At 75.6% G+C, this 57,671-nt stretch carries 47 protein-coding genes (2 of these 47 running past the window's edge); 22 read left to right on the top strand and 25 right to left on the bottom strand.

Annotation, left to right across the window (positions count from 1 at the left end):
- Positions 1 to 917, bottom strand: partial view of a DUF3626 domain-containing protein gene (locus ACGFZ2_RS16775; protein ID WP_393454388.1) — the 5' portion only. The gene continues 205 nt to the left of window position 1, outside the view; the window shows 917 of its 1,122 coding nt (coding positions 1-917); its start codon is at positions 915 to 917; its stop codon lies off the left edge, out of view.
- Positions 918 to 1,095: 178 nt separating this feature from the next.
- Entirely contained in the window at positions 1,096 to 1,572 is a 477-nt protein-coding gene (locus ACGFZ2_RS16770) for a VOC family protein (protein ID WP_393263872.1), read from the bottom strand.
- A gap of 108 nt (positions 1,573 to 1,680) precedes the next feature.
- On the opposite strand from ACGFZ2_RS16770, the gene ACGFZ2_RS16765 reads away from it, so the two are divergent.
- Positions 1,681 to 1,863, top strand: coding sequence for a hypothetical protein (locus ACGFZ2_RS16765; protein ID WP_393454385.1), 183 nt, complete (start codon positions 1,681 to 1,683; stop codon positions 1,861 to 1,863).
- Complete coding sequence (locus tag ACGFZ2_RS16760; protein ID WP_393263875.1) at positions 1,860 to 2,798, top strand: anti-sigma factor RsbA family regulatory protein; 939 nt, start codon at positions 1,860 to 1,862, stop codon at positions 2,796 to 2,798. Before ACGFZ2_RS16765 ends, ACGFZ2_RS16760 begins: the two co-directional genes overlap by 4 nt.
- 127 nt (positions 2,799 to 2,925) lie before the next feature.
- Here the strand turns inward: ACGFZ2_RS16760 and ACGFZ2_RS16755 are convergent, their stop codons facing one another.
- Both ACGFZ2_RS16755 and ACGFZ2_RS16750 read right to left on the bottom strand, forming a co-directional pair.
- Complete coding sequence (locus ACGFZ2_RS16755; RefSeq protein WP_393263877.1) at positions 2,926 to 3,555, bottom strand: MBL fold metallo-hydrolase; 630 nt, start codon at positions 3,553 to 3,555, stop codon at positions 2,926 to 2,928.
- The gene (locus ACGFZ2_RS16750; RefSeq protein WP_357703226.1) at positions 3,555 to 4,640 is read right to left on the bottom strand and encodes an S-(hydroxymethyl)mycothiol dehydrogenase; all 1,086 of its coding nucleotides are present in this window, start codon (positions 4,638 to 4,640) and stop codon (positions 3,555 to 3,557) included. The genes ACGFZ2_RS16755 and ACGFZ2_RS16750 overlap by 1 nt, the downstream gene beginning before the upstream one ends.
- Before the next feature lie 192 nt (positions 4,641 to 4,832).
- Here ACGFZ2_RS16750 and ACGFZ2_RS16745 point away from each other — a divergent pair, with 192 nt between their 5' ends.
- Positions 4,833 to 5,252 carry a hypothetical protein gene (locus ACGFZ2_RS16745; protein WP_393454382.1) on the top strand — a complete coding sequence of 140 codons (420 nt, stop codon included), beginning with the start codon at positions 4,833 to 4,835 and terminating at the stop codon, positions 5,250 to 5,252.
- Positions 5,253 to 5,285: 33 nt separating this feature from the next.
- Here the strand turns inward: ACGFZ2_RS16745 and ACGFZ2_RS16740 are convergent, their stop codons facing one another.
- From ACGFZ2_RS16740 to ACGFZ2_RS16715, 6 genes are all read right to left on the bottom strand, one after another.
- Complete coding sequence (locus ACGFZ2_RS16740) at positions 5,286 to 6,590, bottom strand: nitrate/nitrite transporter (protein ID WP_393263883.1); 1,305 nt, start codon at positions 6,588 to 6,590, stop codon at positions 5,286 to 5,288.
- On the bottom strand, positions 6,587 to 7,249 hold the full coding sequence (locus ACGFZ2_RS16735) for a GntR family transcriptional regulator (RefSeq protein ID WP_393263885.1): 663 nt from the start codon (positions 7,247 to 7,249) through the stop codon (positions 6,587 to 6,589). Before ACGFZ2_RS16735 ends, ACGFZ2_RS16740 begins: the two co-directional genes overlap by 4 nt.
- A 157-nt stretch (positions 7,250 to 7,406) precedes the next feature.
- Positions 7,407 to 8,513 (bottom strand): CapA family protein, encoded by a 1,107-nt coding sequence (locus ACGFZ2_RS16730; protein ID WP_393454379.1) that lies wholly within the window; start codon positions 8,511 to 8,513, stop codon positions 7,407 to 7,409.
- 153 nt (positions 8,514 to 8,666) lie between these two features.
- Complete coding sequence (locus tag ACGFZ2_RS16725) at positions 8,667 to 9,659, bottom strand: alpha/beta fold hydrolase (RefSeq protein ID WP_393454376.1); 993 nt, start codon at positions 9,657 to 9,659, stop codon at positions 8,667 to 8,669.
- Positions 9,656 to 10,582, bottom strand: a complete 927-nt coding sequence (locus tag ACGFZ2_RS16720; protein WP_393454373.1) for an SDR family NAD(P)-dependent oxidoreductase — start codon at positions 10,580 to 10,582, stop codon at positions 9,656 to 9,658. Before ACGFZ2_RS16720 ends, ACGFZ2_RS16725 begins: the two co-directional genes overlap by 4 nt.
- Positions 10,575 to 12,059 (bottom strand): flavin-containing monooxygenase, encoded by a 1,485-nt coding sequence (locus ACGFZ2_RS16715; RefSeq protein WP_393454370.1) that lies wholly within the window; start codon positions 12,057 to 12,059, stop codon positions 10,575 to 10,577. Before ACGFZ2_RS16715 ends, ACGFZ2_RS16720 begins: the two co-directional genes overlap by 8 nt.
- A 114-nt stretch (positions 12,060 to 12,173) precedes the next feature.
- On the opposite strand from ACGFZ2_RS16715, the gene ACGFZ2_RS16710 reads away from it, so the two are divergent.
- Together ACGFZ2_RS16710 and ACGFZ2_RS16705 are read left to right on the top strand one after the other, a co-directional pair.
- Positions 12,174 to 12,836, top strand: coding sequence for a TetR/AcrR family transcriptional regulator (locus ACGFZ2_RS16710; protein WP_393263895.1), 663 nt, complete (start codon positions 12,174 to 12,176; stop codon positions 12,834 to 12,836).
- A 129-nt stretch (positions 12,837 to 12,965) separates the two neighbouring features.
- Positions 12,966 to 13,604 carry a flavin reductase family protein gene (locus ACGFZ2_RS16705; protein ID WP_393263897.1) on the top strand — a complete coding sequence of 213 codons (639 nt, stop codon included), beginning with the start codon at positions 12,966 to 12,968 and terminating at the stop codon, positions 13,602 to 13,604.
- 12 nt (positions 13,605 to 13,616) lie between these two features.
- Here the strand turns inward: ACGFZ2_RS16705 and ACGFZ2_RS16700 are convergent, their stop codons facing one another.
- Positions 13,617 to 14,078, bottom strand: coding sequence for a hypothetical protein (locus ACGFZ2_RS16700; protein ID WP_393454367.1), 462 nt, complete (start codon positions 14,076 to 14,078; stop codon positions 13,617 to 13,619).
- Positions 14,078 to 14,557, bottom strand: a complete 480-nt coding sequence (locus tag ACGFZ2_RS16695) for a hypothetical protein (RefSeq protein ID WP_363706791.1) — start codon at positions 14,555 to 14,557, stop codon at positions 14,078 to 14,080. The genes ACGFZ2_RS16700 and ACGFZ2_RS16695 overlap by 1 nt, the downstream gene beginning before the upstream one ends.
- Positions 14,558 to 14,601: 44 nt before the next feature.
- On the opposite strand from ACGFZ2_RS16695, the gene ACGFZ2_RS16690 reads away from it, so the two are divergent.
- The 11 genes from ACGFZ2_RS16690 (at position 14,602) to ACGFZ2_RS16640 (ending at position 35,285) form a co-directional block, all read left to right on the top strand.
- The gene (locus ACGFZ2_RS16690; RefSeq protein WP_393263901.1) at positions 14,602 to 15,609 is read left to right on the top strand and encodes a helix-turn-helix transcriptional regulator; all 1,008 of its coding nucleotides are present in this window, start codon (positions 14,602 to 14,604) and stop codon (positions 15,607 to 15,609) included.
- Between the two features lie 173 nt (positions 15,610 to 15,782).
- Positions 15,783 to 16,067 (top strand): hypothetical protein, encoded by a 285-nt coding sequence (locus ACGFZ2_RS16685; RefSeq protein ID WP_350708314.1) that lies wholly within the window; start codon positions 15,783 to 15,785, stop codon positions 16,065 to 16,067.
- Between the two features lies 1 nt (position 16,068).
- Positions 16,069 to 17,808: a M14 family zinc carboxypeptidase gene (locus tag ACGFZ2_RS16680; protein ID WP_393454364.1), complete on the top strand. Its 1,740-nt coding sequence runs from the start codon at positions 16,069 to 16,071 to the stop codon at positions 17,806 to 17,808.
- The gene (locus ACGFZ2_RS16675; RefSeq protein ID WP_393454361.1) at positions 17,808 to 21,125 is read left to right on the top strand and encodes a DUF6603 domain-containing protein; all 3,318 of its coding nucleotides are present in this window, start codon (positions 17,808 to 17,810) and stop codon (positions 21,123 to 21,125) included. Before ACGFZ2_RS16680 ends, ACGFZ2_RS16675 begins: the two co-directional genes overlap by 1 nt.
- A 13-nt stretch (positions 21,126 to 21,138) precedes the next feature.
- Positions 21,139 to 23,775: a hypothetical protein gene (locus ACGFZ2_RS16670; protein ID WP_393454358.1), complete on the top strand. Its 2,637-nt coding sequence runs from the start codon at positions 21,139 to 21,141 to the stop codon at positions 23,773 to 23,775.
- Positions 23,775 to 27,629: a hypothetical protein gene (locus ACGFZ2_RS16665; protein ID WP_393454355.1), complete on the top strand. Its 3,855-nt coding sequence runs from the start codon at positions 23,775 to 23,777 to the stop codon at positions 27,627 to 27,629. Before ACGFZ2_RS16670 ends, ACGFZ2_RS16665 begins: the two co-directional genes overlap by 1 nt.
- Before the next feature lie 7 nt (positions 27,630 to 27,636).
- Entirely contained in the window at positions 27,637 to 29,163 is a 1,527-nt protein-coding gene (locus ACGFZ2_RS16660) for a hypothetical protein (RefSeq protein WP_393454352.1), read from the top strand.
- Between the two features lie 92 nt (positions 29,164 to 29,255).
- Positions 29,256 to 29,864 (top strand): ATP-binding cassette domain-containing protein, encoded by a 609-nt coding sequence (locus tag ACGFZ2_RS16655; protein ID WP_393454349.1) that lies wholly within the window; start codon positions 29,256 to 29,258, stop codon positions 29,862 to 29,864.
- A complete protein-coding gene (locus tag ACGFZ2_RS16650) occupies positions 29,861 to 31,141 on the top strand; it encodes an extracellular solute-binding protein (protein WP_393454346.1) in 1,281 nt (426 codons plus the stop codon). The genes ACGFZ2_RS16655 and ACGFZ2_RS16650 overlap by 4 nt, the downstream gene beginning before the upstream one ends.
- A complete protein-coding gene (locus ACGFZ2_RS16645) occupies positions 31,138 to 32,901 on the top strand; it encodes an ABC transporter permease subunit (RefSeq protein WP_393263918.1) in 1,764 nt (587 codons plus the stop codon). Before ACGFZ2_RS16650 ends, ACGFZ2_RS16645 begins: the two co-directional genes overlap by 4 nt.
- Positions 32,898 to 35,285 (top strand): tetratricopeptide repeat protein, encoded by a 2,388-nt coding sequence (locus ACGFZ2_RS16640; RefSeq protein WP_393454343.1) that lies wholly within the window; start codon positions 32,898 to 32,900, stop codon positions 35,283 to 35,285. Before ACGFZ2_RS16645 ends, ACGFZ2_RS16640 begins: the two co-directional genes overlap by 4 nt.
- 46 nt (positions 35,286 to 35,331) lie before the next feature.
- Here ACGFZ2_RS16640 and ACGFZ2_RS16635 read toward each other — a convergent pair whose 3' ends face one another.
- Positions 35,332 to 36,366, bottom strand: a complete 1,035-nt coding sequence (locus tag ACGFZ2_RS16635) for a poly(3-hydroxybutyrate) depolymerase (RefSeq protein WP_393454340.1) — start codon at positions 36,364 to 36,366, stop codon at positions 35,332 to 35,334.
- Positions 36,367 to 36,622: 256 nt separating this feature from the next.
- Positions 36,623 to 36,946: a hypothetical protein gene (locus tag ACGFZ2_RS16630; RefSeq protein WP_393263924.1), complete on the bottom strand. Its 324-nt coding sequence runs from the start codon at positions 36,944 to 36,946 to the stop codon at positions 36,623 to 36,625.
- A 211-nt stretch (positions 36,947 to 37,157) separates the two neighbouring features.
- Here ACGFZ2_RS16630 and ACGFZ2_RS16625 point away from each other — a divergent pair, with 211 nt between their 5' ends.
- Both ACGFZ2_RS16625 and ACGFZ2_RS16620 read left to right on the top strand, forming a co-directional pair.
- Positions 37,158 to 37,973 carry a G5 domain-containing protein gene (locus ACGFZ2_RS16625; RefSeq protein ID WP_393454337.1) on the top strand — a complete coding sequence of 272 codons (816 nt, stop codon included), beginning with the start codon at positions 37,158 to 37,160 and terminating at the stop codon, positions 37,971 to 37,973.
- Positions 37,974 to 38,097: 124 nt separating this feature from the next.
- A complete protein-coding gene (locus ACGFZ2_RS16620; RefSeq protein WP_393454334.1) occupies positions 38,098 to 38,247 on the top strand; it encodes a hypothetical protein in 150 nt (49 codons plus the stop codon).
- Positions 38,248 to 38,348: 101 nt separating this feature from the next.
- On the opposite strand, the gene ACGFZ2_RS16615 is transcribed toward ACGFZ2_RS16620, so the two are convergent.
- Both ACGFZ2_RS16615 and ACGFZ2_RS16610 read right to left on the bottom strand, forming a co-directional pair.
- Entirely contained in the window at positions 38,349 to 39,578 is a 1,230-nt protein-coding gene (locus ACGFZ2_RS16615) for a low temperature requirement protein A (protein ID WP_393454331.1), read from the bottom strand.
- A 275-nt stretch (positions 39,579 to 39,853) separates the two neighbouring features.
- On the bottom strand, positions 39,854 to 41,338 hold the full coding sequence (locus tag ACGFZ2_RS16610; RefSeq protein ID WP_393454328.1) for a PLP-dependent aminotransferase family protein: 1,485 nt from the start codon (positions 41,336 to 41,338) through the stop codon (positions 39,854 to 39,856).
- A 64-nt stretch (positions 41,339 to 41,402) separates the two neighbouring features.
- On the opposite strand from ACGFZ2_RS16610, the gene ACGFZ2_RS16605 reads away from it, so the two are divergent.
- Positions 41,403 to 42,014 (top strand): LysE family translocator, encoded by a 612-nt coding sequence (locus ACGFZ2_RS16605; RefSeq protein ID WP_393454325.1) that lies wholly within the window; start codon positions 41,403 to 41,405, stop codon positions 42,012 to 42,014.
- Between the two features lie 30 nt (positions 42,015 to 42,044).
- On the opposite strand, the gene ygiD is transcribed toward ACGFZ2_RS16605, so the two are convergent.
- The 6 genes from ygiD to ACGFZ2_RS16575 form a co-directional block, all read right to left on the bottom strand.
- Positions 42,045 to 42,914, bottom strand: a complete 870-nt coding sequence (ygiD, locus tag ACGFZ2_RS16600; protein ID WP_393454322.1) for a 4,5-DOPA dioxygenase extradiol — start codon at positions 42,912 to 42,914, stop codon at positions 42,045 to 42,047.
- A gap of 144 nt (positions 42,915 to 43,058) precedes the next feature.
- Complete coding sequence (locus ACGFZ2_RS16595; protein WP_350708282.1) at positions 43,059 to 43,277, bottom strand: hypothetical protein; 219 nt, start codon at positions 43,275 to 43,277, stop codon at positions 43,059 to 43,061.
- 122 nt (positions 43,278 to 43,399) lie between these two features.
- On the bottom strand, positions 43,400 to 44,002 hold the full coding sequence (locus tag ACGFZ2_RS16590; protein ID WP_357461432.1) for an MBL fold metallo-hydrolase: 603 nt from the start codon (positions 44,000 to 44,002) through the stop codon (positions 43,400 to 43,402).
- 31 nt (positions 44,003 to 44,033) lie between these two features.
- Complete coding sequence (locus ACGFZ2_RS16585) at positions 44,034 to 44,411, bottom strand: hypothetical protein (protein WP_393454318.1); 378 nt, start codon at positions 44,409 to 44,411, stop codon at positions 44,034 to 44,036.
- Between the two features lie 31 nt (positions 44,412 to 44,442).
- On the bottom strand, positions 44,443 to 45,978 hold the full coding sequence (locus ACGFZ2_RS16580; protein WP_393454315.1) for a multicopper oxidase family protein: 1,536 nt from the start codon (positions 45,976 to 45,978) through the stop codon (positions 44,443 to 44,445).
- 205 nt (positions 45,979 to 46,183) lie between these two features.
- Positions 46,184 to 48,424 carry a hypothetical protein gene (locus ACGFZ2_RS16575; protein ID WP_393454312.1) on the bottom strand — a complete coding sequence of 747 codons (2,241 nt, stop codon included), beginning with the start codon at positions 48,422 to 48,424 and terminating at the stop codon, positions 46,184 to 46,186.
- 207 nt (positions 48,425 to 48,631) lie between these two features.
- Here ACGFZ2_RS16575 and ACGFZ2_RS16570 point away from each other — a divergent pair, with 207 nt between their 5' ends.
- On the top strand, positions 48,632 to 50,554 hold the full coding sequence (locus ACGFZ2_RS16570) for a hypothetical protein (protein ID WP_393263944.1): 1,923 nt from the start codon (positions 48,632 to 48,634) through the stop codon (positions 50,552 to 50,554).
- A gap of 67 nt (positions 50,555 to 50,621) precedes the next feature.
- Here ACGFZ2_RS16570 and ACGFZ2_RS16565 read toward each other — a convergent pair whose 3' ends face one another.
- Positions 50,622 to 52,658 (bottom strand): hypothetical protein, encoded by a 2,037-nt coding sequence (locus ACGFZ2_RS16565; protein WP_393454309.1) that lies wholly within the window; start codon positions 52,656 to 52,658, stop codon positions 50,622 to 50,624.
- A 371-nt stretch (positions 52,659 to 53,029) separates the two neighbouring features.
- Here ACGFZ2_RS16565 and ACGFZ2_RS16560 point away from each other — a divergent pair, with 371 nt between their 5' ends.
- The gene (locus tag ACGFZ2_RS16560) at positions 53,030 to 54,601 is read left to right on the top strand and encodes an LLM class flavin-dependent oxidoreductase (RefSeq protein ID WP_393454306.1); all 1,572 of its coding nucleotides are present in this window, start codon (positions 53,030 to 53,032) and stop codon (positions 54,599 to 54,601) included.
- Positions 54,602 to 54,683: 82 nt separating this feature from the next.
- Positions 54,684 to 55,112, top strand: a complete 429-nt coding sequence (locus tag ACGFZ2_RS16555; protein WP_393454303.1) for an archease — start codon at positions 54,684 to 54,686, stop codon at positions 55,110 to 55,112.
- A 13-nt stretch (positions 55,113 to 55,125) separates the two neighbouring features.
- On the opposite strand, the gene ACGFZ2_RS16550 is transcribed toward ACGFZ2_RS16555, so the two are convergent.
- Both ACGFZ2_RS16550 and ACGFZ2_RS16545 read right to left on the bottom strand, forming a co-directional pair.
- A complete protein-coding gene (locus ACGFZ2_RS16550) occupies positions 55,126 to 56,334 on the bottom strand; it encodes an RNA-guided endonuclease InsQ/TnpB family protein (protein ID WP_393454300.1) in 1,209 nt (402 codons plus the stop codon).
- 98 nt (positions 56,335 to 56,432) lie between these two features.
- On the bottom strand, positions 56,433 to 57,671 hold the 3' portion of the coding sequence (locus ACGFZ2_RS16545) for an RtcB family protein (protein ID WP_393263954.1). The gene runs 180 nt beyond the window's last position; only the last 1,239 of its 1,419 coding nucleotides appear in the window; the start codon falls outside the window, past its right edge; its stop codon occupies positions 56,433 to 56,435.

Here is a 57,671-nt window from a genome sequence, read left to right as displayed (position 1 = left end):
GCCGGCCCCCGGAAGTCGGGGTCGATCCGGTCGACGGGAAGCGCGAAGCCGGCGTGCCAGTGCAGGGCGACGCCGTGCCGACGGGCCAGCGCGTCGAGGGTCTCCCCGGCCTCGGTGCCCCGGAAGGACGGGTCCATGACCACCGCCTCCACGTCCCGGGCCAGACTCAACTCCCCGTGGATCTGGGCCTCGATGTAGTCGTCGAGGGCGCGACCCGCGGCGCCGGGGGCCCACGCGGCCTCCTCGCGACGGCGCAGCAGCGCCCGGACCAGGGCCACCACGTCCCCCGGCACGCCCAGGCTCACCCCGGTGCTGTCCGTCGCCGCGAGGAGGGCCGCCAGCACCGGCTCGAAGACGTCGACGGTGCCCAGGTCGCGGGGGCCCAGGTGACTGTCGCCGAAGCAGAACGTCGCCCGGGCGAGCACCTCGGGGCGCAGCCGCAGGTGGCAGGAGCCGAACCGGGGGCTGGCACCGTCCGGGTGGTCGAGCAGGTTCAGGCCGCCGTACTTCGGCCGGTCCGTCGGGGGCACGCCGGGGACCTGGTAGGCGCCGCCGAAGAGCGTCTCCTCCCAGCGGTCCCGGTCGCCCCCGGGGAAGGCGGTCAGCCCGCCGTTGGAGATGCCGGTCTCGAACTGGCTGCGGTAGACGCCCTCGGCGGCGAGGGCCGACGCGACCGTACGCCCGTCGGCGCACAGCCGGTCCGGGTGGAAGTTGAGGGTGAGGCGGCCGTGCCGGCCGACCGCGGCGATCAGGCACTCCGGCCGGTGGGTCACGCCCGAGCCCGCGAGCGCGCGGGCGATGACGGCCAGGGCGGCGGGGCGGTCGCGCAGCGCCGCCGCGCGGACGTGCCCGATCGCCGCGCGCTGGGCGGGGGTCAGTGCCGCGTCGACGGCGGCCGGACCGGCCGTGGGCTGCATGGCTGCGAATACTTCCCGCGCGCGGGCCGGGACGCACCCGATTTTCGGTGCCGGCCGGAGCAGCGTCGTGCGGCGGCGGCAGACGGTCACCGACCTGCCCGGCCTTGGCCGATCCCGGTTCCGCCCGCGACGTCGTTGCCGGCCACGGTCCGAACGGATCGGCGGATGCCTTCTCCGGTTACTCCTCGCGCGCCCGGTCGGTGCCGAAGCCGTCGAGGGTCGCCCGCTCGTCCGCGCCGAGCAGTTCCTGGAAGAGCGTGATCTGCAGGCCGGCCGGGGCGTCGAGGCGCGCATTGAGCGACTGCCACGGGGTCACGGTCGGCGGGGCGATCTCGGTGGCGCCGGCGGAGACCAGGCGGCGGGTGGCGGACCGGCTGTCGTCCACCTCGAACGCCACCCTGATCTTGGGGGCGACCTGCCGCCCGACCTCGACCTCGTCGATCATCCGCTTCTGCGCCGGGTTGGCGATCTCCAGCGTCGCCCGGCCGGCGTCGAGGATCACCACCCGCGCGTCGCCCTCCCCCGTGAAGGCGGCCTGCTCGGGCAGGCCCAGCGCGTCCCGGAAGAACACGACCGCCGCCTCGTAGTCCTCGGCCTCCACGACCAGACGAAGCTGGCGTACGGCGGGTGGGCGGCCGGCGGCGTCCGTCGTCATGCCGGCAGAGCCTAGTCGGTCACGGCACGCCGGGCGCCTACGGTTCACCCGCTGGGCCGGTACCGAAACCGGGGATTACAGTGGGAGCGCCGACCGGGAGGCAGGGAATTGACTGTTGGTGCGGTGGTCGACCAGGCCGCCCTGGGGGACCACGCCTGCTGGGCCGACGACGACGAGACCGACGCGCTCGCCGCCGTCGGCCGTTTCGTCGCCCCCGGTCCCCGCCACGGTCGGGCCGCCGCCGACTCCCTGGACACGTCGGGGCCGTCCCCCGTGGGACGGGCGGCATGACCGGGCCGGGTGGCACAGCGGGCACCTTCGTGCACGAGGGCCTCTTCTACCGCGACCCGGACGAACTGTTGGCGGGCACGGTGCCGTTCATCACCAGCGGGTTGGCCGCCGCAGAACCGGTGCTGGTCGCGATGCCCGGCGCCAACCTGTGGCTGGTCCGCGCCGAGGTCGGCGCGATGGACGGGGTGCGCTGGGCGGACATGACCGAGGCCGGCCGGAACCCGGGGCGGATCATCCCGTGGGTTCTGCAGGCGTTCATCGACGAACACGCCGGCCGGCGCGTACGGATCATCGGCGAGCCGATCTGGGCCGGGCGCAGCGACACCGAGTATCCGGCCTGCGCCCAGCACGAGGCGCTGATCAACATGGCGTTCGCCGGCCGCGACGCCACCATCCTCTGCCCGTACGACGTGGCGGGCCTCGACGACGACGTGCTGACCGACGCGTGCGCCACGCACCCGGTGCTCGTCGACGACGCGGGGCGGCGGTCGAGCGGGGCGTACGCCCCGTCGGAGGTGGTCGCCCGCTACAACCTCCCGCTGCCGGCACCAGCGGAACCGGTCGCGGCACTGGCCTACCAGGTCGACAGCCTGCCCGCCGTGCGCGCGTTCGTCGCCGGCCACGGCCGGGTCGCCGGGCTGGACGAGGACCGGGTGGCCGACCTGCAGATCGCGGTGACCGAGCTGGCCACGAACAGCATCGCGCACGCCGGGGGCGCGGGCGTGCTGCGGGTCTGGCGGACCGCCGAGCACCTGGTCTGCGAGATCCACGACGACGGCTGGCTGGCCGACCCGCTGGCCGGCCGGTTGACTCCGGCGAAGGACGGCGTCGGCGGGCGGGGCCTGGTGATCGTGCAGGCGCTCTGCGACCTGGTCCGGGTGTACAGCACCGCCGCCGGCACGACGGTCCGCCTGCACATCCGCCGCCCGCTCTGACCGACGCCGACGCTCCTCCCCCGCCCGCCGGGTGGGCGGCGTCGCCCGGACCGGGCCGGCGGGTCCGGTCCGGCCGGCGGGCTGACCGTGGCCGGCCCGCGCGGTCAGTGCCCGCCGGCCCGCGCGGTCAGTGCCCGCGGGCCAGCCACTCGTCCAAGTGCGGGGCCTCCGCGCCGACGGTGGTGCTGTCGCCGTGCCCGGTGTGCACCACCGTCTCTGGCGGCAGGGTGAGCAGCCGGTCCCGGATCGAGGCGACGATCGTGCCGAAGTCGCTGTACGAGCGCCCCGTGGCGCCGGGCCCGCCGGCGAAGAGCGTGTCGCCGGTGAACACCACGCCGAGCGTCGGGGCGTGGAAGCTGCACGCGCCGGGGCTGTGGCCGGGAGTGTGCAGGACGGTCAGCGCGACCCCGGCCACCTCGACGGTCTGCCCGTCGCGCAGTTCCCCGCCCGGCGCCTCGTCCGGGTGCACCATGTCCCACAGCACCCGGTCGGCGGGGTGCAGCAGCACCGGCGCGCCGGTGGCCCGGGCCAGCGCCGGGGCCACCCGGACGTGGTCGTCGTGGGCGTGGGTGGCGAGGACGGCGCGTACCCGCCGGTCGCCGACGGCGGACAGGATCGCCTCGACGTCGTGCGGGGCGTCGACGACGACGCACTCGGTGTCGTCGCCGACGATCCAGACGTTGTTGTCCACGTCGAAGGTCTGGCCGTCGAGGGAGAAGGTGCCGGAGGTGACGGCGTGGTCGACGCGGGCCGCCATCAGAGGACCACCACCGAGCGGAGCACGTCGCCGCGGTGCATCCGGGCGAACGCCTCCTCGACCCCGTCCAGCGCGATCTCCTCGGTGACGAACGCGTCCAGGTCGAGGCGGCCCTGCAGGTAGAGCTCGGTGAGCATCGGGAAGTCCCGGCTGGGCAGGCAGTCGCCGTACCAGCTCGACTTCAGCGAGCCGCCGCGGCCGAACACGTCCAGCAGCGGCACGTCGACGGTCATCTCCGGCGTCGGCACGCCCACCAGCACCACCGTGCCGGCCAGGTCGCGGGCGTAGAAGGCCTGCTTCCAGGTCTCCGGGCGGCCCACCGCGTCGATCACCACGTCGGCGCCGAAGCCACCGGTCGCGGCGCGGATCGCCTCGACCGCGTCGTCCTCGCGGGCGTTCACGGTGTGCGTGGCGCCGAACTTGCGGGCCCAGTCGAGCTTGCGGGGGTCGGTGTCCACCGCGATGATCGTCGTCGCGCCGGCCAACGCCGCGCCGGCGACCGCCGCGTCCCCGACGCCACCGCAGCCGATCACGGCCACCGAGTCGCCCCGGGTGACCCCGCCGGTGTTCATGGCGGCGCCGAGACCGGCCATCACGCCGCAACCGAGCAGCCCGACGGCGGCGGGCCGGGCGGCCGGGTCCACCTTCGTGCACTGGCCGGCGTGGACCAGCGTCTTCTCGGCGAAGGCACCGATGCCGAGCGCCGGGGCGAGTTCGGTGCCGTCGGTCAGGGTCATCTTCTGGGACGCGTTGTGGGTGGCGAAGCAGTACCACGGGCGGCCCCGGCGGCAGGCGCGGCACACCCCGCAGACGGCCCGCCAGTTGAGCACCACGAAGTCGCCGGGCGCGACGCTGTCGACGCCGGCCCCGACCTCCTCGACGATGCCGGCGGCCTCGTGCCCGAGCAGGAACGGGTAGTCGTCGTTGATGCCGCCCTCGCGGTAGTGCAGGTCGGTGTGGCAGACCCCGCAGGACAGGATCCGCACGACGGCCTCGCCGGGCCCCGGGTCCGGCACCACGATCGTCGTCACCTCGACCGGTGCGCCCTTGCTGCGGGAGATGACTCCCCTGACCTGCTGGCTCACGATTTCCTCCTGCTCCACGCCGGCGCACCACGCCGCCGTCATCCAGGGTGCGCTGCGCGCGGCACCGTGGGGTGACGTCCCCTCGGCGACGCTACCGCTGATCATCCGTCGTCCCAACGCCAGATCGGGCGGTTATCACCTCGCGGGCGGGGTAGGCGGGGGCACGGTTCGACGGTGGGACGGGAGTGCGCCATGAAGGTCAGTCATCTGCCGCTGCGGGTCAGCACCGGCGCGTTCATCCTCAACTCCGGCCTCGGCAAGCGGAACCTGGAGGGGGAGGCGGCGCAGGGCATGCACGGGATGGCCGTCGGCGCGATCCCGCAGCTCGGGCAGCTCGATCCGAACCGGTTCGCCCGGCTGCTCTCCCGGGCCGAGGTCGCCCTGGGCGCGGCGCTGCTCGCGCCGTTCGTCCCGTCGGTGCTCGCGGGGCTGGGGCTGGCCGCGTTCGGCGCGGGTCTGGTGCAGCTCTACCTCAGGACGCCGGGGATGCGCGAGCCCGGCAGCCTGAAGCCCACCCAGCAGGGCATCGGCCTGGCCAAGGACGTCTGGCTGCTCGGGGCCGGCCTGACCCTGGTGCTCGACGACCTGACCCTCCGCCGCCGGCTCCGCTGACCGTGAGGCGGGCCGGGCCCGCCCGCGCCGGGCTCAGGGCGCGGCCGGGGTACGCGCCCGCGCGGCGGCCTCCCGACGGGCGGCGTTGCGGTAGCGCAGGACCTGCACCGCGCCGAGCGCCCAGAGGGCGTACTGCACGGCGAAGGCCCAGCGGAAGGCGGCCAGGTCCGGGGCGGCCCGACCGGCCGGCGTGGCCAGGTCGAGCACCACGCCGACGGCCAGCACCAGCACGATGGAGGCGAGGAAGCCCCCGACGTTGACCACGCCGCTGGCGCTGCCGATCCGGTTGACCGGGTTGGCGGTGCGCGCGTAGTCGAAGCCGATCATGGAGCCGGGGCCGTTGACCGCCAGCACCAGCACCAGCGTGACCAGCAGCCAGCCCGGCGCGCGTCCCGGCCAGGCCAGCACGACGGCCCAGACCGCGGCGGTGGCGCCGGTGATCACGAAGACCAGCACCGACCGGTGGAACGGGTGGCGGGCGCACAGGTGCGCGATCACCGGCCCGGTCAGGAACATGGCGACGGTCATCAGGGTGAGCAGCGACGCGGCGGCCGTCGGGCTGAGCCCCTGCCCCTGCACCAGGAACGGGTATCCCCAGAGCAGGGCGAACACGGAGCCGGAGAACTGGGTGACGAAGTGCGTCCAGAGGCCCAGCCGGGTGCCCGGCTCGGCCCAGGCGGCCCGCAGCTTCCGGCGCACGGCGGCGAGGTCGGGTGCCGGGCCGGGGGCGGTCTCCCCGTGCGGGGTGTCCCGGACGGCAACCACGATCATCAGGAGCACCGTCGCCCCCACCGCCGCGACGGCGAGGAAGGCGGGAGTCCAGCCGGCCCGGTGCAGCAGCGCCACCAGCGGTACGGCGCCGAGGATCGCCCCGAGCTGCCCGAGCGTCCCGGTGAGCTGGGTCATCATCGGGTTGCGTCGCCCCGGGAACCAGAACGCCACGATCCGCAGCACGCTGATGAAGGTCATCGCGTCGCCGAGCCCGACCAGGACGCGGGCGGCCACGGCGAGGCGCACGTCCGTGGCGAGGGCGAAGCAGACCTGCCCGGCGACCATCAGCGCGCCGCCGGCGATGAGCAGCCGCCGGGAGCCGAACCGGTCGAGCAGCACGCCGACCGGCACCTGCATCAGCGCGTACACGGCGAGCTGGGCGACGGAGAAGGTGGCCAGCACCGAGGAGTTGATCTCGAAGCGGTGCGCCGCGTCGACCCCGGTGACACCCAGCGAGCTGCGGTGGAACACCGCGGCCACGTACGCGCTCACCGCCACGCCCCAGACCAGCGCGGCGGCACGGCGCGGCGCGACCGGCGCGGGCGCCGGGGTGGTCAGGACGGTCACGGCAGCGCCCGCAGCACGTCCGCGGCCTTGTCGATGTGCGCGGCGACGGCGGCGAGCCAGGGCCCGGGGTCGTCGGAGTCGAGCGCGGCGAGCTGGGCGGCGTGCTCGGCCAGTGCCGTCTCGGCCCAGCCGGGCGAGAGCCGGAAGCTGGCCTCCCCCATCCGCAGCTGCCGGTCGCGCAGCCGCTGGTACAGCTCGGCGAGGATCTCGTTGCCGGCCGCGTCGACCACGATGGCGTGGAAGGCGCGGTCGGCCTCCATCAGCGCGGTCACGTCGCCGGCGGCGTGCGCGGCGCGCATCTCGGCCAGCCGGGCGGCGAGCCCCTCCCGCAGCGCCGCCCGGCGGGGCCAGATCCGCTCGGCGGCGTGCAGCTCGACCAGTCGCCGCGCCTCGATCACGTCGGTGATCTCCCGGGCCGAGACCGGGCGGATCAGCGCGCCCCGCTTGGGGTAGAGCTTGACCAGCCCCTCGGCCTCCAGGCGCAGCAGCGCCTCCCGGACCGGCGTGCGGGACACGCCGGCGGCCTCGGCGATCTCCCCCTCGCTGACCAGCGAACCGCCCGGGTGGATCTGCTCCAGGATCGCCCGCTTGAGGTGGCGGTAGGCGCGTTCGGCGGCCGACGGCGCGGCGACCCGACGGGACGGGGAGGGATGCGTCATGTATCTATGATGCGCCCCTGGCGTCGACGCGACCGATCGCCCCGTCCTCGGGGTGGCGCACGCCACGGCCGGCGCGGGCCACGGCCAGGACGGCGACCGTCGACGCGGGGAGACCGCCAGGCCGGGCCGTCGGCGCGGGCCCCCGTCGGGCGGGCCGTCAGCGCGGCTGGAGGGCCAGCAGCCCGTCGGGGTCCACGTCGAACCCGGAGGCGAACGGCGGGCCGAAGCCGCCCAGCAGGTCCGCGAGCCAACGGGCGTCCCCGGGCGCGGCCCGCTCCAACCGCATCCGGCGCATCCGCACCGGGGCCGCCCGCAGCCGACGCAGCGCCCCGGTCGCCGCGTCGAGGGTGGGCAGCCAGAGCAGCCGCAGCTCCGGCCGGTACGCCTCCTGCCCGCCGATCCCCTCGTAGTCGTCGACCAGGTCGCCGCAGCCGTAGAGGACCAGCCGGTCGTGGTACACCTCGACCGGGCGCGGGTGGTGCGACGAGTGGCCGTGCACCACGTCCACCCCCGCGTCGACCAGCCGGTGGGCGAAGTCGGCGTGCTCGGGCGGCACGTCGTACCCCCAGTTGGAGCCCCAGTGCACGGAGACCAGCACCCGGTCCCCCGGCCCCGCCACGGCGGCGATCCGGCCGGCCAGCGCGTCGGCCGACGCGGCGGAGACCTCGGGCAGGTACGCCACCCCGGGCGCGTCGGCGGTGGCCGCCCAGGGCGGGGGCACGCCGCTGGACGGGGCGGCCACCGACCAGACCAGCAGGCGGCGGCCCGCGGCGAGCGGCACCCGGGCGGGCGCCCAGGCCGACGCCTCGTCCCGGCCGGCGCCGGCGGTGGCGATGCCCGTGCCGGCCAGCGCGTCGAGGGTGTCGGTGAGGCCGACCGCGCCGAAGTCGAGGATGTGGTTGTTGGCCAGCGCGCAGACGTCGAGCCGGGCCGCGGTCAGGCAGGGCAGGTTCGCCGGGTGCATCCGGTAGTGGATCGCCTTGGCCGGGGCGTGTGCGCCCCGGCCCGTCACCGCCGTCTCCAGGTTGACCACCCGCACGTCCGGCCGCAGCGCGTCGAGCAGGTCAAGCGCCTCGCCCCACGGCCAGGCCGGCGGCGCCGGGCGCGGGACCGGGCCGGCGGCGGCCTCGGCCAGGCCGACGTAGTCGCGGGCGTCCCGGACGGCGGGTTCGCGCAGCTCGGGCGGGCCCGGTGCGGGCAGGATCGCGTCCACGCCTCGGCCGGTCATCACGTCGCCGCCGAGGAGGAGGGTCACGTCGGACATCCCACCCGCTTTCCCCGCCGGGCCCTCCGCTCACCCCGCCGGCCCGGCGCGCTCGACGAACCCACCTCGCGGCCGAGCGCGGGGACGCCCGGTCGGGGGTCGGCCTCGGCCCGGGAGCGCACCGATGCCGGACGGGACGGGACCGGTTGGACGTCAGCCTGCCTCCGCGACCACCGGTCGATCCACGGCGGGCGGGGCGACGCCCCCGGGCGGCGCGCCGCCGCCGGACGGAGCAGCGTCGGGCGGAGCAGCGTCGTCGGGCGGGACGGCGCCGGCGGGCGCCGGGGCGGCGTCCGTTCCCGCCGTGGACCAGAAGTCGACGAGCAGGCGGTGGAACTCCTCGGCGCACTCGATCTGCGGCATGTGCCCGCAGTTCCGGAACAGGTGGGTGCGGGCTCCGGGCAGCCGCGCCCGGGCGGCGTCGAGGTGCGACGCCGGGAGGATCAGGTCCCGGTCGCCCCAGACGACGAAGGTGGGGATGTCCAGCCGCTCCACCTCCGACAGCAGTTCCTCCCGCCACTGCGCGCTCACGCCCCGGAACGTGCCGAGGTGGTGGGCGGTCTCCAGCATCACCCGGGCCGCGTACGGCAGGCGGGCGACCTCCAGGGCGTACGCGACGCGTTCGGCGGTGGCGAAGGCCGGGTCGTGGAACAGGGACAGCTCGGCGCGGCGGGCGGCCCACCGACTGGGCCGCAGCAGCAGCCGGCCCAGCGGGCGCAGCGCGAGCAGGCGCAGCGCGATGGTCACCTCCCGACCGAAGCCGGCGCTGTTCACCAGCGTCAGGCTGGCCACCCTGGCCGGCTCGGACGCCGCGAGGCGCATGGCGATCGCACCGCCCAGGGAGTTGCCGACCACGTGCGCGGGCCGGTCGACGCCGACGGCGTCGAGGTAGCGGCCGACGAACCCGGCGAGCGCCGGCAGGGTGCAGGGCTGGGCCATCGGCAGCGAGCCGCCGCAGCCGGGCAGGTCGACGCTGTGCACCCGGAACCGGTCGGCGAGCAGCTCGTGCAGCTCGGTGAAGTCGCGCAGGGTGCGGCCGATGCCGTGCAGCAGCACCACCGGGGGCCCGTCGCCGTCGACGCGGTGGCACACCCGCCGGCCGTCGACGATGACGTGCCGGGGCCGGCGCGCGGCCGGGGCGGTCACGCCGGCTCCCCGGCCGGGTCGGCCGCGGGGGCCGACTCGGGTCGCCGTGGCGCCGGGACGGACGGCGTGGTCGTGGCGCGGCGTGCGGGACCGGCCGCCACCCGGTCGAGCCCGAACGCCAGGACCCGGTGGTACGACGCCGGCGCCACCCGGGCCAGCAGGTCGGGCAGCTTCGCCGACCAGCCGATCAGCACCCGGCCCCGGCGGCGTTCCACCCCGCGCAGGACCACCTCGGCGGCCTTGGCGGGGTCGATGGTGAGCAACCGCTCGAACTGCCGGCGGCCCGTCTCGAACTCCTCGGCGGAGACGCCGCTGCCCACCCGGGCGTTCTGCGCGATCCGGGTGCGGATGCCGCCCGGGTGCACGGAGGTCACCCCGATCCCGTCGTCGGCCAGCTCGTGGCGCAGCGCCTCGGTGAAGCCGCGGACGGCGAACTTGCTGGCCGAGTAGGCGGCCTGCCCGGCCGGGGCGATGACCCCGAAGATGCTGGAGACGTTGACCAGGTGCGCGCCGGGCTCCGCCCGCAGCGTGGGCAGCAGGGCGTGGGTCAGCTGCACCACGGCCCGGAAGTTGACGTTGACGACCCAGCCGAACTCGTCGAGGGTCACCTGGTCGAACCGGCCGCCCAGCGCCACCCCGGCGTTGTTGACCAGCAGCCGGATCGCCGGATGCCGCTGCCGGACCTCCTCGGCCACCCGCGCCGTCGCGGCGGCGTCCGCCAGGTCGACCAGGTAGGTGGTGACCTGCCGGTCGGGGTGCGCGGCGCGGACGGCCGCGGCCACGGCGTCGAGCCGCCCGGCGTCGCGGTCGAGCAGCACCAGGTCGCTGCCCCGGCGGGCCAGCCCGTGGGCGAGGGCCTCGCCGATCCCGCTGGCGGCGCCCGTGACGACTGCCGTGCCGCCCGTGAAGACGAACCTACGCACGGACGGTCCTCCTTTCCGGTGTGCCGGCGGGGGAGAACCGCACGCCGGAGTCGGTGAGTCGGCCGTGCCGCATCAGCAGCACGTCCCGGGGGTAGTTCTGGTACAGCCGCCACGGCGCCCGGTCGCCCTGCTTCGGCAGGGCGTCGACGCCGCGCAGCACGTACCCGGCCGTCAGGTCGATTATGGGCCGCAACTCGCCGTCGGGGGGCGGCAGCGGGGTGACGACCTGCTGGCCGGTGCGGTCCAGGTGCCGCAGCAGCCGGCAGACGTAGGCGGCCACCAGGTCGGCCTTGAGCGTCCACGAGGCGTTGGTGTAGCCGATGGTCATCGCGAAGTTCGGCACCCCGGAGAGCATCATGCCCTTGTAGGCGACGGTGCCGGCCAGGTCGACCTCGGCGCCGCCCACGGTCAGGGTCATGCCGCCGAGGGCGAGCAGGTTGAGCCCGGTGGCGGTGACCACGACGTCGGCCGCCAACTCCTCGCCGGAGGAGAGCCGGACGCCCCGCTCGGTGAAGGTGTCGACGGTGTCGGTGACCACCGACGCCCGGCCCCTCTTCACCGCGGTGAACAGGTCGCCGTCGGGCACCACGCACAGCCGCTGGTCCCACGGGTCGTAGCGGGGCGAGAAGTGCCGGTCGACGTCGAAGCCGGCCGGCAGCCGGCCCCGCGCGGCCCGCAGCAGCAGCTTCCTCACCAGGGCGGGGGCGCGCCGGCTGAGCTGGAAGTTGGCGGTGGCGAGCAGGACGTTCTTCCAGCGCACCACCGGATACGCGGCCTTCGCCGGCAGCCAGCGCCGCAGGGCGTCGGCGACGACGTCGCGCGAGGGCAGCGCCATGACGTACGTGGGTGAGCGCTGGAGCATGGTCACGTGGGCGGCGCGCTCGGCCAGCGCGGGCACCAGGGTCACCGCCGTGGCGCCACTGCCGATCACCACCACCCGCTTGCCGGCGTGGTCGAGGTCCTCGGGCCAGTGCTGCGGGTGCACGATCCGCCCCGCGTACCGCTCGGTGCCGGGGAACCGCGGGGTGTAGCCGGCGTCGTAGCGGTAGTAGCCCGCGCAGGTGAACAGGAACGAGCAGGTCAGCTCGACCGTCTCGGCGGTGTCGTCGCGGTGGGCGTGCACCGTCCAGCGGGCCCGCCCGCTGTCCCACTCGGCGCGCACGACGCGGTGCCGGAAGCGGATGTGGTCGGTGACGCCGTACTCCTGGGCGGTCCGGCGGACGTAGTCGCGGATGGCGTCGCCGTCGGCGATCGCCTTCGGGTCCGTCCACGGCTTGAACGAGTAGCCGAGGGTGAACATGTCGGAGTCGGAGCGGACGCCGGGGTAGCGGAACAGGTCCCAGGTGCCGCCGATCGCGTCGCGGGCCTCCAGCACCGCGTACGTCTTCTCCGGACAGTGGCGGCGCAGGTGGCAGGCGGCGCCGACGCCGGACAGGCCGGCACCGACGACGAGCACGTCGACGTGGTCGGTGGCCATCTCGGTCTCCCGTCCGCGGAGGTGACACCGGACACTAGTCACGGCCGTCGACGCCAGTCAACACCCTGTCGAGTCCCGTCGACACCGTGTCGATCCGGTGTAGAGTCAGCGGCCATGACGCCCGCCCGTACGGCAGCCGGGAGCGCCACCGCGCGCGGACGCCGCGGGGCGCGGTCGGCGGGGGACGAACGCGAGTCGGCCATCCTGGCCACCGCCGAGCGGCTGCTGCGGCAGCGGGCCGTCGCCGACGTCTCCGTCGACGACCTGGCGCGGGGCGCGGGCATCTCCCGGCCCACCTTCTACTTCTACTTCCCCTCCAAGGACGCGGTGCTGCTGACGCTGCTGGACCGGGTCACCGAGGAGGCCGACGCCGCGGCCGGCGACGTGCTGGAGCGGCTGGCCGAGGATCCGCGGGCGCGCTGGCGGGAGCTGATCGACCGGTTCCACGAGACGTTCGGCGCCCACCGGGCGGTGGTGCTGGCCTGCGCCCAGGTGCGCGGCACCAACGCCGAGGTGCGCCGGCAGTGGGCGAGCGTGCTGGAACGCTGGGTGCAGGCGATCGAGACCGCGATCGAGGCCGAGCGCCGCCGCGGCGCGGCCCCCGACGGCGTGCCGGCCCGCGACCTGGCCATCGCGCTCAACTCGATGAACGAGCGCGTCTGGTACGCCACGTTCGCCGGCGACGGCCCGGCCGTGGCCGAGCGGGACGTGGTCGACGTGCTGCTCGACGTCTGGCTGGCCGCGATCTACCGCGGCACCGCTCCCCCGCCGACCTGACCCCGCCGCGCGGCTTCTGCGCAGGTGGTCGAGCGCTACGTCCGATTGCCGCCAGCATCGGCTGGGATGGCGGGCGCAGAGTCGTGGGCGGGGCCGCCGTGGCCCCGAACGACGGTGGAAGGCGGACGTGTGCACGTGGTTCCCGGCCTGAAGGTGCTCTACTTCGGAACCCCCGTGGTCCTGGTCAGCTCGCGCAACCCGGACGGCACGGCGAATCTCGCGCCGATGTCGTCGGCGTGGTGGCTGGGGCAGCACGCCATGCTCGGGCTCGGCGACAGTGGCCGGACCACCGCCAACCTGCTGCGCGAACGCGAGTGCGTGCTCAACCTGCCGTCCTCGGCGATGGTCGACGCGGTCGACCGGATCGCGCTCACCACGGGCCGGCCGGACGTGCCGGCGCACAAGCTGCGCCAGGGCTACCGGTACGAGCCGGACAAGTTCACCCTGGCCGGGCTGACCGCACAGCCCTCGGAGCTGGTCCGGGCACCCCGGGTCGCGGAGTGCCCGGTCCAGTTGGAGTGCCGGGTGATCGCGGCCCACCCCTTCGCCGGGGCCGACGTGCAAGCCACCGCCTTCCAGGTCGAGGTGCTGCGCGCGTACGTGGAGGAGGAGCTGGTCATCCCCGGGACGAGCCACGTGGACCCGCTGCGCTGGGACCCGCTGATCATGAAGTTCTGCGAGTTCTTCGGCGGCGGGCAGAACGTGCACCCGTCCCGGCTCGCGGAGGGCTGGGAGATGCCCCACCGGCTCGGCGTCGCCGCCGGCTGAGCCTCCGCGCGGTCAGCCGGCCGGCCGCCGGGTGAAGTCCATCGTCCAGTTGGTCTCCCAGGTGCGCCCGCCGTCGGTGGAGAACGCCTGCTCCCAGCGGCAGGAGGTCGCGGTGACGCCCGACCAGACGAACCGGCACCGGATCGGCCGACCCTCGTCGACGTCGTCGGCGAGGAACGTGCCGACGCCGTCGGTGAACCGGCCCACCACCGGCGGCAGCTCCAGCACCCCGTGCCGGCTGTTCATCCAGTAGATCGACCACGTGCCGGCGGCCGGGTCGAGGATCCGCACGGTGGCGCCGGAGAAGCCCCGGGTGGGGAAGGTGATCTCGTCGAAGCTGCCGGCGCCGCCGAAGAAGCTCCGGGCCACGGAGACGCCGGGAAACTCGTCCCAGTCGTCGCTGCCGACGTGCCGCTCGCGCAGGCGCCGGTTGGCCACGTCCCAGGTGCCGACGAGGAAGTCGAAATCGCCCATCAGCGGCCCACCGGCCCCTCGGCGCGGGTGTCGGCGAGCCAGCCGGCGAGGTCCGGGCGCTCCGGCGCCAGCACGTGCCGGGCCCAGGCGGCCCGCTCGTGTTCCAGCACGCCCAGCTCCCAGACGCAGCCCGCCCACGGGCGGGTCAGGTCGACGAAGCGGGTGGGGTCGTCGTCCGGGCAGTCCAGGGCGGGCTGGCCGGCCGCCGCGACGCGCACCTCGACCACGTTGTCCCAGACCCAGCTGTACGCCAGCAGGTAGGCCCCCGTGTCGGCGCCCCGGTGCAGCACCACCCAGCCCGCCGACGGGGTGTCGTCGCCGTCGCGGGCCGGCAGCAGGCGGGGCAGCACCGCGTACGCGGCCCGCTCCACCTCCGGCTCGATCCGCCGTTCCGGCTGGTCGACGTGGTAGCGCTTGAGTTGACGGCCGGCGACCGTGAGAGGTCCCGGCACCCGCAGTTCCTTGTCGCGAAATGCCATGCCGGGACGGTACGGACACTTCACTGACAGCTAGTGTCAGCGGAGTGCGGGCCAGTCGACTCCTCTCCCTGCTGATGCTGCTCCAGGCCCACGGGCGGATGACCGCGGCGCAGCTCGCCGCGCGGCTGGAGGTGTCCACCCGCACCGTCTACCGGGACGTCGAGTCGCTGCACGCGGCCGGCATCCCGCTCTACGGCGAGGCGGGGCACGCCGGCGGCTACCAGCTCGTCGAGGGCTGGCGTACGCGGCTGACCGGGCTGACCGCGCAGGAGGCGGAGCGGCTCTTCCTCGCCGGCCTGCCCGGGCCCGCCGCGGAGCTGGGTTACGGGGCGGCGGTGGCCGCGCTCCAGCTCAAGCTGCACGCCGCGCTCCCGCCCGAGCTGGCCGACCGGGCCGCGCGGATCCAGGAACGGTTCCACCTGGACACCCCCAACTGGTACGCCGACGGCGACGCCTCGCCGCACCTGCCCGAGGTGGCCGAGGCGGTCTGGCGGCAGCGGCGGATCGCGGTGCGATACCGCAGCTGGGCCGGGGAGGTCGACCGGGTGCTGGAGCCCTACGGGCTGGTCCTCAAGGGCGGCCGGTGGTACGCGGTCGCCGCCCGACGCGGCCGGGACGAGCCGGCCGCCTACCGGGTCAACCAGGTCCTGTCGCTGACCACGCTGGACGAGGGGTTCGCCCGGCCGGCCGGGTTCGACCTGCCCGCCTGGTGGCGGGCGCACGTGGTGCGGTTCCGGGCCCACCTGCACCGCGACGACGCCACGGTCCGGCTCTCCCCTCGGGGCCGGGAGCGGCTCCGGGAGATCGGGAGCGAGCTGGTGGTGGCGTCCGTCGGCGCCACCGCCGAGCCGCCCGACGAGGCCGGCTGGGTGACGGCCGTCATCCCGATCGAGTCGCTCACCCACGCGCACGGCGACCTGCTGCGGCTCGGCGCGGACGTGGAGGTGCTGGCTCCGGCCGCGCTGCGCGAGCGGCTCGCCGCCACCGCCGCCGACCTCGCCGCCCTCTACGCTCCGCGCCCCGCTCCCGAGGTGTCGTCGCCACTCTCCTGACCTCCCAACCGCGCCCGGGCGGCCCGACAACGGCGCGGCGGGCCCGCCGCGACGGCAATCCGACACCCTGCGGCGATCCTTCGACCACTCGGCGTATTGCCTGCCGGTCGGTGGAGTCGTTGAGTGGGCAGGGGAAGGCTTCGACCGCCGCGTCAGCAGGCCGGGAGGCGATCGTGGGGCTCATCCAGATCGAGGGCACGGCAGAGGTGCTGCGCGGGCTGCGCGGCATGGCGGGGCTCGACCTGATCGACCCGAGCGCCGCGTCACTGGGCGCGGACCGCTACCGCATCTCGGCGTACGCGCCGGAGGAGCTGATCCCCGAGCTGGAGGCGCGCGGCGCCCAGGTGCGGGTGATGATGTCGTCCGGCCAGTTCGACGCCTTCCACGCCGAGGTCGCGCAGCACCTCGCCCCACCACCGGAGGCGTCGGCCCCGCCGGAGAGCACCGGGGAGCGCTGAGGTGCCCCCGCCGTACCCGGCCATCACCGCGCCGCTGCGGGCGCAGGAGATCGAGGACGCGCTCGCCGACCTCGCCGCCAGCTTTCCCGCGCTGTGCACCCGGACGGTCTTCCCGACGAAGACGGCCAGGGATCGGACGCACAGCTACGTAAAAATCGCCAACGGCAGCGGCCCGAACCGGCCGGCGGCGCTGGTCGTCGGCGGGGTGCACGCCCGCGAGTGGGCGCCGCCCGACGCGCTGGTCACCCTCGCCCGCAACCTGCTGGTGTCGTTCACGTCGGGCACCGACATCGTCTTCCCGGCGATGACCGTCACCCCGCTGGTCGGCGCCCCGGTCCGCTACCGCGCCTGGCGGATCCCGGCGGCCGACGTCAACGACATCGTCACGAAGCTCGACCTCTACATCCTGCCGCTGCTCAACCCCGACGGGCGGGAGCACGACCTGACCCACCTCAGCGAGCCGGGCTGGCGCAAGAACCGCAGCCCGCAGGCGGGCGGTGAGATCGGCGTCGACCTGAACCGCAACTTCGACATCATCTGGCGTTTCGAGGACTACTACGACGTGGCGCTCTACCGCGCCCGGTACGGCTCCGACCCGGCCTCCACGTCGCCGGCCGACGACACCTACCGCGGCCCGTCGGCGCATTCCGAGGTGGAGACCCGCCACCTGGAGTCCCTGCTGGACACCCTGCCGATCCACTACTACGCGGACGTGCACATGTTCGGCCGCAACATCCTCTACTCCTGGGGGCTGGAGGAGGACGGCGACGACCCGGCGATGCACTGGCGGGCGCCCGCCTTCGCCGGGACCCGGGACGGACTGATCGCCGGGGACCCGGCGCTGCCACCGGGCCGGACCGACTACAAGGAATACCTCCCCGACGTCCCGCCGCACCGGATCCGCTCGCGGGCGCGGATGATCGCCACGGCGATGCACGACGAGATCCTCCGCTCGGCCGGGGTCGATCCCGCCGCGCCCGCCTCCACGACCCAGCGTGCCCACTCCGAGTACACGGTCGGGCAGAGCGCGTTCCTCTACCTCCCCGTCGGCGGCGGGCCGAACTCCGGGTGCAGCGACGACTACGCGTGCAGCCGGCAGTTCGCGCTGCCGAACCGGCAGCCGATCTTCGCGTACACCCTGGAGTCGGGGCACGCCGAGGAGCAGGGCTTCCACTGCAACTACGCCGACCCGCCCGGCCACTTCCGCAAGATCAACCGGGAGATCCACGCGGCGGTGACGGCACTGCTCAAGGTGGCCGCCACATCCCCGCTGCCCGCCGCCGGCGGAGGCGGCGGCGGGCCGTGCCTGATCGCCACGGCCACGCTGGGCCGGCCCGATCATCCGGACGTGCGCTACCTGCGGCACCTGCGCGACGAGCGGCTGCGGGCCACGCCGCGCGGCGCGCGGGCCGCCGACGCGCTGGACCGGGTCTACTACAGCTTCAGCCCGGCCGTGGCCCGGCTGCTGCGGCGGCACCGCCGGGCGCGCACGGCCGTGCGGGTCGGGCTGATCCGACCGCTCGTCGCCGCCCTGCGCCTGTTCCTCGGGCCGGAGCGGGCGCCGGTCCCGCGCCGGACCGCATCCGCCGCCAGCCCACCGCCGGGGCGGACCACGTCCGTAGACGGCGCACCGCCGGGGCGGACCACGTCCGTAGACGGCGCACCGCCGGGGCGGACCACGCCCGTAGGCCGGCCGCCGGGCGGGCGGCACGGCGGCACCGGTCCGGGGGGTGGGCGCTGATGGCCGGGACCGCCGAGCGGCTCGCCGTCGAACTGGCCCGGCTGCTCGACCCGGTCACCGAGCGGCTGGCCGCCGGGCAACTGGTCGACCTCTTCGCCGAGCTGGGCCTGCCGCTGCCCGGCCCGGTCGCGGGCGCGCCCGCGGTGGCCGCCGCCGCCGGCACCGCCGGCACCGCCCTCGCCGCCCTCCCGCCGGCGGTCACCGCGCTGGTCGACGCGATCGCCGACGACGACAGCACCGCGATCGCCGCCGCCCTGGGCGACCTGCTGCCGCTGATCGTCGAGGCCGTCGACGCCGTCCGGGCCCTGGCCGGCGCGGTGCAGTCCGCGTACGCCGGGGGCGGTGCGGTCAGCGCGCCGCTGGCCGCGATCCTCGCCGACCTGCCGCAACGCCTGGTCGACTGGACCGCCGCCAGCTACCTGCTGGACCGTCGGCCGGCGCTCGGCCGCGCCCTCGCCTTGTTCGGGCTGGTCGACAACGTCGCCGTGCCCGCCGACGGGGACCGGCCGGCCTACCTGCGGCGCGGGCTCCGGCTGGACCGGCTCGGGGTGCTGCTCGACGACCCGGCCGCCGCGCTACGCCAGGTGTACGGCTGGGGCGAGCCCACCCTGGACGCCGCGCTGCTGCTCGCCCGGCTGCGCGACTGGCTGACCGCCGTCGGCGTGCCGGCGGTGGTGCTCGACGGGCCCGGCGGCCGGCCCGAGCTGGCCGCGTTCCTGTTCCGGCTGCACGCCGTGGCGGGACTGCCCCCGGGCACGCCCACCCCGCTGGAGCTGACCCTCGACGTGTTCGACTTCGGCGGGCTGGACATCCCCCTGCCGATCGGCGACACCTGGGCGGTACGCCTGCGTGGCCAGGGCAGTCTCGACCTCGGCGCCGCCCTGCGCGTCGAACCGCCCGCCACGCTGCGCCCGCAGGCCCCCGCGCCCGGGGTCGCCGGGGAGCTGACCGTGTCGGTGGAGCGGCTGCCCGCCGGGCCTGGGCCGATGGTGCTCTTCGGCGAGGCCGACGGCACCCGGCTCACGGCCACCGCCGTCCGGGCCGCCGTCGGCGCCGCGTTCGCCGCCGACGGGGGCGGGGTGAGCGCCCGGCTGATCGTCGACGCCGAGGTCGCCGCGGGCCGCCTGGTGATCGCCTTCGGCGGCGCCGACGGATTCCTGTCCAGCGTGCTGCCGGCCACCCTGGAGGTCGACTTCGACCTCGGGCTGCACTGGGACCCGGTGGACGGGCTGACCCTGCGCGGCGGCGCCGGCCTGGTGCTCGCCGTACCCCTGGCGGTGAGCCTGGGCCCGCTGCGCCTGGACCGGCTCGACCTGGCCCTGCGCCCCGGCGCGGCCGGCATCACCCTGGAGGTCCGCCTCACCGGCGGCATCGACCTCGGGCCGTTCGCGGCGAGCGTGGCCGGCATCGGCGTCGGCACCGACCTGGCCGTCCGCGACGGCAACCTCGGCCCGGTCGACCTGACCTTCCGCTTCCTGCCGCCCACCGGGCTCGGCATGGTCGTGGACGCCGGGCCGGTCACCGGCGGCGGCTTCATCGGCTTCGACGAGCCCGCCGCCCGCTACTCGGGCACCCTCGCGCTCAAGCTCGGCGTGGTCGGGGTGGAGGCGGTCGGCCTGCTCGACACCCGGCTGCCCGGCGGCGCGCCCGGCTACGCGCTGCTGATCCTGCTGCGGGCCAGCTTCCCGCCGATCCAGCTCGGCTTCGGCTTCGCCCTCTCCTCCGTCGGCGGGCTGCTCGCGCTGAACCGGCAGACCGACGTGGACGCGCTGCGTGCCCGGATGGCCTCCGGCACCGTCGGGCGGATCCTGGCCCCGGAGGACCCGGTCCGCAACGCCCCGGTGCTCCTGGCCGACCTGGCCGCGGTCTTCCCGCCCACGCCCGGCGTGATCGTGGTCGGGCCGACGCTGCAACTGTCCTGGGCGGAGCTGGTCCGCTTCGACGTCGGCGTGTTCATCGAGCTGCCCGGCCCGCGCAAGATCGTGATCCTCGGCTCGGCGCGCGCGGGCATCGAGAACCCGTCCGGCGGCCGGCCCTACCTCCAGATCCGGCTGGACATCCTGGGCGTGGTCGACTTCGCGCAGCAACTGGTCGCCTTCGACGCGGTCCTGATCGACAGCCACCTGCTGGAGATCCTCGAACTGACCGGCGGCGCGGCGTTCCGGCTCAGCTACGGCGCCGAGCCGTACGTGGTGCTGACCGTCGGCGGCTTCCACCCGGCGTACAACCCGGCGCCCCTGGTCTTCCCCGCCAGCCTGACCCGGATCGCCATGACCCGCGGCGAGCCCGACGACCTGCTCTACTTCCGCTTCGAGGGCTACTTCGCGGTCACCACGAACACGCTGCAGTTCGGCGCGGCCGTCGAGGTCATCGTCAACCTGGGGCCGTTCAACATCCGGGGCTTCCTCGGCTTCGACGCGCTGATCCGGTTCCAGCCGTTCCACTTCGACTTCGCCATCCACGCCTCGGTGCGGGTGCGCTGGCGCAGCCGCACGCTGGCCGGGCTGGACCTCACGGGCAGCATCTCCGGCCCCGGCCCGGTGGTCTTCCACGGCAGGGTCACCCTGGAGATCCTGTTCTTCGAGATCACCTTCGAGGAGACCATCACCCTCGGCTCGTCCACGCCACCGGCCGTCACGCCGGTCGCCTCGGCCGTGGCCGAGCTCGCCGGGGAACTCGCCGACCCGGCCAACCTGCGCAGCACCGGCGCGACCGACGCCGCCGTGGTCGTCGAGCCGGCCCGCACCGCCGCGCTGCCCGTGGTCTCGCCGCTGGGCCAGGCCGTCTGGACCCAGGAACGCGCCCCGCTGGACCTGCTGCTGCAACGCTTCGAGGGCGCGCCGCTGACCCGGCCGGAGACGGTCACCGCCACCGGCCCGCAGGTCACCGGTACCGAGGTCGACTGGTTCGCGCCGGGTGGCTTCGCCGACCTCTCCGACGCCGACGCGCTGAACCGGCGCGCCTTCGAACGGCTCACCGCCGGCGTCCGCCTGGGCGGCGAGGGCGCCGACGCCGGGCCGTCCACGCTGCTCACCGTCACCGTCAAGCAGATCCGGCTGCCGGCGCCGCCGGTGCTGCTCACCGCCACCGCGCTGCCCCGGTGGCTGCTCGCCGCGGCGGCCGGCCGCACCGGTCGGCCCGAACGCGACCCGGTCACCCCGGCGGTGGGCGTGCGGGACGAGACCTGGGCCGTGCACGGCGCCGGGGGCGCGGTGACCACCGGGCTGTCCCAGGCGCAGGCGCACCAGCTGGCCACCGTGGGCGGCGTCGGGGCCGCCGTCGCGGCGACCGACCCCGTGCCGGCGATGAGCTTCTAGAGGGGCGGCGAGGATGGCCGACGAACAGCTCACCTTCCACGGATGGTCACGGGAGCGGATCGCCGCGCTGGCCACCGGCGTGCAGGACGGGCGGCCCCGGGTCGAGACGGCCGTCACCCTCACCGGCACCGACGCCGCCGGCGCGACCACCACGGCCGCCACCGGCACCGTACGGTTCCTGCTCGCCGGCCCGGCCGACGTGGTCCGCCTCGCCCCCGGGGCGATAACCCGCCGCTACCCGACGCCCGGCGCCGTCGACCACGAGTCGGACCGCTGCCCGCACGTGGAGTTCGCCGACGCCACCCTGCCGTGGCGGTACACCCCGGCGCCCCGCCCGGCCGCCGGCACCGGCGCGCAGCACCCCTGGCTGGTGCTGGTCGTCGGGCTGGACGGCGACGAGCTGACCCTTGCCGGGGACCAGGTGACGCTCAGCCCGGCCGTGCAGGCGATGCACCCGCTGGGCACCGGCACGACGGCGTACCGGTGGGCGCACCTGCAGGTGGACACCGCCGGGAGGCGGATCGCCCGGCTGCTCTCCGGGCGGCCCCTCGCCCCGGGCACCGACTACGTCGCGGCGCTGGTGCCGGCGTACGACCCGGCGGGGCAGCCGCGGTGGACGGGCACCGGTCCGGCCACCGTGCCCTGCTACGACACCTGGCGGTTCCGCACCGCCACCCCGGCGGGCAGCTTCGAGGACCTGGCCGCCGCGCTGCGCCCCGGCGCCGCCGAGCCGGAGACCGGCCGGGCACCGCTGGACTACCCTCGGGTGCCCACCGCCGGCGACCTGGCGGTACGCGGCGCGCTCGCTCCGCTCGGCGGCACCGACGCGGCGCTGCCCGGCGAGGTCCACGACGACCTGGACGCGCTGCGCACCCCGGCGCGGGACGACCGGGGCCGGCCGATCGTCGGGCTACCCCGCTACGGCGAGGCGTGGCGGGCCGGTGCCCCGGAGGAGACCACCTGGGGCGGCAGCCTGAACACCGACCCCCGGGACCGGGGGGTGGCCGGGCTCGGGCTGGAGCTGGGCATCCGCCTCCAGGAGGAACTGGCCGCCGAGGCCCGCGCCCACCAGGGCGCGCTCGCCGAGGCACGGCAGCGGATCCGGGACCTGGTGCTCGGCCTGCACGCCGCGGGCGGGCTGTGGCGGCGGCGGACGCCCGCCGACGCGTACGAGCGGCTCTGGCTGCTCGGGCCGGCGCTGGGCCGCGTGGTCACCCCGGACGGGACGGTGGCCGCGCTCGCCACCGCCGCGGACCGGCCGCTGCCGGCGGGGCTGTTCTCCGGCGCGGCCCGGCGGATCCTGCGCGCCGGGCCGGCGCGCACCGCGCTGACCGCCGCCGGCGCGGTGCCGCCGGGCGAGGTGCTCAAGGCCGCCAACCGGTGCCCGCGCCCGCCGCGCCCGAGCGCCGACGGACTCCCGCTGGACGACCTCGGCATCGACCTCGACGACCTGGAGGAACGCCGACGGCGGGCGGCGGAGACCGGGGAGGTGGACCTGCCCGCCGCCGCCGGCCGGGCGAAGGAGCTGGCCGAGGCCGCCCACCCGAAGCTGCGCGACCTGGCGCACGCGGTGGCGGAGCGGCTCGCCCGGGCGGCGCACGCCGGGTCACCGGCGCCGTGGGCCGAGGCCCTCGCCCTGCTGGCCGCCGCCGCGACCGTCGACGACCGCGCCGAGCGGGAGCTGGAGCGGCTCGCCGCCGCCCTGCGGGAGCTGCTGGAACGCTGGCCGCAGCCGGCCGGCGAGGACGACCTGCCGGTGCTGCTGGACGGGCTGGCCGAGCCGGAGCCGGTGGAGCCGCCGTGCCGCCCGGTCGACCTGGACGCGCTGGCCGCCGGGGTGGCCGCCGCGTTCGACCCGACCGGCCCCGACGCCGCCGCCCGGGTACGGGTGCTGTCCACCATCGACGGTCTGGACCCGGCGCAGCCACTCGCCCCGCCGGAGGTCTGCGTCGGGCTGGACCGACCGGTCTGGGCCGACCTGCGCGACGCCTTCGACGAGTGGCTGCTGCCCGGGGTGGGCGCGCTGCCGGAGAACTCGGTGATCGCGGTGGAGACCAACCCCCGCTTCGTCGACGCCCTGCTGACCGGGCTGAACACCCAGCTCCTCGGCGAGCTGCGGTGGCGCAACATCCCGGTGGCCACCGGCTGCACCCCGCTGCGGGTGTTCTGGAGCCGGGCCGACACCGGCACCGGCACCCGCGTCGACGACATCACCGGCATCGGGAACTGGCCGGACGACAGCGGCCTGGGGACCCCGGCGCACCGCCCGGCCGGCGCCTCGGGCCGGGACCTGGTCGTGGTGATCAGGGGGCGGCTGTTCCTCCGCTATCCGGCCACCGTGGTCTACCTGGTCACCGCCGAGCACGCCGGCACGGTCGACTTCGGGCAGGACCCGCCGGCCGGGGCGGTCCGGGTGCTGCCCAGCTTCCAGGGGCGGATCGGCACCGACGTGACCTTCTTCGGCTTCCAGGGGTTCGACCCGGCGGACGTGCTGCGGCACTGGCTGGTCTTCGAGGAACCCCCGGCCGGCTACCGCTTCGCCAACGACGCCTCGACCTCCCCGGTGCCGGAGACCTGGGCGCGGACCAGCTTCGCCCGCCCGGTGCGGGTGCTCATCCGCGGCGACCACCTCGACCCGGAAGGACCGTGATGGCGGAACCAGTCGTCGGCGTGCTGCTGCCGGTGCGGATCGAGACCCGGTTCTCCCCCGGCCTGCTGCGCCTGCTGGTGGTGCCGGACGAGCCCTGGTTCGCCCGGCACGACCCGCGGGTGTCGCCGGGCGAGGTCGACGCGGTGCGGCGTTACCTCGACGCCGGCGGCGGCGAGGTGGCCTGGCGCGAGCTGACCGTCCACGTCGGCGGGGCACGGGCGGTCTGGCTGGTCCGGACGCTGGTCGTCACCGCCCCCGACGGCACCACCGCGCTGCGGCCGGTCGGCGCGGGCGAGCTGCGCACCGAGCCGGCCTTCCCCCGGATCGAGGAGTTCCCGGACACGCTGCACGTCTGGCTGGCCCGCGGCGGCGGCCCGCCGGCGCAGGTGTTGACCCTCACCGTCGACCGGGGCCGGCTCGCGGTCGACTTCCCCGACCCGGACGCGCCGGCGGACCGGCGGTGGTGGGAGAACTGGGACGAGGCCGTCGAGGCGGGCCTGGCCGGGAAGGTGCCGCTGGACGGCGACCCGTCCGACATCGACGCGCTCTACGTCACCGGTCTCGGCGACGGCGACCCGGGCGCGCTGTTCGGCAGCCACCGCGACGAGGGACGGCTGTCCCTGCTGGCCCCCGGCTCGGCGACGAACACGGTGGACGGCGCGCCCGCCGCGCCCGTCACCGGGGACCCGACGGCCTGGTGGGGGGTGCTCACCGGTACGCCCACCGACACCGACCGGCTGGTCTCCGCCACGCTCACCGGCGACCCGGGGCTGCTCGGCGCCCTGCCCGGCACGTCGGAGCCGCACCGGCGCTGGGCGGGCGCGGCGGTGGCCGGGCTCTGGCCGGCGCTGTGGGGTTTCGCCGGGGCGGACGTGTGGGCGCTGCCGACCGGCGCCGCCGCCGAGTGGGCGCCCGGCGCGTTGCTGCCCGAGGGGCCGTTCCCGACGCTGCGCGTCGGCCCCCAGCCCTACGGGCTGCTGCCGGCCACGGTGCTGCGCCGGTGGGTGCCCGAGCCGAAGGACCCGCCGGTCGAGGCGGGCCTGGTCGAGCCGCTGTGCCACCTGCGCGCCGAGTACGCCGCCGCCGCCGAGCAGCGGGGCACAGTGGTCGGGGCGTCCACCGAGGAGCTGCTCGACCTGATCGCTCAGGTGCCGACGTCGCCGCTGTTCCGGCACCGCCGGGCCTGGCCGCTGGAGCTGTGGTGGCTGGTGCTGCTCCTGCTCGGCTACGGCGCGTCCTGGTCCGACCTGGACGCCGCCTGGCGGCACCGGCACCCCGACGCCGAGCGGCTGGGCCTGGCCCCGCACCGCCGCTACGGGGCCACGGGCGCGCCCCGCCGGCTGGAGATCCCGCTCGTGACGCCGGACGGCCTGCCCGCCGGCACCGGCGTCGCCGACGTGCTGAAGCGGCTGCTGGAGGTCGCGGAGGAGCAGCCGTGGGCGTACGCGAACCGCGCGATCCTGGAGAAGGAACTACTCAGGGAGTACCCGCTGGACAGCCTGCTGCTGCGGCTCGCCGTCCGGTCGTTGCAGGTGGCGATCGGCGACGTGGGGCGGGCGCTGGCCGGCGAGGCCCCGCCCGGCCCGGAGCCGGTGGCCCGGGACGCCGCCACCGCCGGCCGGCTCCAGGGCTGGATCGCCAACACCCCCGCCGCCGCGCTGCACGGGCCCACCCCGCAGGCCCGCGCCTACGAGCGGGTGGTCGACGGTCTGCTCACGCTCGGCGAGATCGAGCCGCCCCGGTTGGAACGGCTGCTGCGCGCCACCGTCGACACCGCCGCGTACCGGGTCGACCCGTGGTTGCTGGGGCCGCCCACCCGGCGGCTGCACGACCTGGTGGAACAGCAGGTGGCCAAGCCCCGGCTCGGAGCGTACGGCTGGGTGGACCGGCCCCGGCCGGGCGCCCCCGGGCCCACGGCGGCCGGTCTGATCCACGCGCCGTCGGCCGGGCAGGGTCTCGCCGCCACGGTGCTGCGGGACCGGGCGGTCAGCGACCCGTCGCCCCGCTGGGACCTGGACCTCACGTCCCGGTCGGTCCGCGACGCCGACCGGATCGCCGAACACGTCCGGGTCGGCGCGCACCTGGCCGAGGCGCTCGGCCGCGAGGTGGAGCGGGTGGTGGGCGCGCCGGCCGACGTGGAGCGGCTGCGCCGGGACTTCCCCGTCCGCACCGAGCACGCCGGGCGGCGGGTCTGCGACGGGCTGGCCGTGCTGGCCGCCCCGCCGGGCGGCCTCGGGCTGGACCCTGACCGCCTGGCCGGCCTGGACCGGCTGCGCGTCGCCATGGACGCCTACGGGGACCTGCTGGTCGCCGAGGCCGTGCACCACGTCACCGAGGGCCGGGCCGAGGTGGCCGGAGCCGCGCTCGACGCCGCCGCCGGGTTGACCCGCCCGCCGCGGCTCGGGCTGCTGCGCACCCCCCGGGAGGGGCGGGCGGTGGGCACCGGCGTGGTCGTCGTCCTGCCGCACGTCGCCGACGCGGCACTGCCGGCCGACCCGACCGACCGGGCCACCCTCGCCCCGGCGGCCCTGGCCGACCCGGCGACCGCCGCGTTCCTGGCCACCCAGGTCGGCGCCGACTGGACGTTCGAGGTAGCCGCCGGTGGGCTGGTCGCCACCGTCACCCTCGACGCGTTGGGGCTCGGGCCGGCGGACGCGCTGGCCCTGGCGCGCACCGACCTGGAGCACCTCGCCGTCGCCGCCGGTGCCGCCGCACTCGGCGCGGAGCCGGCCGCGGCCACGCTGACCGGCGGCGACGGCGTCGCCCGCTACGAGGCCGCCGCGCGGCTGGTCGCCCTGATCGGGCGCCGCCCGGCCGACCCGGACGCGACGGCCGAGCGGCCGGACTCCGCCGACCCGCCCGCCGCCGCGCACGCCGACCTGCTGGCCCGCTACGCCCGGGTCCGGGACACGGCGGCGGCCCTGGCCGCCCGGCTCGCCGCCGAGCTGGCGCTGACCGCGGACGACGGGGGCATCGGCGGCGCCGACCCGGCGGTGCTGGCCCGCCTGGTCACCGCCGCCCGCGCCTGGGGCCTCGCCCCCGACCCGGCGCCGACGGAGGCCGCGTCGGGCGCGGAGGCCGCGCAGCGGCGGCTGGTGGCGCAGGCCGTCCGGGTGCGGGAGCTGCTCGACGCGCGGCTCGACGCCGCCGCCGACACCGCGCCGGCCGGCCCGGGGTCGCCCTCCCCGGCGGCGGAGCTGACGCGCGACGACCTGGTCGCGCAGCTCGCCGCGCTGGTCAGCCCGACCGGCCAGCTCGCGGTGACCGCCCGGCTGCCCCGCTCGGCGTTGCCCGCGCTGACCGGCGACGGGGCGCTCGACGCGGACTGGTTGCCGGTGGTCGCCGCCGTCCGGGAGCCGCTCGCCAGGCTGGAGGCGCACCAGCTCGCCGACGGCACGCCCGCCGCCGCCGGGCCGGCGCTGACCGGCTGGAGCAACAAGCCCGGCGACCCGTGGCAGAGCGGCGGCCCCGACGGGCGACGGCTGGTCGTCGCGTACGCCGACGCGACGCTGGACCTCACCGCCACGCCGCCGGGGACGCCGGTCGCGGTGGCCGTGCTCGACCGGTTCACCGAGGTGGTCCCGGAGGCGGCGCAGGCCACGGCGGCGACCTTCGGCTTCGACGCCCCGGCCGCCCGGGCGCCGCAGGCGATCCTGCTGGCCGTGCCGCCGGACCTGTCGCGGCCACTCGACCCCGAGACCCTGGTGGAACTCCTCGCCGACGTCCGCGAGCTGGCCCGGGCCCGGGTCGCCCGCCCGGCCGACCTCACCCCCGGCCTGCGCGGGCTGCTGCCGGCCGGGCTGCTGCCCGCCGACGGACCCACGGGGGTCCCGCTCGATCCGACCCGGAGGTGAACCGGCGATGGCACTGGTCTTCGACACGGTACGACGGTTGGAGGCGGACCAGACCGGGTCGGACCTGACCCGTGGCTTCGCCGCCGAGGTCGCCGACCCGGCCTGGCTGCTCGGCCGGCAGTGGCAGCTCGGCGAGCACCAGGGCGAGGACGCCTCCTCCCCGGTGCGGGTCAGCTACCGGGCCCGGCTCACCCCCGTCGACCCGCTGGGCGGGCAGCCGCACCTGGACCCGCGCACCACCCCCGCCGAGGCGATCGTCGAGTCCGAGCCGGGTGACTGGTGGACGCCCGGCCGGCGGATCGCGGCGGGCCGGTCGGTCGCGGCGGCCGCCGGGGCGGCCGGGATCCCCCTGCCGGCCGACCCGGCCCTGCTGCTCGCGGCGCTGCCGGTGCCGTACGACGTGCTGGACGGCACCGGCGTGGACGGCCGCGAGCTGTGGCGGCGGCGCAGCGAGCTGGGCCTGCCCGAGGCGTGGTTCGCCGGGCTGCGCCCGCCGGAGCCGGAGCCGGTGGACCTGTGGGATCCGGCGGAGCTGGCCTACGACGCCGACTTCACCGCCGACGGGGTGACCCTGGCGCTGCGCCGGCACGACGGCGGCGACCTCGACTGGTACGCGGTGGACGCCGACCGCCCGCTGCCCGACCCGCCCGTGCCGGTCGACGCGGCGACCACCGTGCCCCGGCGGGTCCGCTACCCGGGTGCGCCGCTGCCCCGATGGTGGCAGATCGAGGACGCCGCGGTGGACGTCGCCGGCTACCCGCCGGACCGATCCCACCTGGCGACGCTGCTGCTGATCGACCTGATCGTCAACCACTCCGACGACTGGTTCGCCTTCGCGGTGCCCGGTCTGGCCGGGCACGTGGTCACCCTGGACGAGGTGGTGGTGCACGACTCGTTCGGCGAGGACTGGCCGGTGACGCCGCCCGCCGACTGGAGCCTCTTCGCCACCGACGGGCTGGACAGCCGTTCCCTGGTGGTCTGGGCCACGGCGGCCACACCGCTGGTCGGCCCGGTGCTCGACGAGGTGGTGATCGGCACCGACGAGGACGCCAACCTGGTCTGGGCGGTGGAGCGGCGGCTGCGCGGGCGCGGGGTGCTCGGCGACGAGGAGGCCCCGGCCGAGCCCCCGGCCCACCTGGACGCCTCGGGCCGGCCCGGGTTCGCGTACCGGCCGATGACGAGGGTGCCCCGGCACTGGCACCCGTACGTGGTGGAGGAGGTCGCCGGCCGGCGCCGGTACGTGCAGGGGCGCGGGGTGGACCTGTCCGGTCCCACGGCGGTGCTGCTGCCCGAGGCGGAGAGTGACCTGCTGGTCGACCCGGCCGCCGGCGGGACGCACCCCACCCACCAGCTCGAACCGGCGGCGGTGCCGGCCGACGGCGTACGGGTGGAGCGGCGGGCGGTGCTGGCCCGGGCCACCGACGGCAGGCCGGTGCTGTGGACCCAGCGGCGACGGCAGCCGCTGCTCACCCCGCCGTCCCTGGGGCTGCGCTTCGACGCGCTGGAGCCGGTGCCGCCGGAGGTGGTGGCATGACCCCACCGTGACTCCACAGGGGAGGGTGGCGGGGCACCGCGGGTCGCCGGTTTGTGCCACCCTGGGGGTGACTGCCCGGGTCACCGGAGGTGATGGCCACGTTACGACTGCGCGAACTCGTCGCCGTGCCCGACGCCGCGCCGGTGACCCTCGACGTCGCCGCGGGCGCCTCGGCCGCGCTGGTGGCCGACCCGCCGGTCGGCACCGCCGTCGCCCGGGTCGTGGCCGGGCTGGCCGCGCCGGTCGCCGGTCAGGTCCTGGTCGGCGGTCGGGACGTCACCGGGATGCCGCCGCCGCGCCGCCGGATCGCCTACGTCCCGGCCGGCGGCGCGCTGCTGCCCCACCTGACCGTGCGCCGCAACATCGCCTACGGCCAGCGCCGGCGGGAGCGGGTGCGGGAGGTCGCCGACGACTGGACGGCGACGGTGGTCGACCGGCTGGAGCTGGCGCCGACCCTGGAGCTGCGGCCACACCTGCTGTCGGAGGCGCAACGGTTCCGGGTGGCGCTGGCCCGGGCGGTGGCCTGCCTGCCCGAGGTGCTGGTGATCGACCTGCCGACCGGGCCGGCCGGCGGCGGGCGGCTCACCGACCTGGTCGGGCGGCTGTCCCCGCCGGGCACCCCCGGGGCGGCCGTGCTGGTGTGCACCCGCGAGCCGGGCGCGCTGCCCGACGTGCCGGTCGCCGCCGAGGTGGTCGCGTGACCGCATCGGGGCGGCTGCGCCGCCGTGCCCTGCTGCGGGCCGCCGCGGCGGCGGGCGCGACCGCCGTCGCCGGCTGCTCCCGGGCGGAGCCGTCGGTCCAGGTCGCGGTGGTGTGGAGCGGCGGGGAGCTGGCCCGGTTCCGCGAGGTGGTGGCCGGCTACGACGCCGGCGTGCAGGTGATCAGCGCCGGCAACGACATCGACGCGTTCCTGCGCGCCCGCCAGCTCGCCGGCACCAGCCCCGACGTGGCGATCCTGCCCAGGTCGGGGCTGGTCGTGGAGTACGCCCGGCGCGGCTGGCTGCGCGAGCTCACCCCGGCCGCCAGCTACGCCCTCCCGCCCGGCATGGCCGACCTGCTCTCCGCCGACGGGCGGCGTTACGGCGTCTGGGTGAAGGCGGCCCACAAGTCGCTGTTCTGGTACTTCCCGTCGATGCTCCCCGAGCCGCCACGCACGTGGGACCAGCTCGTCAACCTCACCCGGCGGCTCGGCGCCCGCGCCCGGGCCGGCGACGGCCCCGCCCCGCTGGCCGTCGGCGCGGCCGACGGCTGGGTGCTCACCGACTGGTTCGAGAACGTCCTCGCCGACGTGGCTCCGCCCGGCTTCTACGAGGCGCTGGCCCACGGTGAGGCCGACTGGCGCGCCCGGCCGGTGCAGGTCGCGCTGGACCGGCTCGCCGAGCTGTGGCGCGTCGACGGCGCGTTCCCCGGCGGCGGGCGCCGCGCCCTGCTCACCCAGTACGAGGAGTCGGTGATCCAGGTGGTCTACCACCGGCGGGCCACGATGCTCTTCGAGGCCGACTTCGTCGACGACGTCGCCAGCCGGTTCCGCCGTGGCCCGGAGCGGCCGGAGACGTTCCGGTTCCCCGGCGCCCGGCTGGCCGACAAGCCGCTGATCGTCGGCGGCGACGCGGCGGTGGCCTTCGCCGGCTCGGCCCGCGGCGCGGAGCTGGTGCACTGGCTCAGCGGCGGGACGGCGTTCGAGCCGTGGCTGCGCGCCGGCGGCTACCTCTCCCCCAACGTGTCCGTGCCGCTGGCGGAATACCACGACGCCGTGCGCCGCCGCCTCGCCGCCGAGCTGCGCACGGCCGAGGTGGTGCGCTTCGACCTCTCCGACCGGCTGCCCGGCCCGTTCACCGGCTCCGACGGGGTGGGCATCTGGCGGATCATGCAGGACTTCTTCGCCGACGTCACCGACGGGGTCGCCGTCGGCGAGGCGGTCCGGCGGGCCACCGGTCAACTGGCCACGGCGGCCCGCTCCGCGGGGAGGGGCCGATGAGCCGGGTGCTCGGCGAGCCGGCGGTCCTCGACGACGTCGGGCCGCCCCGGCGCGGGCGGGCCTACCCGGCGGCGGGGGCCACCTCGACGCTGCTGCTGCCCGCCCTGCTGCTGCTCGGCGGGCTGGTGGCGTGGCCGGTGCTGCGTACGCTGCACGCCAGCGTCACCACCGACGGCCGGTGGGTCGGCGCGGAGCACTACCGCACCGCGCTGGCCGCGCCCGGCACCGGCGCGGTGGTGGGTCGCACGGTGCTCTGGGCGCTGGTCGTGCCGGCCGTGGTGACCGTCCTGGGCTACCTGCTCGCCGCCGCCTCCCGCCGCTCCCAGGAGGGCGGGCTGGTCCGGCTGATCCTGGTGGTGCCGACCGCGCTGCCGCTGGTGGTCACCGGGGTCACGTTCCGGCTCATGTACGACCCGGACCCGGAGCGCGGGCTGGCCACCCTGGTCGCCGCGAAGCTGACCGGCCGGTCGGCGGCGGACGCGCCGCACCTGCTCGGCCCCGGCCTGGTCACGGTGGCGCTGATGTCGGCGTTCGTGTGGGCCTGGGTCGGGCTGGCCGTGCTGGTGTTCCGGGCCGCCCTCGACGCGGTGCCGTCGAGCCTCGCCGACGCGGTCCGCGCGTACGGCGGCAACCGCCGCGACGTGCTCTGGGACGCGCAGTGGCGACCGCTGCTGCTGCGTACGGTCGCGGTGGTCTTCACCCTGGTGGCGCTCGGCACCACCCGCACGTTCGACCTGATCCTGGTGCTGGCGCCCGGCTCGGTGCGCGACGAGGCGTCGGTGCTGGCGCTGCGGGTCTGGCAGACCTCCAACGGCGCCACCACCGGCGAGGGCGCCGCGCTCGGCGTCGTCTGGCTGGTGGCGGTGGCCGCCGGGGTGCTGGTCGCGGCGCTGTTCGTGCGGCAGGCCTGGCCTCCGCCCCGGGACCCGGCGCCCGTCGGGCCCGACCCGGCGGCGCCGGCACCACGCCGGTCGACCCGGCTGCTGGTCGCGGGCGCGGCGGTCGCCTGGCTGGTGCCGCTCGGGGTGCTGCTCGCCACGTCGCTGCACGGAACGGTGGACGCCGCGGGTGAGGGCTGGTGGTCGAGACCGCCGAGCCTCGCCTCCTACCGGGAGTTGCTCACCGGCGTCGAGCTGTGGCGCACGCTGGGCTTCACGCTGGTGCTGGCGACGGTGGTGACCGCCGCGGTGCTGGGCGTCGCGCTGCTCGCCGCGTACCCCCTCGCCTGGCTGACGGGGCCGGCCGCCCAGGGCACGGGCCTGCTGCTGATGGCCGCCAGCATCGTGCCGGTGCAGGTGATCGCGGGGCCCGTCAACGAGGTGCTCGGGGTGGCGCTGTCCTCGGGCACGGCGCGCGGCCTGGCGCTGGTGCACGTCGCGCTGGGCGTGCCGTTCGCCGTGCTGGTGCTGCGCAACGCCTTCGCCGACCTGCCCGCCGAGCAGGTGCGGGCGGCCCGGGTGGGCGGGCGGCACTGGTGGGGCACGCTGCGGCTGCTCGCCCGGCACAACCGCCCGGCCGTCGTCGCCGTCGCCGTGCTGGAGTTCGTGCAGGTGTGGAACGACCTGGTGGTGGGCCTGCTGTTCAGCGGCCCGGGCGCGGTGCCGCTGGGGCTGTTCCTCGCCGGCCAGACCCGCGGCTTCGTCGCCAACAGCGGCGCGCTCGCCGCCGGCTCGGTGATCGCCTCGATCCTGCCGGTGCTGCTGGTGGTGTTGGCCCGCCGCCAGCTCGTCGCCGGCCTGGTCGCCGGGGGCGTCCGGTGAGCGGGCAGGGGCCTGCCGGCCGCTCCCGCCGGGCGCGGCGGCTGAGCCTGCTGCTGGCGATCGGTGGCGTGGTCGGCGGGACGGTCAGCGCGGTGCTCGGCAACGTCACGGGCAACCTGCTCTCCGAGCTGTCGGTCGCCCAGCTCGGTTCCGCGAGCGCCGGGGTGATCGTGCTCGGCCTCGCCGCCGCCGTGATCGTGGAGTGGCGGCGCCAGCGCCAGCAGGCCGCGACGCAGGAGGGCCCCGACGCCCCGCCCGCCGTCGGTGCGCCCACCCTGCCCTGGCCGGCGGGTTTCACCGGGCGGGCCGGGCACGTCGACGCGATCATCGACCTGCTGACGAAGGAGCACGCGGTCGCGGTGGTCGGCCGGCGGGCCGTCGGCACCTCGTCCTGCGCGATCCAGGCCGCCAACCTGTGCCGGGAGGACTTCCCCGACGGCCAGTACTACCTGGACCTGCGGCGGGGCGGCCGGCCGCACGGCGCGCGGCAGGTGCTCACCGCGCTGGCCCGGATCCTGGGCACCCGGCCGCCGGCGTCGGGCCACGCCGACGACCTCGCCGACGCCGCCGACGAGCTGAGCGGGCAGCTCGACGGCCGACAGATCCTGGTCGTGCTGGACAACGTGGACGACCCCGGCCAGGTCCGGCCGCTGCTGCCGCCGACCGCGCGGGCCTGCCGGCTGCTGCTGGTCGGCACGCCCGCGCTCGACGCCCTGGAGGGGGTGGTGGCGCACGGCCTCGCCGAGCCGGACGCCGACGACGCGGTCGAGCTCTTCGCCGCCGCGGGCGCCGCCGCGCCCGTCGTCCGGCCGCACCGCCCGGATCCGCGCACCGACCCGGCGGTACGCGCCCTCGTCGACCTGTGCGGCCGACAGCCCCGCACGGTGGCGGAGCTGGGTCGGCGTACGGCACAGCACGGCTGGCGGCACGCCGACGTGCTCGACGCGCTGCGCCGCGCCGTCGACACGCCCCCGCACCAGCACGTCGCCGCGTCGCCGGCGACCCTGCTGGTGACCGGGCGGGACACCGCTTACCACGCGCTGGGCGGCGAGGCGCGGCGGTTGTGGCGGCTGATGTCCCTCAGCCCGGTGCCGCTGGACCGGCCGACGATCGCGGCGCTCACCGGCCGCCGCCCGGACCGGGTGGCCGCGCTGCTGCACGAGCTGGCCACCGGCGGGTTCGTGACCGGCGCGCCCGGCGACCGCTACGAGGTGCGCCCGCTGCTGGCCCCGTACGCCCGGATGCACCTGCGCCACGCGGAGCCGGCGCGGCGGCGGGTGGCCGCGCAGGCGCGGCTCACCCGGCACCTGGCCCGCTGCGCCGAGCGGCACGCCGCGAGCCTCGCGGTGGCCGGCTCGCCGCCGGACCGGGAGCCCACGCTGGCCCTCGACGACGACCCGTACGGCTGGTTCGACCTGCACCAGGAGCTGCTGCTGGCGGTGGTGAAGGTGCCGGCGGGCGCGGCGGAGACGCTGCCGCGGCGGGTGCGTCGCTGGTGGTTCCGGCTGGCGGTGGCGCTGTGCGGATGGCTCGCCCACGCGGAGCGGCTCGGCGAGTGGGAGGAGGTGTGCCGCACGGTGCTGGCCACGCCCACCGCCGACGACCGGCCGGAGATCGCCGGCTGGGCCCACAACGAGCTGGGGGTGCTGCGCCGCCGCCGGGGCGACCCGCAGGGGGCGGCGACGGCACTCAGCCTGGCGGTGGCGGAGCGGGGCCGGCGCGGCACCGCGCAGGCGCGGATGAACCTCGGCCTGGTGCTGCTGGACCTGGGGCAGCTCGACGACGCCGTGGAGCACCTGGAGCTGTCCCGGCGGCACCGCTCCGGCGCGGACCGGGCCGGGCACGCGCTGACCGACCTCGGAATGGGTGCCGCCCGGCTGGCGCGGGGCGAGCTGGAGACCGCGCACCACCACCTGGTGCGGGCGGCGAACGCCTTCCGCGCGCTCGGCGACGCCCGGGGCTACGCGGCGGCGCTGACCAACCTGGTGCTCGTGCACGCCGGGCTCGGCGAGCACCTCGACGCGGCGCAGTCGTGGCGGGCGGCGCTGCGCGAGTACGAGTCCGTGGCCGACCCGACCAACCGGGCCGCCGCGCTGCTCAACGCGGGGGCGGCGCTGCTGGCCTCCGCGCCCGGCCAGGCACGGCAGGCGTACGAGCTGCTGGCGGAGAGCCGGCGGCTACGCGACGGGCGGCCGACGGCTGGGCTGGGGCGGACGCTGCTGCACCTGGGCGACGCGGCGGCGGCCCTCGGCGACGCCGCCGAGGCGCGGCGGCACTGGGTGGACGCCGCCACGGTGTGCGAGGAGGCGCGGGACGCCGACGGCCAGGCCGCCGCGGACGCGCGCCTGGTGGGCAGCGACGCACCCGCCGACGAGCCGGCCTGAGCGGGAGCCCGGTGCGAGGCTCCCGCTCAGGCGTGTGCGGGGCGGCTCAGCCGTCCAGCCGGCGGACCATGTTCATGATGGTCTCCACCTGGGCGCCGCCCTTGATCGGATAGTTGGTCGCGCCGAGGTAGCCCCACCAGTCCCAGCACCCGTTCGGGTTGGTGCCGGCGGTGGCCCGCGCCTGCGGGTAGAGCACGATCAGGTTGTTGGTGTCGGCGTACTGGTTGAGGTTCGCCCGGTCGACGAAGGCGGTGCCGACCGCGCCGTAGCCCTGGAGGCAGCCGTGCAGGGCGACCAGCAGCCGGCACGACTGCCCGGCGGCGCAGGACGCCGGGACGTAGGCGAACCCGTTGGCGTCCATGCTCAGGCCGTTGGCCCAACCGTTGACCGCGTGGGTGTTCTGGCTGAACCGGATGAGCGTGCCACCGAGCGGGCCCGTGTTCGGCGCCTGCACGGTGCCGAGCAGCTTGCGCAGCAGGGCGTTCTGGGGGTCGGTGCCGCAGTCGTTCAGGAAGGGCGAGGCGGTGGCGGTGCACCCCAGCGTCCCGTACGGGGTGACCCAGGCGTGACCGGCCGACGAGGCGCTGTCGTACTGCACGTTGGCGCCGAAGTGCTGGTAGTAGCGGACCAGGTCGTCGGTGACGGACTTCTTGACGACGCCGTCGTTGTTGCCGTGGAAGACGTACACGGGATCGCCGGAGAGGTTGCCGACCGGGTCGACCCAGCCGTAGGTGGCCCACGTCCGGGTGTAGGTCTGCAGGGCGGTCACGTTCGTCGGGTACAGGTTGTCGCCGCAGCCGTTGAGCGCCTGGACGACGTTGTTCTGCGCGCAGTAGTACGGCCCGGCGGCGAAGATAGCGGCACCCCGGATCCGCGACGAGTAGGCGACGTGGAGCTGGGTGGCCATGTAGCCACCGGAGGAGACACCCGCGACGTACACGCCGGAGACGTTGTAGGCGCGCAGCGACCCGGAGACGGGCGTCTTGGTGTACGGGGTGGCGGCCTGGGCGGGGGCCGCCGCGGTGAGGACGAGCAACAGCGCGGTGACGAGGGCGGTGGCGGCCTTGAGCGGTGTGGGCATGGCGCTCTCCTGTCCGGGAGCGGTGGCGGTGGTGTCGGCGTGCGCAGACGCTAGCGTGACACCGACCACATCGGACATGAGCGGCGTCGACACCTCGGGCGGCGCCGGGGTGTCGGCCGTCCACAGCTCGCACCCGCACCTCCCACCCACCCCGACCGACGGCACCGCCACCGACGTGGGGTCGCCATCGCCGACCCCGTGGAGGCGGATCGGCTCACCGCCGGGGTTGTCGTACAGCCGGATGCCGTCGCCGCCGTCATTGCGAGCCCGGGGAACCGGGCCAGTTCGGTTCCCGAGGTGCTCCGGCCTCGGCCCAGCAGAGTCCGCCCCTGGCCGCCACGCCCGGTAGTCCGTCGACCAGCCGGCCGATGTCCACCACCGACGCCAGCGACACCGCGACGTCGGCACGCAGCTCCGCCGCTGCCGCGTCGAGGTCGTCCTCCTCCGCCGACCAGTCGATGTCCGCCGCCCGCAGCTCGGCCACCGCGTGTTCGGTGAGCACTCGCGGGTCGGTCACGGCAACCGTGAGCCGGCAGTACACGTGGAGCGTGAGCGGTTCCGGGGCGTTCGCGTCGGCCATGCCGTCAGGATGACGCACGACGTCGGGCACCGGTACCGGCGCCCGCCCACGTCGAACCAACCGGGTCGGCCCTCCTCCGGTCACCTGACGGGCACGTGCACGGCCAGCCCCTCATCGACGACCTACCGTCGTGACGATCCGTCCGGCGCCGATACGGACATTGGCCGCTTGGCCGGCGGCAATTGTTGATGATGCAAGCACACTTTAGAGCGTGACATATCAGCCACCGCAGGACCCCTGGCAGAGCCGGGTGCCGCCACCCCCACCCTTCGAGCCCCCGACCGCCGCGTACGCCCGAGTCCCTCCTCCCCCGACGGCTCAGTTCGCGCAGCAGGACCGACGGTCGTGGTGGCGCAGGTTGCCCGGCAGGGCGCAGATCGCGCTCGCGGCCACCGGCCTACTGGTGCTGTGCTGCTGCGGGGGCGTCGCGATCGGAGCGACGACCGATCCGCCTCCGGGCACGGAGCGGCCGGGGGCCGTCGCCACCCAGGAACAGCCGAAGACACCGGGTGCGGACGCCTCCACGGCAGGAGCGGCAGACATCACCGCCCCGGCAGGGCCGACGCCGACGGAGGCAACACCGGCAGAGCCGACGCCCACGGTGGAGGCGTCGCCGGTCGTCGAAATCCGCACCGTCACGCAGACCCAGAAGATTCCTTATCAGACCAGGACGGTCAAGGACTCCAGCATCCCGGAGGGCACCCGGAAGGTGCGGACTCGCGGTGTCGCGGGAATCAGGACCCTCACCTACGAGGTGACCGTGACCGACGGCGTCCAGACCGACCGGAAGCTGGTGCGGTCCGCTGTCACCAGAGCGCCGGTCACGCAGGTCGTCGCCGTGGGAACGAAGAAGACGCAACGGTGCGACCCCAACTACGCAGGCGCCTGTGTACCCGTCGCCAGCGATGTCGACTGCGCCGGCGGTAGCGGAAACGGGCCCGCGTACGTCGAGGGACCGGTGTGGGTGGTCGGCAGCGACATCTACGACCTGGACCGGGACGGCGACGGCGTCGGCTGCGACGAATGACGGTCCGGTGGCCCCTCCCGCTCACCGACGGGAGGGCCCCACCGGCGCCGGACCACGATCTTGACCTCACACCCCCCCTTGAGGTCCTACGGTCGCGGCATGGATCAAGGAGTACCCGCAGGACGTGCTCGCCGCCCAGACCACCGGGTACTGGAGCGGCGCTGCCAACGAGATCATCGTCGGCAGGCTCCGCGCCGCCCTCGCCGAGGAGGACCTCAACCCCAAGGTCCACGAGCGGATGCACGACGGCATCGACGCCGCGTCGCGGCCCTGAACGTCCTGCGCCCGATGGTCGCCAACCTCGGCGGCGACAGTGACCTTGCGTAGCGGCGCGGGACGCCCATCGCGCTCCCGCCACACGGTCGGGTGGCCGGTTCACTGCGCCGGGCACTCCTCTTCCTCCGACAGCGCCGCGCGGAGCCGCCGCCGCTCGGGACGGGACAGGATGAACTCGATCACCGCCGTGACGACGCAGATCACGCTCAGCCACGCCAGCGCCGCGAGTGCCGACCGTCGGGCAACGACCGGGATCAGCGCCACCAGCAGGATCGCCGCGAAGACCCGCGGCCACACGAGGCCGCGGACGGCGCGGCTCAGTCGCCACTGGAACGCGGCGTGCGCGAGCATGAACAGCGCCACCCCGCCGTACATGGCGTAGAGACCCAGACTGTCGAGAGGGTCACCCCGCCGGTAGGCGTGGGCGTCGCCGACCAGCGACGGCACGTGCTTCAGCCCGAGCGCGAGCAGGATGATCCCGGCGATCATCGGCAGGTGCAGGAAGGTGTAGCCGTCTCTGGCGAGGACCACCCGGCGGGCCTGGTCCGCGTCCCGCAGCGCACGTTCGCCGATGAGGGCGGACAGGTCGAAGTAGATCCATTCGAGGGCGCCGGCGACCACCACGGCGAGCGCGGAGGCGGTGAGCAGACCCGGTGAGCCCGGTACGCTGCCGCCGGCGATGCCGACCGACACCAGCACCTCGCCGAGCGCCACGATCATGATCAGGTTGTGCCGCTCGGCCCAGTGCCGGGCGGAGAAGATCTGGCGTTCGGGGACCCGGAGCGCCTGCCCTGCCCCGTAGTCGACGATGACCGCCAGCAGCCAGAGGACGACCTGCCCAGCCTTTGCCTGGTCGGAGCCGAGAGCCGATCGGGGAAGCAGCGCCGCAGCCAGCAGCAGGGTGACCGCGACGACCATCGGCACGGTGAGCGCGGCGAGGTCGACGCGGCGCAGTCCGGGGGTCGCGTAGATCCGCAGCGCCAGGTAGAGCACCCGCACGGCGGCGAAGCAGACCACGAACGCCAGCGACGTGTCCGTGCCGCCGGGAACGTCGGTGAAGGCCTCGCTGATCGTCACCGTCAGCACGAACATGATCGGTGTGACGGAGAGGATCACCAGCCGAGACATGCCGTAGCTCGCCTGGGCCCGGTTGCCGAGCCAGGCGAACAATGACCAGGACCACCACAGGATGGTGAGAACGAGCAGGCCGTGCAGCACGCCGAGCTCGCCCGCCTCCGCCGTCATTAGGGTGGTCACCTGGATGAACGCGAAGACGAACACCACGTCGAGGAAGAGCTCCTCCGTGGCGACCCGGGACTGCTCGGTCACCGAACGGAGACGCCGCGCTCCCTTCACCCGTCGGGCGGACACGGCGACGTCATGACCCGCGTGGGCCGGAAACGGCGTCGAGGCCGGCTGAGGAACGCACGCCTACTCCTCCTCGCGCGTGGCGGTGGCAGGGACGTGTCCCCGCGCGGGCACCGAACAAACTCCCTGCGGCCACCGCGTCAGGGCCCACGGCGGTGCGGGTCCGCACACGGCGGGTCTTCTCCGGTCGGCGGGCGGCCGCCCTGCCGGGCACGTCCGCTCGCTGCCGGTGTCGGTCAGTTCCGGCCGGCACCCAGGGCCGCGGCGATCATCCCGACCCCCTCCCCGATGGCCGAGGCCGTGTTGGCCGCGTACCCGAGGACCAGCCCCGGCGGGTGGGGACGCTGGCAGTGCCACGACAGCGGCTGCACCTTCACCCCACGCTCCAACGCGGCCGACGCCACCTCCGTGTCGGCCACCGCGCCGGGCAGCGTGACCGTCAGGTGCAGCCCGGCCGCCGCCCCGTGCACCGTCGCGCCCGGCAGGTGCCGGGCGACGGCGGCCACCATCGCGTCGCGCCGCCGGACGTGCCGTCGACGCAGCAGCCGCAGCTGCCGCTCCAGCGCACCCGAGGTCATCAGCTCGGCCAGCACCAGTTGCGGCAGCACCGCGTTGCCCAGGTCGGCGTTGCGCTTGGCGTCGACCACCGCGTCCCGGTGGCGCGGCGGCACCAGCAGCCAGCCGATCCGCAGGGCGGGCGCGAGCAGCTTCGACACGCTGCCGGCGTAGCAGACGTGGTCGGGCAGCACGGCGCGCAGGGCGGGCACCGGCGGCCGGTCGTAGCGGTGCTCGGCGTCGTAGTCGTCCTCGACGACCAGGCCGCCGGCCCGGGCCCACGCCGCGAGCTGGCGGCGGCGGTCGCCGCCGAGCACCACGCCGGTCGGGAACTGGTGGGCCGGGGTGATCATCACCGCCGGAGCGCCGCTGGCGGCCAGCTCGTCGACCCGCAGTCCGGCGGCGTCGACCGCGACCGGCGGGGTGGCGACCCGCCAGTTGTTCAGGTGTTGCCGCACGCCGAGCGAGCCCGGGTCCTCGACGGCGACGGTGTCGATCCCGTCGGGGCGCAGCGCCTGGGCGAGCAGCCCCAGCGCCTGGGAGACGCCCGTCGTGACGATCACCTCGGCGGGGTCGACGGCGATGCCCCGGCTGCGGGCGAGCCAGACGGCGACGGCCCGCCGCAGTGCGGGTGCGCCGCGCGGGTCGCCGTAGCCGAAGTCCGACGCCGCCAGGTGCCGCAACACGGCCCGTTCGGCGCGCAGCCAGTCCGCCCGCGGAAACGCCGCCAGATCGGGTACGCCGGGCGTCAGGTCGATCCGCGCGGGCGCCGTGCGTACGGCGTCGAAGATGTCGGTGCCCGGGGCGGGAGGGAAGAGGGTGGCCGGTGTCTGCGCGGCGGCCGGGGCCGGCGGCGCGGGTGGGGCGGCCGGGGCGGCGACGACCACGGTGCCGGCCCGCCCGCGCCCGGCGACGTGGCCGTCCTCCACCATCCGCTGGTACGCCTCCACGACGACGCCCCGCGAGACGCCGAGGTCGGCGGCGAGCACCCGGGTGGCGGGAAGTCGACCGCCGACGGGGAGGCGCCCGTCGGCGATGGCCCGCCGGAGCTGCTCGGCGAGCCAGTCGGCGCGACGGCCGGGCGGCGCGGCGGCGATGTCGAGGTGCAGGAAGTCCGACCCTGCCGTTATGGACCCCTCGGACGGGCGTGATTTGGCCCTGCTCATCGGACCATCCTGGCAGCAGAGTGGAGGACGTCACCACCCCGCCCACTGCTCGGAAAGGACGACGATGACCCTCGCGTTCCTGCTCACCTCGCTCGTGGTGGTCGCCACCCCCGGCACCGGGGCGCTCTACACGCTCGCCGCCGGGCTGACCCGCGGCCCTCGCGCGGGACTGCTCGCCGCCGCCGGTTGCACCCTGGGCGTCGCCCCGCACCTCGCGGCGGCGGTCACCGGCCTGGCCGCGCTGCTGCACTCCAGCGCCGCGGCGTTCCAGGTGCTCAAGTACGTCGGGGTGGCCTATCTCCTCTACCTGGCCTGGGCGACGTGGCGGGACCGCAGCGGGTTCACGGTCGCGGCGGCGGAGCCCGCGCCGTCGCCCGCCCGGGTGGTCGGGGTGGCGGTCCTGTCGAACCTGCTCAACCCGAAGTTGACCATCTTCTTCGTCGCGTTCCTGCCGCAGTTCGTCCGCCCCGACGAGCCGGACCAGGTGGCCCGGATGCTGGGGCTGGGGGCGGTGTTCATGCTGCTCACCTTCGTGGTGTTCGGCGCGTACGGGGTGCTCGCCGGCACCGTGCGCGACCGGGTGCTGGCCCGGCCGGCGGTGACCCGCTGGCTGCGCCGAGGCTTCGCCGGCTCGTTCGTGGCGCTCGGGCTGCTGCTGGCCCGCGCCGAGTCATGAGGGAGGACCCGACCGGCTGAGGCCGGATGGTCAGATGTTCGAGGAGTCGGGGGGCACGTCGGCCGGGAGCAGCGGCGCGCCGGCCGCCGGGCCCGGCCCCTGGCAGGCCAGCCCGACGGTGTACGCGGTCATCGACAGCGACCCGTACGCGTACCCGTCCACCAGCACCTCCGAGCCGTTGCCGGCGGCCCCGGCCAGGCCGGCCAGGTAGAGCAGCGGGATGAAGTGGTCCGGCGTCGGCACGGCCAGGCCGAAGTCGCGGTGGGCGTCGAGCGCGGGCGCCTCGGTCGGCTCGCCGAGCATGACCTCCCTCGCCGCCTCGTCGAACCGGTGCGCCCAGTCGAAGCCCTCGTCGACCATTCGCGGATCCACCCCGCCGAGGTTGTGCACCACGTTGCCGCTGGCCACGACGAGTACGCCGCGCTCGCGCAGCGGCGCCAACCTCGCACCCAGATCCAGGTGGTAGTCCAGGCCCTTGAACGCGTTGATGCTCAACTGGACGACGGGGATGTCGGCGTCGGGAAAGGCGTGGGTGAGCACCGACCAGGTGCCGTGGTCGATGCCCCAGGAGTCGACGTCCGCGCCGACCCAGGTGGGGTGGACGACGTCGCTGATCTCCTCGGCCAGCTCGGGCAGGCCCGGCGCCGGGTAGCGGACGTCGAACAGCTCCTGCGGGAAGCCGTAGAAGTCGTGGATCGTCTTCGGTCGGGGCATCGCCGTGACGGCGGTGGCGCCGATGTACCAGTGGGCCGACACCACCAGGATCGCGCGGGGTCGCGGCACCGACCGGCCGAAGGCGCGCCACGCGGACGTGTACCGGTTCAGCTCCAAGGCGTTCATCGGGCTGCCGTGCCCGAAGAACGCCGCCGGCATCACCGTGGGGACCGTCTGGCTGCTCATGCTGCTCCCCCGACCTCGACGACGACCCGAGCGTAACCAGCCGCCGGCGGGAGTGGGCGGGTCAACGCCCACTCCCGACCGGGTGGCGTCACAACGGGTCGACCCTCGCCGACGTCGACCTCGGCCCCGACCGGGTCGGCGCCGTCAGGCGGACACCTCACGCCAGGCGGGATGGTTGCCCCGCCAGGCGCCGGCGAGGATGACCGCCGAGGCCCGGCCCGGGCATTCCTGCACCCGGGACCGGCCGGAGGCGCCGCCGATCTGCACCTGCACGTCCCAGCGCTGCCCGTCCGTGCGGATGTACACGTCGCGGCGCCCGCGCTGGGACGTGTCGCCGTTCCACCAGTGCTCTTCGATCCTCACCTCGCGACCGTATAGCAATCGGTCGGTGGACGGCACGGGGGCACCGGGGCGACTCGGCCGACCACCGGACAGGGCGCCCGTTCCCGGGCCGAGGACGGCAGGCAGGCGATGGAGACGGCCGCTCAGGCGGACTCCCCCGGCGCCAGGTGGCGGTAGCCGGGCACGGTCTCGGCGAACCAGCCGTTCACGCTGGCCAGCCCCCGGTCGTTGAGCTGGGCGTCGTGGATCGGGAACACCCGCTCCGCCCCGGCGGCGCGGGCGAAGTCGATCGCCTCGGTCAGCTTCAGCCAGGACGCCTGCGCCGGGACGAGCAGGGTCCGGACGGGCCGGTCCGGCGGGTGCAGCGAGTCGCCCGGGTGGTAGACGTCGTCGCCGACGAGGTAGCCCAGGTTGGCGCAGTCGGGCTGACCGCCGTGGATGGCGGCGTGCCGGCCGCCGAGCGCGGTCACGGTGAGGCCGGCGGCGGTGAACCGCTGCCCGGCGCCCACCCGGGTCACGGGCAGCGGGACCGGGCCGGGCAGCGCCGCGCCTTCCGGCGCGAAGACCGGCACGCCGAGGCCGGCCAGCCGGAGCACGTCGACGTGGTCGGTGTGCTCGTGGGTGACCAGCACGGCGTCCGCGCCGGCCAGGGCGCGCGGCTCGCTCCACGTGCCCGGGTCGATGACCAGCACGCCACCGTCGTGTTCCAGCCGGACGCAGGCGTGGGTGAACTTGGTGATCCGCACCCGCCGACCGTACGCCGCCGGCCCGCGACCGTCAGCCCTGCCGGCCCTCCCCCACGATCCGGTCGAACTCGGCGGGGCCGATCTCGCCCTCGCGCAGCCGCCGGGCGTTCGCGGCGAACCGGCCGATCGCCCGGCCCCTCGCCGCCGTGGCCGCGTCCGGCACGCCGTCCGGGTCGAGGCCGGCGCACTCGTCGGCCACCTGCCGGGGGTCGTCGGGATCCGGGGACTCGCCGTGCAGCCGCCGCAGCGCCGCGCGCAGGTGCGCGTCGGCGGCCTCGCTCGTGCCCCAGGCCCGGGCCAGCTCGACCGTGCGCCCCAGGGTGTCCTCGCCGGCCTTCTCCTCGCGCAGGGTGGCCCGCATCAGCCGGAGGAACCGTACGGTGGTGGCGTCCGCGTCGTCCATGATCATGCCGGCAGGGTAACGAGCGGGTGCGACAGACTCAGTCGTGCCCGGCGTGGGTGCCGGGCCGGGGTGGGGTGCCGGCGCGCTGGCCCGGTTCCACCACCACGAACTGGCCCATCATGCCGGCGTCCTCGTGGTAGAGCAGGTGGCAGTGGAACATGTACGGCACGTCGGGGTCACTGTGGCCGGTGAAGCGCAGGACCAGCCGGACGGGCCGCGGCGGCGCGAGGTAGACGGTGTCCTTCCAGCCGCCCAGCGCGGGCGGCGGGGCCTGACCGCCGACCGACAGCACCTGGAACTGCACGTCGTGCACGTGGAAGTTGTGCGGGGCGCCGTCCTGGTTGACCACCTCCCAGACCTCGGTGGCGTCCTTCGTGGCGACGAAGTCGATCCGGTCCATCTGCATCGAGCGGCCGTTGATGCTGCGGCCGGTGAGGGTGAACCGCCGGGTCTCGCCGGCGGACGCCGGGTCCAGCCGGTCGACCGGGACCAGCGCGTCGGGCACCGACGGCGACGCCGCGAGGGTGCCGGCGGCGCGCAGTTGCAGCACGTCGAAGCGGTCCGCGCCGCCGGCGAACCGGTCGGCCAGCGCGCCGGCGCCGAGGTCGGGCGGGGTGCTGCGCAGGGTCACCCGCTCCCCCGGGCGGACGTCCACCACGATCTCGGCGCGCTCGCCCGGGGAGAGCTGCACCCGGTTCACCCGGGCGGTGCGCGGCAGCAGCCCGCCGTCGCTGCCGATCAGCGCGAACGGCCGGTCGTCGGCCAGGCCGAAGTCGTACGTGCGGGCGGTGGAGCCGTTGAGCAGGCGCAGCCGGACGCGCTCGGTGGTCACGTCCAGGTACGGCCCGACGGTGCCGTTGACCAGCAGGGTGTCGCCGAGCACCCCGATGCCCGCGATCGAGTTGCGGGTCTTCCTGAACTCGCCGCTACGGGAGAAGTTGCGGTCCTGCACGATCACCGGGACGTCGTCCACGCCGTAGCGGCGGGGCAGCGGCAGGGCCGCCTCCCGGTCGTCGTCGAGGATGAACATGCCGGCAAGCCCGCGGTAGACGTGCTCCTCGGTCGCGCCGTGCGGGTGCGGGTGGTACCAGAGGGTGGCGGCCGGCTGGTCGACCGTCCACGTCGGCGACCAGGTGGCCCCGGACCGGATCGGCTGGTGCGGGCCGCCGTCCATCCGGGCCGGCAGGTGCATGCCGTGCCAGTGCACGCTGGTCTCCTCGGCGAGCCGGTTCACCACGTTCACCACCACCCGCTCGCCGCGCCTGGCGCGCAGGGTCGGCCCGAGGAAGTCGCCGTCGAAACCGGCGGTGCGGGTCAACCGGCCGTCACCGCGGAAGTCACGCCGGCCGGCGCGGGCGAGCAGGTCGAACACCCGCCGCCCCTGGCCGTCGACCCGCGAGGTCGCCAGCGGCGGTACGGCCAGCGGGCGGACGAAGTCGACCTGCCCGACCGTGTCGGTGCCGCCGCGCGCCAGGACCCAGCCGCCCACGGCCGCCCCGCCGCAGCAGAGCACGAGCACCACGGCGAGCACGCCGATGAGGACGCGGCCCAGGGATCGTCGTCGGGTCGGCACGGCGGCACCTCCAGTAGGTTGGGTACCTGTAGCGTGCCTTCCTATCGGGGTGCCGGCCAGCGGCTACGGCGGATCTCCGGGGCGGCTCCGGGACTTCCCCGACCGCCACGGCGGGGCGCGCGGCGGCGCGTCGGGGTCGAGCACGGCGGGGCCCGGACGGCGTACACCGCCCGGGCCCTCGCCCACGGCGAGCCGCGCCGACCGCCTAGCGGCCGACGGGGGAGGCGGCGGCGGCGGCCACGATGGCGTCCTGTTCGGCGTCGTCCAGCACGCCGGACCCCACGAGCCCGTCGGTGACCGAGGCGACGTGCGCGACGAACGCGCCGTGGTTGCCCCAGTCGGCCTCGTCGCGGATCAGGTCGTTGACCGTGCACCCGCCGTCGGCGTACCGGTTCGACACGGCGGTGGCGTCGCCCGCGTACACCTGACGGCGCAGGTCGGAGCGCGGGCAGGGGTCCGCCTCGGGCACGTACCGCAGCAGGTGCGAGCCGTACTGGACCGCCCGGTTGGGCGCCTTGACCCCGTTGCGGAACCACAGGTTGCCCTGGCCGTCCTGGGTCAGCCGGTAGGTCTCCGCGTCCCGGATCACCCGCACCGCCTTCGACAGCGGGTCGATCTTCAGCAGGTAGCCGTCGAGCGAGGCGTAGACGTGCTCGTCGGCAGCGCTGACGACCAGTTCGTCGGCCACCCCGGAGTAGTCGCCGGGCACGTCGACGCGGTGCGTCACCGCGCCGGTCGCCGGGTCGAGCACGAACACCTCGCCGTCGGCGAGGCCCCAGATCATGCCGTCCGGCCCGGCGACGACCGAGGTGATCGCGTCGGCGCCCGGCACCGGGGTGTACTCGGCCGTCTTCTCGCCGGTCACCAGGTCGGCGGTGAACAGCTTCGCCTCGGTGGCGCGCGGCACGGTGCCCCCGCCGCCGCTGACCGTCGTGCCGGCCCAGAGCCGGTCGCCCACCACGGCCAGGCTGATCACGCCCTGCTCGGCGACGATGTCCCGGCGGGTGGTGCGGGCGCCGGTCGCGGTGTCGTACACGGTCAGCGCGCCGCCCCAGAGGCCGTAGTCGGGCGTGCTGCCGACGTAGACCCGGCTGCCGGCCGAGGCGAAGGCGATCGGGCGGTTCTGGCCCTCGGGTTGCAGCCGGAACAGCTCGCGCGGATTGGTGCCGAGGCGGTACGGCTGGGTCGGGTCGTAGACGAGCACCCCGCCGTACGGGTAGACGCCCTGGTACATCTTCCCGTCGTGCCAGCCGAAGCCGTCGGCCTGCCCGAGCCGGCCCACGTTCGTCGCGGTGCCGGCGGCCGGGTCGAGCACGGCGAGGTTGCCGTTGATGTAGAGGTTCGTCCAGATCCGGCCGTCCGGGCCGGCGGTGATGTTGTTGATGTCCAGCGCCTGCGGCGGGAACGGCAGCCGGTAGCGCTCGCTGGCGCCGGTCGCCGGGTCGTACCGCAGCGCCTGCCCGGCGTAGTTGCCGACGACGGCGTAGAGCTGGCCGTCGAGGAAGCCGAAGCCGATGCCCGCCCCGTCGCTGCGCACCGGCGCGCCCGCGGCGTCGCGCACCGGCCCGGCGGTGTCGGTCGGCAGGTCGTAGCGCCACAGGTCGGTGCCGGAGGTGAAGTAGACCGACCGGCCGTCGGGGGCGAGCGGCGAGGTGCCCCGGGAGCCCATGGTGAAGCCGTCGGCCAGGACGGCGCCGGTGTCCGGGTCGAGGACGAGCGCCTGGAGCTTGCTGCGCTTGACGAAGAGCTTCCCGCCGACCAGGTTGATGTCGTACGGGTGGTTCGGGTCGCCGCGCAGCGCCTCCGGCCAGATGTCCCGCTTCTCCCCCGTGGTCAGGTCGAGGCGGATCAGGTGCCCACCCGTGCCGACCGCCGCCCACAGCACGTTCCGCGCGGCGTCGACCGCGACGTCGATCACGTACTGCTCGCCGGGGTGCATCCGGCCGTGGTCGCGGAACCCCTCGCCCGGAGCGTAGGAGAAGACGTGCGCCCCGGGGTAGGTGCCGCCGTAGACCCGGCCGTCGGCGCCGGGGCGCAGGCCGTAGAGGACGGTCTGCCCCGGCACGGGTGCGCCGAGGTCGACGGTGGCCCGGGTGTCCGGGTCGTACGAGTAGAGGTGGGCGTTGGGGTAGCTGCCCGCGTAGACGGTGCCGTCGCCGGCCTGGGTGATGCCCCAGGCGCCGGAGGAGTCGGGCAGGTAGGCGGTGTCGAGCAGTTCCCGGGTCACCGGGTCGGCCACGCTGAGCACCCCGGGCGAGCCCATCTGGACCCCGTAGACGACGGGCCGGCCGGCAGCGCCGGTGCCGTAGTGGCCCTCGAAGACGGTGAGGGCGGTCTGCTGGACCCCGAAGTCGGTGACCGCGCCGGGCGTGGGGGCGGCCGGCACGGCCGTGGCGGGGGCGGCGGGCAGCAGGGCGGCGGCGAGCGCCAGGGCGACGGCGGGCACAAGGGGACGACGTAACGGCGACACGGCGCGACCTCCACGTTCGACGATGCCGGCACCCTATTACGGTGGCGTCCGGAACTCCAGAGGTACCGATGAATGCCTGCGCCCAACCGGTGCGGATTCCGCGCCGAGGGCTCGACACGGCGCGATCAGCGTGGTGGGCTGTGACGGTTAGAGCCCGGACCGAAACCTGAGACTCTGGAGGTCGTGTTGCGACGTACCGCGCTCACCGCGGCCCTGCTGCTGGCCGCCGCCACCCTGGCGGTCCCGGCGGGGCCCGCCCACGCCGAGGCGCCCCCGCCCGGCGCCGTCACCGACCTCGGGCCCGCCTCCGAGGTCACCTCGGTCAACGGCTCCGAGCTGATCGACGGGACGATCTACACCGCGACCGGCGGCGTGAACCCGGTCGTGGTGGGCGGCTACGACCTGGCCGCGCAGACGGTCGACCAGCGCTACGAGCTGCCGACCGGCGGCGGCGCCTGGGCCACCACCTCGGTCGGCACCGACCTGTACGTCGGCACCTACGAGCCGGGCGACCTGTACCGGGTGGACACCACCGGCACCGGGGTCACCAAGGTCGCCGACGTCTCCCCCGACCGGTACATCTGGGCCCTGGACACCGCGCCCGATGGCGTCGTCTACGGCGGCACCTACCCCGGCGGGCGGGTCTTCTCCTACGACCCCGCCACCGGCGCCACCCGTGACTACGGCGTCGCGGTGCCCGGCGAGCAGTACGTGCGCAGCATCGCCGTCGACGCGACCACCATCTACGCCGGCGTCGGGGCGCACGCCCACCTGATCGCGATCGACCGGGCCACCGGCGCGAAGCGGGAGATCCTGCCGCCCGAGTTCGCCGACCGCACCTTCGTCGGCACCCTCGCCCTGGAGAACGGCCTCCTCGCCGCGGCCCTCTCCCCCACCGGCACCATGCTGCTGATCGACACCGCGAACCCGTCGAGGTACGAGGTGGTGCAGACGCCGGACAGCTTCATCACCGCCATCGCCGTCGACCCGGCGCGCAACGACGTCTACCTCGGCACCCGCCCCTCCGGCACCCTGCGCAGGTACGACCGGGACACCGGGCAGCTCAGCACCCTCGCCGTGCCCTACGACGGCGCCTCCTTCGGCCGGATCTTCGTCACCGGCGACCAGTTGCGCGGCGTCGTCACCAACACGGTGGTCACCTACGACCTGAACACCGGCGAGCTGACCGGCGTCGACCTCACCCAGGCCGGCATGCCGCCGGCGCCTGAACTGGCCATGGCGATCGCCACCGACGGCCCCCGGGTGTACGTCTCCGGCAAGGCCGGCGTGCAGGTGCACGACCTGGCGGCGGGCACCTCCACCCGGCGGTTCCTGCCCGGCGAGGCCAAGGCCATGACCCCGGTCGCCGGCGAGATCTGGATGTCGGTCTACACGCTGGCGTACCTGTTCCGGATGGCGTCCGACGGCGACCCGCGCCGGGTCGCCGCGATCGGCGCGGAGCAGACCCGGCCGCTCGACGCGACCTGGTCCCCCGCCGACGGACTGCTGGTCGTCGGCACCGAACCGGACTACGGCCGGTACGGCGGCGCGGTCAGCCTCTACGATCCCCGCACCGGGGCCCTGCACGTGCACCGTGACGTCATCGCCGACCAGTCGATCCGGTCGGTGGCGGTGAAGCACGGCACCGCCTTCCTCGGCAGCAGCGTCAACGGCGGCTTCGGCACCACCCCGCGCGCCACCGAGGCCCGGCTCGCCGGCTTCGACCTCGCCAGCCGGACGAAAACCTGGGAGATCACCCCGGTCCCCGGCGCGAAGCAGATCGTCGACCTCGTGGCCACCGGCGACCGCGTCATCGGCCTCACCGAGACCGGCGTGCTCTTCGCCGTCGACCGGCGCACCCGCCAGGTCGTGTCGACCGCCGCCGTCGCCCCGGGTCAGAGCACCCTGGTGCAGGTCGGCGCGACGATCTACGGCACCAACGGCAGGGACGTGTGGCGGCTCGACCCGGCGACGATGACGGTCACCCCGTTCGTCACCGGCCTGAACGCGCAGTGGTACGGCGGCGGGGCGCTGCTCACCGCCGCCCCGGACGGCTCGGCGCTCTACGCGCTGCGCGGCCGCAACCTGGTCCGCATCCAGCTCTAGGCCCCGGCACGACCGACGGCGGGCCGGCGCTCGGAGGAGATCGCCGGCCCGCCGTCCGCGTCGGGGGTCAGCCCGTCACGGTGACCCGGTGCAGGTGCTCGCCGGCCCCGACGAAGAGCCGCCCGTCGGGGTGCACGGCGAGGAACTCCGCCGGCTGGTCCAGCAGTTGCCGCGTCGCGCCGGTGCCGAGGTCCACCTGGACCAGCAGCCGCCCGCGGACCAGCGCGTACAGCAGGTGGCGGGATGCGTCGTAGCCGAGCTTGGCGCGGCTGTCGGCGACCCCCGGGGCGAGCTGGACGCGCTGGGTGACCGAGCGGGTGGCCAGGTCGACGGCGAAGAGCTGACCGCCGGCCAGCCCCCAGAGCAGGCCGGAGCGGTCCACCGCCAGGGCCGGGATCGCCGTCGCGCCCGGCACCGGGACGAACTGGAACGCCTCGCTGTCGGTGGCGACGTCCCAGCCGAAGAGCCGCGCCTCGGTCTGGGTGGGCCGGGGCACGCTGTACCCGCCGGAGATCGAGGTGCCGCCGACGATCAGGCCGTTGACGTGGGTGAGGCTGACGATCGACTGGTCGGTCACCACCGGCCGGTGCACGCGCGCCGCGCCGGTGGCCTTGTCGACGACGGCCAGCGCCCCGCCGAGGGTGGTGTTGGGCATCGTGCCGTAGGCGACGCTGTCCCCGGCGTCGGTCAGCGCCCGCGCCCGCACCTGGTCGGCGGCCTTCAGGTCGAGCAGCTTCACCGGGTTGTCCGCGCTGCCCGGCAGGCCCGGCGAGTACTCGGGGCTGCTCCACGGCTTCGCCGGGTCGTACCGGTAGAGCCGCGAGTCCGGGTACGCCCCCAGCCAGACCTGGCCGCCGGTCTCCAGCACGCTCTCCACCTGGGCGAAGCGCTGGAACGTCGACACCCCGGTGTCGGGGTCGACGCGGGCGAGGCCGCCGTTGAGGTATCCGCCGACCCAGACCGCGCCGGAGGCGCCGACGTGCAGCGCGGCGATCGGGATGGGCGCGCCGGGCACGTCCGTCCGCACCACGTCGGCGCGGCCGGTGACCGGGTTCCAGCGGAACATGTCGCCCCGCCAGAGCAGCCCGACCAGCGTGCGGCCCGGCCAGTCCGGGTCGGCGAGGGTGACCCAGCCGATGCCCCGGTTGTTGACCACCCGCCCCGGGAAGGCCAGCGGCGTGTCGCTGAAGCTTCCGGTGCCCGCGTGGTAGCCGGTGAGCCGGCCGGCGCGGGTGAGGTAGACCAGGCCGCCGGGGCCGGGCGCGGAGACGTCCAGCCCGGCGACGTCGTCGATCAGGTCGGTCCACCGCCGCCCCACGGTGTCGTACACGCCGAGCCGGCCGTTGATGGCGGAGCCGAACCGCGCGTACACCCGCCCGTCGTGGGCGTTCAGGTCGTACACCGTCTGGCCCGTGCCCGCGCCGAGCCCGTCGGGCAGGGGCAGCTCCCGGATCTCGCCGCTGACCTTGTCGATCTCGAAGAGGTGGGCGTCCGGCTGGGTGCCGGCGTAGACCTTGTCGGCGGTGACGGCGAGGCTGCGGACGTACTGCGCGCCGGGAAGGACCTGGCCGTAGTCCCGGGTTGTTCCGGTGGCGGGGTCGTGGGCGAAGACCCGGGCGCCGGGGAAGGTGCCGCCGTACACGACGCCCGCGTCGTCCACGGCGATCCGCCAGATGTATGTCTCGGAGGGCAGCGGCCGGCCGAGGTTCTCGACGGGACTGTCCGGGCCGGGCCGGCGGCGGTACAGGTCGCCGGTGCTGTACGCGCCGACGTAGACGGTGCCGTCGGGCGCGGCGGCCACCGCGTACGAGCCGGGTGCGCCGGTGAGCTCCTGGTCGGAGACCGTCCGGCCGGTCGCCGGGTCGATGGCGGCGAGCCGGGCCGGCTCGCCGGAGACGGCGGACCAGAGCACCGGCCTGCCGTCCGGGCCGGGTGCGACGGTCCCGCCGATGAGCAGGACGTCGCGCAGCGGGATGCCGAAGGGGTCGACGGTCACCCCGGCGGCCGGCTCGGCCGACGCGGGCGACGCGGGCCAGGCGGCGGGGACGGCCGGTGCCACCGCGAGGGCGGCGGCGTAGCGGATCAACGTGCGGCGGTTCGTCATGAGCGCCTGCTCCTCTTCCCGCGACCGCCGGAGGCGCCGGCGGTCGAGCCGTAACGGTCGGATCCGGAATTGCAGCGGGAGCACCCGGGCGATTGACTTCCTCCCCCGGACGCCGGGACCGACCCGTCGCGCGACGAGCACCCGGCTCGGGGAGGGGCACATAACGGTCCGGTCCGTAAGGACCCTAGGGGGCCTATCTACCGACGTCAACGCCCCCGCCGCGGGGCGGCCCTCCGCCGGGTCACCGGGGCCCCTGCCCGACCGCCGCCCCGCCCCTCGGGATCGTCGGTCGGGGGCGGCCGACGTCCGCGCCCGGCATACCATCTGCCGTGCGGCTCGGGCGCAGCCGCGGGACAGGGAGAGAGGCCGACATGGGCGACTACGGGCACCCGTTGACCTTCGGGTCGTTCCTGACGCCCGGAAACGCCGACCCGAGCCGGGTGGTGGGGCTCGCCGTGCTGGCCGAGCAGGTCGGGTTCGACCTGGTCACCTTCCAGGACCACCCGTACCAGCCGGCGTTCCTGGACACCTGGACGCTGATGAGCTTCGTGGCGGCCCGGACCCGCACCGTCCGACTGGCCGCGAACGTGACGAACCTGCCGCTGCGCCCGCCGGCCGTCCTGGCCCGCAGCGTGGCGAGCCTCGACCTGCTCTCCGGCGGCCGGGTCGAGCTGGGCCTGGGCGCCGGCGCGTTCTGGGAGGCCATCGAGGCCATGGGCGGGCGTCGGCTCTCCCCGGGGCAGGGCGTGCGGGCCCTGGCGGAGGCGATCGAGGTCATCCGCCAGGTCTGGGACGCCGACGCGCGCGGCGGCGTCCGGGTCGACGGCGAGTTCCACCGGGTGGTCGGCGCGAAGCGGGGCCCCGCGCCCGCCCACGACGTGGGCATCTGGCTCGGCGCGTACAAGCCGCGCATGCTGGCCCTGACCGGGCGCCGGGCCGACGGGTGGCTGCCGTCGCTGGGCTACCTCCAGCCCGGCGACCTCGCCCGGGGCAACGCCGCCATCGACGAGGCGGCCCGGGAGGCGGGCCGGTCCCCCGGCGACGTCCGCCGGCTGCTCAACGTGACCGGCCGCTTCACCCCGGTCGGCCGCGGCCTGTTGCAGGGCCCGCCCGAGCAGTGGGCGGAGGAACTCGCCGACCTCGCGCTCGGCGACGGGATCAGCACCTTCATCCTGGGCAGCGACGACCCCGAGGACCTGCGGCGCTTCGCCGCCGAGGTCGCCCCCGCCGTACGCGACCTCGTGGCCGCCGAGCGCACCGCCGCCACCGCGCCCGCCGCGCCGGGACCGGTGCCGGTGACCGCCCCGGCGGAGCCGCCGGTCGAACGCCCGCCCGCCGGGGCGGGAGCCTTCGCGGTCGTGCCGACGCCCGACGACGGCGTCCGCCGCAGCGCGATCCGGGTCTGGGACGAGACCACCCGGCCGACCGGCCCCGCACCGGACCCCGCCCGCACCTACACCCCGCACGACCAGGCCGGCGCCCAGCACCTCGTCGACGTGCACGACGGGCTGCGGGCCGAACTCGCCCGCCTCCACGACCTCGTCGAGCAGGTGGGCGCCGGGCTGCTCGACGCGGGCACGGCCCGCTCGCACATCAACACGATGACGATCCGGCAGAACAAGTGGACGCTGGGCACCTACTGCGAGTCGTACTGCCGGGTGGTCACCACCCACCACACCCTCGAGGACCGGGGGATCTTCCCGCACCTGCGCGCCGGCGATCCCCGCCTCGCACCGGTCATCGACCGGCTGGAGCAGGAGCACCACGCCATCCACGACGTCCTGGAGCGGGTCGACCGCGCCCTCGTCGCGTTCGTCTCCGTCTCCGACGGGATGGCCGAGCTGCGCGCGGCCGTCGACCTGCTCAGCGACACGCTGCTGTCCCACCTCGCCTACGAGGAGCGCGAGCTCGTCGAGCCCATCGCCCGCCTCGGCCTGCACTGAGCCCGCCTCGGCCTGCGCTGAGCCTGCCCCGGCCTGCGTCGACCCGCCCGCCCGCGGCGGCCCGGTGACGGATGATCGGGGCATGGAGCGACGACCCGAGCGCGGGCACCGCTGCGTGCCGCACACCGCCGACGTCCGCATCGAGGCGTGGGCGCCGACCCGGGAGGAGTGCGTGGCCGAGGCGGTCGCCGCGCAGGTCGGGACGTTCGTCGACCCCGCCGGGGCGGCACCGGAGCGCGAGCGGGAGTTCCGCGTGCCGGCCGGCGACGACGAGGACCTGCTGGTGGCCGTACTCGACGAGGTGATCTTCCGGATGGAGACGGAGGATGAGCTGCCGCTGCACACCGAGGTGGCCGACGACGGCGCCGGCGGCCTGACGGTGCGCTGGCGCACGGCGGGCACCGACGCCGTCGAGCTGGTCGGCGCGGTGCCGAAGGCCGTCTCCCTGCACGAGCTGCGCTTCGGCCGCGACGGCGAGGGCTGGTCCTGCGCGGTGACCCTCGACGTTTGACATCCTTCCCCGCCTAGAGTCGGGGAATTCCCACCCTCGCAAGTTGGGGTTCCTGGTTCACCGCAGACCGCACGGAAGGAGGTCCTTCGTGTCTGACGTCCGCTCCGCAGGCGTTTTGCGTCTCGACCAGCCCGGCCGCGACAGCGATGTTCTGGGCGGCGTTGACGTCCCGGTCATGCCGGGTGCCGCAACCCGGACACGACCAATGCCGTGTGCCGAGGGAAAGCTGGGCGAGCAGGTGCCCGCACGCCGAACACGTCTTCGACGACGGGTACCAGCGGTCCACCACCGCGAGGATACGGCCGTCGCGGTGCGCCTTGTAGGTCAGCAGGGTACGGAACTCGGCCCAACCGGTACGCGAGATCGCTCTGGCCAGACAGCGGTTGCGGACCATGTTCGCCACCGCCAGATCCTCCACCGCGATGGCCGCGAACCGGCGCACCAGGGCGGTCGACTGCTGGTGCAGGAAGTCCCGACGCGCGTCACGTACCCGCGAATGCGCCCGCGCCACCCTCCGTTTGGCTTTGGCGCGGTTGGCGGAACCCTTCTGCCGGCGGGCCATCATCCGCTGATACCGCTTGAGTCGGCGTTCCCGCCGTTCCATGTGCCTCGGGTGGGGGATGCGCTCGCCGGTGGACAACACCGCGAAGTCGGTCAGACCGAGGTCCACGCCCACCACCCCAGCCGTCGGTTCGGGTGCGACGGGTGCCTCAACGTCGACGGCGAACGTCACGAACCAGCGGCCGTCCGCCTCACGCGACACCGTCACCATCGTCGGACCCAACCCCGCCACGTCCAGGTCCGGCCACGACCACACAAACCGCAGCACGCCAGGTGTCTTTCCCAGCAACAGGTTTCCGCCGCGCAGCCGGAACGCCGACCGGGTGAAACTGGCGGACTGGCGGCCGTGCCGCGACTTGTACCGCGGATACCGGGCCCGCTTGGCGAAAAACGCCGTCATGGCGGTGTGCTGGTGCCGCAGCGTCTGCTGCAACGGCACCGACGACACCTCACCCAGAAACGCCAGATCGGGCTGCTTCTTCATCTCCGTCAACGCCCGATCCGTCTCCGCATAGGAAGTGGACTTCCCTTCGGTGTGCCAACGAGCATGACGGGCAGCGAGAGTGCGATTCCAGACCACGCGCACACACCCGAACGTGCGGTTCAACACCACCGCCTGCTCCGGCGTCGGGTAAGCCCGACACCTGTACGCCGTCCGCACAAGACCAAGCTAACCACAAAGGACAGTCACAGCTGACAACGCATCCGGCGTTCCTCCCCGCACTGCGGGACGGGGCATCCTGGCGGTGGGCCGCCGGCTCAGCCCTTCACCACACCGAGCGGCACCAGCCGGGCCACCTTCCGGCACAGCCCGGCACCCTCGGCCGCCGCCACCACCGCCGAGATGTCCTTGTACGCCGACGGCATCTCCTCGGCCAGGCCGCGCCGGGACGCGCCGCGCACCGCGATGTCCTGCGCCTCCAACTGGCCGCGCGGGTCCTGGCCGCGCTCGGCCTTCACGGCCTGCTTGCGGCTCTGCACCCGCCCGGCCCCGTGGCAGGTGGAGGCGAACGCGGGCGCCCCCGGCACGCCGGTGAGCACGTACGAGCCGGTGCCCATCGAACCGGGGATCAGCACCGGCTGGCCGACGTCGCGCAGGTCGTCGGGCAGGTCGGCGTGGCCCGGGGGCAGCGCGCGGGTGGCGCCCTTGCGGTGCACGCAGAGCGCGCGCCGCTCGCCGTCGACGTCGTGGTCCTCGATCTTGGCGAGGTTGTGCGAGATGTCGTAGACCAGGTCCAGCCGGCTGCCGGTCACCCGTGCGAAGACCTTCCGGGCGGCGTCGGCCAGCAGTTGCCGGTTCGCCCGGGCGTAGTTGGCGGCGGCGGCCATCGCGCCCAGGTAGGCACGGCCCTCGTGGGAGGAGACCGGCGCGCAGGCGAGCTGCCGGTCCGGCACGTGGATGTTGTGCCGGGCCATCACCTTCTCCATCGCGCGGACGTAGTCGGTGCAGATCTGGTGGCCCAGCCCCCGCGACCCGCAGTGGATCATCACGCAGACCTGGCCGGGGCGCAGACCGAAGACGGTCGCAACGGTGTCGTCGTACACCTCCTCGACGGCCTGCACCTCGAGGAAGTGGTTGCCGGAGCCGAGGCTGCCGACCTGGCGCGCACCCCGCTCGATCGCCCGCTCGCTGACCTCGGCCGGGTTGGCGTCGCCGACGGCGCCGTAGTCCTCGCAGCGGTGCAGGTCCCGCTCGACGCCGAAGCCGCGCTCGACCGCGTACCGGGAGCCGCCGCGCAGCACCGCGTCGAGTTCCGAGCGAGAGGAGAGGTGCCACACCGCGCCCTTACCCATCCCGCGCGGGGTGGCCTCGCCCAGCCCGTCCATCAGCGCGTCGAGCCGGGGCCGCAGCCCGTCGCGGTCCAGGTCGGCGGCGAGCAGCCGGACCCCGCAGGAGATGTCGAAGCCCACCCCGCCGGGCGAGACCACCCCGCCGTGCGCGACGTCGGTGGCGGCCACCCCGCCGATCGGGAACCCGTAGCCCCAGTGCACGTCGGG

It is taken from the genome of Micromonospora sp. NPDC048063 (assembly GCF_043202855.1).
Lineage (GTDB): Bacteria > Actinomycetota > Actinomycetes > Mycobacteriales > Micromonosporaceae > Micromonospora.
The sequence above is the reverse complement of the archived record's forward strand: the minus strand, read 5'-3'. Positions and strand labels throughout refer to the sequence as shown.

Coding starts and splice junctions, on each gene's coding strand:
- ACGFZ2_RS16770 (WP_393263872.1), bottom strand. CDS start 1,572: ATGACGACGGACGCCGCCGGCCGCCCACCCGCCGTACGCCAGCTTCGT.
- ACGFZ2_RS16760 (WP_393263875.1), top strand. CDS start 1,860: ATGACCGGGCCGGGTGGCACAGCGGGCACCTTCGTGCACGAGGGCCTC.
- ACGFZ2_RS16755 (WP_393263877.1), bottom strand. CDS start 3,555: ATGGCGGCCCGCGTCGACCACGCCGTCACCTCCGGCACCTTCTCCCTC.
- ACGFZ2_RS16745 (WP_393454382.1), top strand. CDS start 4,833: ATGAAGGTCAGTCATCTGCCGCTGCGGGTCAGCACCGGCGCGTTCATC.
- ACGFZ2_RS16735 (WP_393263885.1), bottom strand. CDS start 7,249: ATGACGCATCCCTCCCCGTCCCGTCGGGTCGCCGCGCCGTCGGCCGCC.
- ACGFZ2_RS16730 (WP_393454379.1), bottom strand. CDS start 8,513: ATGTCCGACGTGACCCTCCTCCTCGGCGGCGACGTGATGACCGGCCGA.
- ACGFZ2_RS16715 (WP_393454370.1), bottom strand. CDS start 12,059: ATGGCCACCGACCACGTCGACGTGCTCGTCGTCGGTGCCGGCCTGTCC.
- ACGFZ2_RS16710 (WP_393263895.1), top strand. CDS start 12,174: ATGACGCCCGCCCGTACGGCAGCCGGGAGCGCCACCGCGCGCGGACGC.
- ACGFZ2_RS16700 (WP_393454367.1), bottom strand. CDS start 14,078: ATGGGCGATTTCGACTTCCTCGTCGGCACCTGGGACGTGGCCAACCGG.
- ACGFZ2_RS16695 (WP_363706791.1), bottom strand. CDS start 14,557: ATGGCATTTCGCGACAAGGAACTGCGGGTGCCGGGACCTCTCACGGTC.
- ACGFZ2_RS16675 (WP_393454361.1), top strand. CDS start 17,808: ATGGCCGGGACCGCCGAGCGGCTCGCCGTCGAACTGGCCCGGCTGCTC.
- ACGFZ2_RS16670 (WP_393454358.1), top strand. CDS start 21,139: ATGGCCGACGAACAGCTCACCTTCCACGGATGGTCACGGGAGCGGATC.
- ACGFZ2_RS16665 (WP_393454355.1), top strand. CDS start 23,775: ATGGCGGAACCAGTCGTCGGCGTGCTGCTGCCGGTGCGGATCGAGACC.
- ACGFZ2_RS16660 (WP_393454352.1), top strand. CDS start 27,637: ATGGCACTGGTCTTCGACACGGTACGACGGTTGGAGGCGGACCAGACC.
- ACGFZ2_RS16655 (WP_393454349.1), top strand. CDS start 29,256: ATGGCCACGTTACGACTGCGCGAACTCGTCGCCGTGCCCGACGCCGCG.
- ACGFZ2_RS16645 (WP_393263918.1), top strand. CDS start 31,138: ATGAGCCGGGTGCTCGGCGAGCCGGCGGTCCTCGACGACGTCGGGCCG.
- ACGFZ2_RS16635 (WP_393454340.1), bottom strand. CDS start 36,366: ATGCCCACACCGCTCAAGGCCGCCACCGCCCTCGTCACCGCGCTGTTG.
- ACGFZ2_RS16630 (WP_393263924.1), bottom strand. CDS start 36,946: ATGGCCGACGCGAACGCCCCGGAACCGCTCACGCTCCACGTGTACTGC.
- ACGFZ2_RS16610 (WP_393454328.1), bottom strand. CDS start 41,338: ATGAGCAGGGCCAAATCACGCCCGTCCGAGGGGTCCATAACGGCAGGG.
- ACGFZ2_RS16605 (WP_393454325.1), top strand. CDS start 41,403: ATGACCCTCGCGTTCCTGCTCACCTCGCTCGTGGTGGTCGCCACCCCC.
- ygiD (WP_393454322.1), bottom strand. CDS start 42,914: ATGAGCAGCCAGACGGTCCCCACGGTGATGCCGGCGGCGTTCTTCGGG.
- ACGFZ2_RS16585 (WP_393454318.1), bottom strand. CDS start 44,411: ATGATCATGGACGACGCGGACGCCACCACCGTACGGTTCCTCCGGCTG.
- ACGFZ2_RS16565 (WP_393454309.1), bottom strand. CDS start 52,658: ATGACGAACCGCCGCACGTTGATCCGCTACGCCGCCGCCCTCGCGGTG.
- ACGFZ2_RS16560 (WP_393454306.1), top strand. CDS start 53,030: ATGGGCGACTACGGGCACCCGTTGACCTTCGGGTCGTTCCTGACGCCC.
- ACGFZ2_RS16555 (WP_393454303.1), top strand. CDS start 54,684: ATGGAGCGACGACCCGAGCGCGGGCACCGCTGCGTGCCGCACACCGCC.